This is a genomic window from Bradyrhizobium cosmicum, from assembly GCF_032290525.1.
Classification (GTDB): Bacteria; Pseudomonadota; Alphaproteobacteria; order Rhizobiales; family Xanthobacteraceae; genus Bradyrhizobium; species Bradyrhizobium cosmicum_A.
On the sequence record NZ_JASXTA010000005.1, the window covers coordinates 56,305 to 111,033 of the forward strand.

At 64.7% G+C, this 54,729-nt stretch carries 62 protein-coding genes and 1 pseudogene (2 of these 63 cut by a window edge); 29 read left to right on the forward strand and 34 right to left on the reverse strand.

Features of this window, described 5'->3' with window-relative positions:
- Positions 1-421, forward strand: partial view of a DUF47 domain-containing protein gene (locus QSV46_RS10795; RefSeq protein WP_314950086.1) — the 3' portion only. Its footprint begins 224 nt before the window's first position; the window shows 421 of its 645 coding nt (coding positions 225-645); its start codon lies beyond the left edge, outside the window; its stop codon occupies positions 419-421.
- Between the two features lie 99 nt (positions 422-520).
- Complete coding sequence (locus QSV46_RS10800; protein ID WP_314950087.1) at positions 521-1,528, forward strand: anion permease; 1,008 nt, start codon at positions 521-523, stop codon at positions 1,526-1,528.
- Here the strand turns inward: QSV46_RS10800 and sugE are convergent.
- The gene (gene sugE, locus QSV46_RS10805) at positions 1,521-1,835 is read right to left on the reverse strand and encodes a quaternary ammonium compound efflux SMR transporter SugE (protein WP_314950088.1); all 315 of its coding nucleotides are present in this window, start codon (positions 1,833-1,835) and stop codon (positions 1,521-1,523) included. The two genes, QSV46_RS10800 and sugE, sit on opposite strands and share 8 nt — an antisense overlap.
- Positions 1,836-1,993: 158 nt before the next feature.
- Here sugE and QSV46_RS10810 point away from each other — a divergent pair, with 158 nt between their 5' ends.
- The 8 genes from QSV46_RS10810 to QSV46_RS10845 all read left to right on the forward strand — a co-directional run bounded on the left by QSV46_RS10810 (position 1,994) and on the right by QSV46_RS10845 (position 10,941).
- Positions 1,994-3,613: a peptide chain release factor 3 gene (locus QSV46_RS10810; RefSeq protein WP_314950089.1), complete on the forward strand. Its 1,620-nt coding sequence runs from the start codon at positions 1,994-1,996 to the stop codon at positions 3,611-3,613.
- A 234-nt stretch (positions 3,614-3,847) separates the two neighbouring features.
- Positions 3,848-4,426, forward strand: a complete 579-nt coding sequence (locus QSV46_RS10815; RefSeq protein ID WP_314950936.1) for a hypothetical protein — start codon at positions 3,848-3,850, stop codon at positions 4,424-4,426.
- Positions 4,427-4,622: 196 nt separating this feature from the next.
- On the forward strand, positions 4,623-5,207 hold the full coding sequence (locus tag QSV46_RS10820; RefSeq protein ID WP_314950090.1) for an NnrU family protein: 585 nt from the start codon (positions 4,623-4,625) through the stop codon (positions 5,205-5,207).
- A 77-nt stretch (positions 5,208-5,284) separates the two neighbouring features.
- Positions 5,285-6,877: a class I adenylate-forming enzyme family protein gene (locus QSV46_RS10825; protein WP_314950091.1), complete on the forward strand. Its 1,593-nt coding sequence runs from the start codon at positions 5,285-5,287 to the stop codon at positions 6,875-6,877.
- 166 nt (positions 6,878-7,043) lie between these two features.
- Positions 7,044-7,697: a tetratricopeptide repeat protein gene (locus QSV46_RS10830; protein ID WP_314950092.1), complete on the forward strand. Its 654-nt coding sequence runs from the start codon at positions 7,044-7,046 to the stop codon at positions 7,695-7,697.
- A 30-nt stretch (positions 7,698-7,727) separates the two neighbouring features.
- Positions 7,728-8,261, forward strand: coding sequence for a hypothetical protein (locus QSV46_RS10835; protein WP_314950093.1), 534 nt, complete (start codon positions 7,728-7,730; stop codon positions 8,259-8,261).
- 50 nt (positions 8,262-8,311) lie between these two features.
- Positions 8,312-9,694, forward strand: coding sequence for a ribosome biogenesis GTPase Der (gene der, locus QSV46_RS10840; protein ID WP_314950094.1), 1,383 nt, complete (start codon positions 8,312-8,314; stop codon positions 9,692-9,694).
- On the forward strand, positions 9,691-10,941 hold the full coding sequence (locus QSV46_RS10845) for a TCR/Tet family MFS transporter (protein ID WP_314950095.1): 1,251 nt from the start codon (positions 9,691-9,693) through the stop codon (positions 10,939-10,941). The genes der and QSV46_RS10845 overlap by 4 nt, the downstream gene beginning before the upstream one ends.
- Positions 10,942-11,048: 107 nt before the next feature.
- On the opposite strand, the gene QSV46_RS10850 is transcribed toward QSV46_RS10845, so the two are convergent.
- From QSV46_RS10850 to radA, 6 genes are all read right to left on the reverse strand, one after another.
- A complete protein-coding gene (locus QSV46_RS10850) occupies positions 11,049-12,275 on the reverse strand; it encodes an ABC transporter substrate-binding protein (RefSeq protein ID WP_314950096.1) in 1,227 nt (408 codons plus the stop codon).
- Between the two features lie 167 nt (positions 12,276-12,442).
- Complete coding sequence (locus QSV46_RS10855) at positions 12,443-13,588, reverse strand: hypothetical protein (protein WP_314950097.1); 1,146 nt, start codon at positions 13,586-13,588, stop codon at positions 12,443-12,445.
- Positions 13,589-13,666: 78 nt separating this feature from the next.
- Positions 13,667-14,404, reverse strand: coding sequence for an SDR family NAD(P)-dependent oxidoreductase (locus QSV46_RS10860; protein ID WP_314950099.1), 738 nt, complete (start codon positions 14,402-14,404; stop codon positions 13,667-13,669).
- Between the two features lie 157 nt (positions 14,405-14,561).
- The gene (purF, locus tag QSV46_RS10865; RefSeq protein WP_314950100.1) at positions 14,562-16,085 is read right to left on the reverse strand and encodes an amidophosphoribosyltransferase; all 1,524 of its coding nucleotides are present in this window, start codon (positions 16,083-16,085) and stop codon (positions 14,562-14,564) included.
- Between the two features lie 28 nt (positions 16,086-16,113).
- Positions 16,114-16,743 carry a CvpA family protein gene (locus QSV46_RS10870; RefSeq protein WP_314950101.1) on the reverse strand — a complete coding sequence of 210 codons (630 nt, stop codon included), beginning with the start codon at positions 16,741-16,743 and terminating at the stop codon, positions 16,114-16,116.
- 165 nt (positions 16,744-16,908) lie between these two features.
- Positions 16,909-18,357, reverse strand: a complete 1,449-nt coding sequence (radA, locus tag QSV46_RS10875) for a DNA repair protein RadA (RefSeq protein ID WP_314950103.1) — start codon at positions 18,355-18,357, stop codon at positions 16,909-16,911.
- Positions 18,358-18,522: 165 nt separating this feature from the next.
- On the opposite strand from radA, the gene QSV46_RS10880 reads away from it, so the two are divergent.
- Both QSV46_RS10880 and QSV46_RS10885 read left to right on the forward strand, forming a co-directional pair.
- Positions 18,523-18,759, forward strand: a complete 237-nt coding sequence (locus QSV46_RS10880) for a DUF3551 domain-containing protein (RefSeq protein WP_314950105.1) — start codon at positions 18,523-18,525, stop codon at positions 18,757-18,759.
- Between the two features lie 49 nt (positions 18,760-18,808).
- Positions 18,809-19,786, forward strand: coding sequence for a patatin-like phospholipase family protein (locus tag QSV46_RS10885; protein ID WP_314950107.1), 978 nt, complete (start codon positions 18,809-18,811; stop codon positions 19,784-19,786).
- Between the two features lie 21 nt (positions 19,787-19,807).
- Here the strand turns inward: QSV46_RS10885 and QSV46_RS10890 are convergent, their stop codons facing one another.
- The 14 genes from QSV46_RS10890 to QSV46_RS10955 all read right to left on the reverse strand — a co-directional run bounded on the left by QSV46_RS10890 (position 19,808) and on the right by QSV46_RS10955 (position 28,897).
- The gene (locus QSV46_RS10890) at positions 19,808-20,668 is read right to left on the reverse strand and encodes an SIR2 family NAD-dependent protein deacylase (protein ID WP_314950109.1); all 861 of its coding nucleotides are present in this window, start codon (positions 20,666-20,668) and stop codon (positions 19,808-19,810) included.
- Positions 20,669-20,797: 129 nt separating this feature from the next.
- Positions 20,798-20,923 carry a hypothetical protein gene (locus QSV46_RS10895; protein WP_314950110.1) on the reverse strand — a complete coding sequence of 42 codons (126 nt, stop codon included), beginning with the start codon at positions 20,921-20,923 and terminating at the stop codon, positions 20,798-20,800.
- A complete protein-coding gene (locus QSV46_RS10900; RefSeq protein ID WP_314950112.1) occupies positions 20,920-21,387 on the reverse strand; it encodes a metallophosphoesterase family protein in 468 nt (155 codons plus the stop codon). The genes QSV46_RS10895 and QSV46_RS10900 overlap by 4 nt, the downstream gene beginning before the upstream one ends.
- A 54-nt stretch (positions 21,388-21,441) precedes the next feature.
- On the reverse strand, positions 21,442-21,666 hold the full coding sequence (locus tag QSV46_RS10905; RefSeq protein WP_314950115.1) for a DUF6894 family protein: 225 nt from the start codon (positions 21,664-21,666) through the stop codon (positions 21,442-21,444).
- 66 nt (positions 21,667-21,732) lie between these two features.
- On the reverse strand, positions 21,733-22,458 hold the full coding sequence (locus QSV46_RS10910) for a sulfite exporter TauE/SafE family protein (RefSeq protein WP_314950116.1): 726 nt from the start codon (positions 22,456-22,458) through the stop codon (positions 21,733-21,735).
- Between the two features lie 58 nt (positions 22,459-22,516).
- Positions 22,517-23,434 carry a ribokinase gene (locus QSV46_RS10915; RefSeq protein WP_314950118.1) on the reverse strand — a complete coding sequence of 306 codons (918 nt, stop codon included), beginning with the start codon at positions 23,432-23,434 and terminating at the stop codon, positions 22,517-22,519.
- 13 nt (positions 23,435-23,447) lie between these two features.
- Entirely contained in the window at positions 23,448-23,894 is a 447-nt protein-coding gene (rpiB, locus tag QSV46_RS10920) for a ribose 5-phosphate isomerase B (RefSeq protein WP_314950119.1), read from the reverse strand.
- Between the two features lie 68 nt (positions 23,895-23,962).
- Entirely contained in the window at positions 23,963-24,757 is a 795-nt protein-coding gene (locus QSV46_RS10925; protein ID WP_314950121.1) for a transporter substrate-binding domain-containing protein, read from the reverse strand.
- A 20-nt stretch (positions 24,758-24,777) separates the two neighbouring features.
- Entirely contained in the window at positions 24,778-25,536 is a 759-nt protein-coding gene (locus tag QSV46_RS10930; RefSeq protein ID WP_314950123.1) for an amino acid ABC transporter ATP-binding protein, read from the reverse strand.
- A gap of 1 nt (position 25,537) precedes the next feature.
- Positions 25,538-26,206 carry an amino acid ABC transporter permease gene (locus QSV46_RS10935; RefSeq protein ID WP_314950125.1) on the reverse strand — a complete coding sequence of 223 codons (669 nt, stop codon included), beginning with the start codon at positions 26,204-26,206 and terminating at the stop codon, positions 25,538-25,540.
- A 7-nt stretch (positions 26,207-26,213) separates the two neighbouring features.
- Positions 26,214-26,897 (reverse strand): amino acid ABC transporter permease, encoded by a 684-nt coding sequence (locus QSV46_RS10940; protein ID WP_314950126.1) that lies wholly within the window; start codon positions 26,895-26,897, stop codon positions 26,214-26,216.
- A 10-nt stretch (positions 26,898-26,907) separates the two neighbouring features.
- Positions 26,908-27,807 carry an NAD(P)-dependent oxidoreductase gene (locus QSV46_RS10945; protein WP_314950127.1) on the reverse strand — a complete coding sequence of 300 codons (900 nt, stop codon included), beginning with the start codon at positions 27,805-27,807 and terminating at the stop codon, positions 26,908-26,910.
- A gap of 30 nt (positions 27,808-27,837) precedes the next feature.
- Positions 27,838-28,578 (reverse strand): FadR/GntR family transcriptional regulator, encoded by a 741-nt coding sequence (locus QSV46_RS10950; RefSeq protein ID WP_314950129.1) that lies wholly within the window; start codon positions 28,576-28,578, stop codon positions 27,838-27,840.
- A 130-nt stretch (positions 28,579-28,708) separates the two neighbouring features.
- Positions 28,709-28,897, reverse strand: coding sequence for a hypothetical protein (locus QSV46_RS10955; protein ID WP_314950131.1), 189 nt, complete (start codon positions 28,895-28,897; stop codon positions 28,709-28,711).
- Positions 28,898-29,203: 306 nt separating this feature from the next.
- Here QSV46_RS10955 and QSV46_RS10960 point away from each other — a divergent pair.
- Together QSV46_RS10960 and QSV46_RS10965 are read left to right on the forward strand one after the other, a co-directional pair.
- Positions 29,204-29,296 (forward strand): annotated as a pseudogene (locus QSV46_RS10960) (ion transporter); the annotation flags it as partial.
- A 231-nt stretch (positions 29,297-29,527) separates the two neighbouring features.
- Complete coding sequence (locus QSV46_RS10965; RefSeq protein WP_314950133.1) at positions 29,528-29,896, forward strand: GFA family protein; 369 nt, start codon at positions 29,528-29,530, stop codon at positions 29,894-29,896.
- Between the two features lie 4 nt (positions 29,897-29,900).
- On the opposite strand, the gene QSV46_RS10970 is transcribed toward QSV46_RS10965, so the two are convergent.
- Complete coding sequence (locus tag QSV46_RS10970; protein ID WP_314950135.1) at positions 29,901-30,671, reverse strand: exodeoxyribonuclease III; 771 nt, start codon at positions 30,669-30,671, stop codon at positions 29,901-29,903.
- A 39-nt stretch (positions 30,672-30,710) separates the two neighbouring features.
- Between QSV46_RS10970 and QSV46_RS10975 the strand changes: the two genes are divergently transcribed.
- Entirely contained in the window at positions 30,711-30,929 is a 219-nt protein-coding gene (locus QSV46_RS10975) for a cysteine rich repeat-containing protein (RefSeq protein WP_314950136.1), read from the forward strand.
- Positions 30,930-30,941: 12 nt separating this feature from the next.
- Here QSV46_RS10975 and alr read toward each other — a convergent pair whose 3' ends face one another.
- The 4 genes from alr to QSV46_RS10995 form a co-directional block, all read right to left on the reverse strand.
- A complete protein-coding gene (gene alr / locus QSV46_RS10980; RefSeq protein WP_314950938.1) occupies positions 30,942-32,219 on the reverse strand; it encodes an alanine racemase in 1,278 nt (425 codons plus the stop codon).
- 51 nt (positions 32,220-32,270) lie between these two features.
- Positions 32,271-33,776 (reverse strand): replicative DNA helicase, encoded by a 1,506-nt coding sequence (locus QSV46_RS10985; protein WP_314950137.1) that lies wholly within the window; start codon positions 33,774-33,776, stop codon positions 32,271-32,273.
- Positions 33,777-34,317: 541 nt separating this feature from the next.
- Positions 34,318-34,476: a hypothetical protein gene (locus QSV46_RS10990; protein ID WP_314950139.1), complete on the reverse strand. Its 159-nt coding sequence runs from the start codon at positions 34,474-34,476 to the stop codon at positions 34,318-34,320.
- Positions 34,477-34,533: 57 nt separating this feature from the next.
- A complete protein-coding gene (locus tag QSV46_RS10995) occupies positions 34,534-35,784 on the reverse strand; it encodes a cyclopropane-fatty-acyl-phospholipid synthase family protein (protein ID WP_314950141.1) in 1,251 nt (416 codons plus the stop codon).
- A gap of 276 nt (positions 35,785-36,060) precedes the next feature.
- On the opposite strand from QSV46_RS10995, the gene QSV46_RS11000 reads away from it, so the two are divergent.
- From QSV46_RS11000 to QSV46_RS11010, 3 genes are all read left to right on the forward strand, one after another.
- The gene (locus tag QSV46_RS11000; protein WP_314950142.1) at positions 36,061-37,035 is read left to right on the forward strand and encodes a hypothetical protein; all 975 of its coding nucleotides are present in this window, start codon (positions 36,061-36,063) and stop codon (positions 37,033-37,035) included.
- Positions 37,036-37,144: 109 nt separating this feature from the next.
- On the forward strand, positions 37,145-37,741 hold the full coding sequence (locus tag QSV46_RS11005) for a TetR/AcrR family transcriptional regulator (protein WP_314950143.1): 597 nt from the start codon (positions 37,145-37,147) through the stop codon (positions 37,739-37,741).
- 7 nt (positions 37,742-37,748) lie between these two features.
- Entirely contained in the window at positions 37,749-38,216 is a 468-nt protein-coding gene (locus QSV46_RS11010; protein ID WP_314950144.1) for a PaaI family thioesterase, read from the forward strand.
- A 36-nt stretch (positions 38,217-38,252) separates the two neighbouring features.
- Here the strand turns inward: QSV46_RS11010 and rplI are convergent, their stop codons facing one another.
- The 4 genes from rplI to rpsF all read right to left on the reverse strand — a co-directional run bounded on the left by rplI (position 38,253) and on the right by rpsF (position 40,764).
- Entirely contained in the window at positions 38,253-38,858 is a 606-nt protein-coding gene (gene rplI / locus QSV46_RS11015) for a 50S ribosomal protein L9 (RefSeq protein ID WP_314950145.1), read from the reverse strand.
- 48 nt (positions 38,859-38,906) lie between these two features.
- Positions 38,907-39,884: a hypothetical protein gene (locus QSV46_RS11020; protein WP_314950146.1), complete on the reverse strand. Its 978-nt coding sequence runs from the start codon at positions 39,882-39,884 to the stop codon at positions 38,907-38,909.
- Positions 39,885-40,012: 128 nt separating this feature from the next.
- The gene (gene rpsR / locus QSV46_RS11025) at positions 40,013-40,252 is read right to left on the reverse strand and encodes a 30S ribosomal protein S18 (RefSeq protein ID WP_007592020.1); all 240 of its coding nucleotides are present in this window, start codon (positions 40,250-40,252) and stop codon (positions 40,013-40,015) included.
- A 5-nt stretch (positions 40,253-40,257) separates the two neighbouring features.
- A complete protein-coding gene (gene rpsF / locus QSV46_RS11030) occupies positions 40,258-40,764 on the reverse strand; it encodes a 30S ribosomal protein S6 (RefSeq protein WP_314950205.1) in 507 nt (168 codons plus the stop codon).
- A 343-nt stretch (positions 40,765-41,107) separates the two neighbouring features.
- On the opposite strand from rpsF, the gene QSV46_RS11035 reads away from it, so the two are divergent.
- The 9 genes from QSV46_RS11035 (at position 41,108) to gmk (ending at position 49,705) form a co-directional block, all read left to right on the forward strand.
- On the forward strand, positions 41,108-41,812 hold the full coding sequence (locus QSV46_RS11035) for a TetR/AcrR family transcriptional regulator C-terminal domain-containing protein (protein WP_314950206.1): 705 nt from the start codon (positions 41,108-41,110) through the stop codon (positions 41,810-41,812).
- Positions 41,813-41,816: 4 nt separating this feature from the next.
- Positions 41,817-42,842 carry a fatty acid desaturase family protein gene (locus QSV46_RS11040; RefSeq protein WP_314950208.1) on the forward strand — a complete coding sequence of 342 codons (1,026 nt, stop codon included), beginning with the start codon at positions 41,817-41,819 and terminating at the stop codon, positions 42,840-42,842.
- Positions 42,843-43,013: 171 nt separating this feature from the next.
- The gene (gene fabD, locus QSV46_RS11045) at positions 43,014-43,973 is read left to right on the forward strand and encodes an ACP S-malonyltransferase (RefSeq protein WP_314950209.1); all 960 of its coding nucleotides are present in this window, start codon (positions 43,014-43,016) and stop codon (positions 43,971-43,973) included.
- 11 nt (positions 43,974-43,984) lie between these two features.
- The gene (fabG, locus tag QSV46_RS11050) at positions 43,985-44,722 is read left to right on the forward strand and encodes a 3-oxoacyl-[acyl-carrier-protein] reductase (protein WP_314950211.1); all 738 of its coding nucleotides are present in this window, start codon (positions 43,985-43,987) and stop codon (positions 44,720-44,722) included.
- 309 nt (positions 44,723-45,031) lie between these two features.
- Positions 45,032-45,271 (forward strand): acyl carrier protein, encoded by a 240-nt coding sequence (locus QSV46_RS11055; protein WP_008130699.1) that lies wholly within the window; start codon positions 45,032-45,034, stop codon positions 45,269-45,271.
- 108 nt (positions 45,272-45,379) lie between these two features.
- Positions 45,380-46,645 carry a beta-ketoacyl-ACP synthase II gene (gene fabF / locus QSV46_RS11060; RefSeq protein ID WP_314950221.1) on the forward strand — a complete coding sequence of 422 codons (1,266 nt, stop codon included), beginning with the start codon at positions 45,380-45,382 and terminating at the stop codon, positions 46,643-46,645.
- A gap of 125 nt (positions 46,646-46,770) precedes the next feature.
- Entirely contained in the window at positions 46,771-48,039 is a 1,269-nt protein-coding gene (mltG, locus tag QSV46_RS11065; RefSeq protein ID WP_314950222.1) for an endolytic transglycosylase MltG, read from the forward strand.
- Between the two features lie 115 nt (positions 48,040-48,154).
- A complete protein-coding gene (locus QSV46_RS11070; RefSeq protein WP_314950223.1) occupies positions 48,155-49,042 on the forward strand; it encodes a YicC/YloC family endoribonuclease in 888 nt (295 codons plus the stop codon).
- A 3-nt stretch (positions 49,043-49,045) separates the two neighbouring features.
- Positions 49,046-49,705 (forward strand): guanylate kinase, encoded by a 660-nt coding sequence (gmk, locus tag QSV46_RS11075; RefSeq protein WP_314950225.1) that lies wholly within the window; start codon positions 49,046-49,048, stop codon positions 49,703-49,705.
- Here gmk and QSV46_RS11080 read toward each other — a convergent pair.
- The gene (locus QSV46_RS11080; protein WP_314950227.1) at positions 49,638-50,939 is read right to left on the reverse strand and encodes a hypothetical protein; all 1,302 of its coding nucleotides are present in this window, start codon (positions 50,937-50,939) and stop codon (positions 49,638-49,640) included. The two genes, gmk and QSV46_RS11080, sit on opposite strands and share 68 nt — an antisense overlap.
- 1,129 nt (positions 50,940-52,068) lie before the next feature.
- Here QSV46_RS11080 and QSV46_RS11085 point away from each other — a divergent pair.
- A complete protein-coding gene (locus QSV46_RS11085) occupies positions 52,069-52,683 on the forward strand; it encodes a cupin (RefSeq protein ID WP_314950228.1) in 615 nt (204 codons plus the stop codon).
- 254 nt (positions 52,684-52,937) lie between these two features.
- Here the strand turns inward: QSV46_RS11085 and QSV46_RS11090 are convergent, their stop codons facing one another.
- Positions 52,938-53,177: a hypothetical protein gene (locus QSV46_RS11090; protein WP_314950230.1), complete on the reverse strand. Its 240-nt coding sequence runs from the start codon at positions 53,175-53,177 to the stop codon at positions 52,938-52,940.
- A gap of 118 nt (positions 53,178-53,295) precedes the next feature.
- On the opposite strand from QSV46_RS11090, the gene QSV46_RS11095 reads away from it, so the two are divergent.
- Positions 53,296-53,550, forward strand: coding sequence for a hypothetical protein (locus QSV46_RS11095; protein ID WP_314950231.1), 255 nt, complete (start codon positions 53,296-53,298; stop codon positions 53,548-53,550).
- Positions 53,551-53,637: 87 nt separating this feature from the next.
- Here the strand turns inward: QSV46_RS11095 and QSV46_RS11100 are convergent, their stop codons facing one another.
- Both QSV46_RS11100 and QSV46_RS11105 read right to left on the reverse strand, forming a co-directional pair.
- The gene (locus QSV46_RS11100; RefSeq protein WP_314950233.1) at positions 53,638-53,988 is read right to left on the reverse strand and encodes a hypothetical protein; all 351 of its coding nucleotides are present in this window, start codon (positions 53,986-53,988) and stop codon (positions 53,638-53,640) included.
- Between the two features lie 215 nt (positions 53,989-54,203).
- Positions 54,204-54,729, reverse strand: partial view of an alcohol dehydrogenase gene (locus QSV46_RS11105; protein WP_314950235.1) — the end only. Its footprint extends 533 nt past the window's final position; only the last 526 of its 1,059 coding nucleotides appear in the window; its start codon lies off the right edge, out of view — the gene reads right to left on this strand; it ends in the stop codon at positions 54,204-54,206.

Sequence of the window (54,729 nt, forward strand, 5' to 3'; positions counted from 1 at the left end):
GTTCGACCGCGGTGACATCAAGAATCTCATCACCTCGATGGATGATGCCATCGACCAGATGCAGCAGACCGCCAAGGCGGTGATGCTGTTCGAGGTCCGCACCTTCGAGGCGCCGATGCGCGAGATCGGCGGCCTTCTGATCGAATGCGCCAATCTGGTCGGCCGTGCGCTGCCGCTGATGCAGTCGATCGGCCCGAACGTCGCGATGCTGACCGCGATCACGGAAGAACTTGGCAAGCTGGAGGGGCGGGTCGACGACCTCCACGACATCGGGCTGAAGGAGCTGTTCCTCAAGCATCGCGACGGCAATGCGATGCATTTCATCGTCGGCGCCGAAATCTACGACCACCTCGAAAAGGTGGCCGACCGCTTCGACGACGTCGCAAATGAGATCAACAGCATCGTCATCGAGCAAGTTTAGCGCATGATCCGGAAAGGCGTGCAGCGGTTTTCCTTCGCGACAAACGCGGTACGCGTTTGCGCGGAGATCATGCGCAAGCTTTAAAGCAGGAGCCGCGCCGTGGATGCTGCGTTGGGTCTTCCCGTCCTGGTCGGATTGATCGCCGTCGCGCTGCTGTTCGACTTCCTGAACGGCCTGCACGACGCCGCCAATTCGATCGCGACCATCGTCTCCACCCGCGTGCTGCGGCCGCAATTCGCGGTGTTCTGGGCCGCTTTCTTCAATTTCATCGCCTTCATGGTGTTCGGCCTGCATGTCGCCCAGACCATCGGCACCGGCATCATCGATCCCTCGATCGTCGACGCCCAGGTGATCTTTGCGGCCCTGGTCGGCGCCATCGTCTGGAACCTCGTGACCTGGGCGCTCGGCATCCCGTCCTCGTCCTCGCATGCGTTGATCGGCGGGCTGGTCGGTGGCGGCATGGCCAAGGCGGGGATTTCGGCGGCGGTGTGGAGCGGCCTGTCCAAGACTGTGCTGGCGATCGTGCTGTCGCCGCTGGTCGGTTTCCTGCTCGCGATGATGCTGGTGGCGATCGTGTCCTGGCTCTCGGTGCGCTCGACGCCGTTCGCGGTCGACCGCGCCTTCCGAATCCTGCAATTCGCTTCCGCCTCGCTCTATTCGCTCGGCCACGGCGGCAACGACGCGCAGAAGACCAAGGGCATCATCGCCGTGCTGCTGTATTCGCAAGGGCATCTCGGCAGCGAATTCTCGGTGCCGTTCTGGGTCGTGCTGTCCTGCCAGGCGGCGATGGCGCTGGGCACGCTGATGGGCGGCTGGCGTATCGTCCGCACCATGGGCCTGCGCATCACGAAGCTGACGCCAATGCAGGGCTTTTGCGCCGAGACCGGCGGCGCCGCGACCTTGTTCATGGCGACCTTCCTCGGCGTGCCCGTCTCGACCACCCACACCATCACCGGCGCCATCATCGGCGTCGGTGCGGCCCGCCGTGTCTCGGCGGTACGCTGGAACGTTGCAAGCTCGATCGTCTATGCCTGGGTGATCACGATCCCGGCTTCGGCCATCGTCGCGGCGCTGACCTGGTGGGCGGTCCAGATATTCGTCAGGTAACGAATTTCAGCCCTGCGATGCCGGCGACGATCAGCCCGATGCTGGCAAGGCGAAACGCGGTGGCGGGCTCGCCGAACAGGATGATGCCCAGCGTCGCGGTGCCGACCGCACCGATGCCCGTCCAGACCGCATAGGCGGTTCCGACGGGCAACGATTTGAGTGCAAGTCCGAGCAGGATGACGCTGCCGGCCATGGCCGCGAGGGTGACGACGGACGGAACAAGCCTGGTAAAACCCTCGGTGTATTTCAGGCCGATCGCCCAGGTGATCTCGAGAAGACCGGCGACGAACAGGATGCTCCAGGCCACGGCGGCCCTCCGTTCAAGGCAGGGGCGTCCCCGCGGCAGATGATTTGTGAAAAGGAGGGCCGTCCCTCCCCAAAGGGCGATATGGGGCTGGCCAGAAGGCTCCGCAATCACCAGATCAGGCTTGATCAGGCCCATTTTCCCTGCCAAACGCTCCCGCCATGTCCGACATTGTCACATCAGCCGAATCGCCGGCCCGTTCCCCGCTTGCCGCTGAAGTGGCGCGGCGGCGGACCTTTGCGATCATCTCGCATCCGGACGCCGGCAAGACCACGCTGACCGAGAAACTGCTGCTGTTCGGCGGCGCCATCAACCTGGCCGGTCAGGTCAAGGCCAAGGGCGAGCGGCGCAACACGCGCTCGGATTGGATGAAGATCGAGCGGGAGCGCGGCATTTCCGTCGTGACCTCGGTCATGACCTTCGAGTTCGAGGGGCTGGTGTTCAATCTCCTGGACACGCCGGGCCACGAGGACTTTTCGGAGGACACCTATCGCACGCTGACGGCGGTGGACTCCGCGGTCATGGTGATCGACGCGGCCAAGGGCATCGAGGCGCGCACCCGGAAGCTGTTCGAGGTTTGCCGCCTGCGCGACATTCCGATCATCACCTTCATCAACAAGATGGACCGCGAAAGTCGCGACGTCTTCGAGCTGCTCGACGAGATCGAGAAGACGCTGGCGCTCGACACCACGCCGATGACCTGGCCGGTCGGCCGCGGCCGCGATTTCCTCGGCACCTATGACGTCGTCAATGGCGGCGTGCGCCTGCTCGAAGGCGGCGGCGCCAAAACCGGCGCGGCGCAACAGATCGAGATTGCCGAACTCGGCAAGCTCAACGCCAATCTCGACGTCTCCGCCGTAAAGGACGAGCTCGACCTCGTCACCGAAGCGTCGAAACCGTTCGAGCTCGCCGCGTTTCGCGAGGGCCATCTGACGCCGGTCTATTTCGGCAGCGCGCTACGCAATTTCGGCGTTGGCGATCTCCTCGAAGGCCTCGGCAAGTTCGCGCCCGAGCCACGCGCGCAGGAGAGCGACCAGCGCAAGGTCGAGGCCACCGATCCGCGCATGAGCGCCTTCGTGTTCAAGATCCAGGCGAATATGGATCCGAACCACCGCGACCGCATCGCCTTTGCGCGGCTCTGCTCCGGCAAGCTCAGCCGCGGCATGAAGGCCAAGCTGGTGCGCACCGGCAAGAGCATGCCGCTGTCGAGCCCGCAATTCTTCTTCGCGCAGGACCGCTCGGTCGCGGATGAAGCCTTTGCCGGCGACGTCGTCGGCATTCCCAATCACGGCACGCTGCGGATCGGGGACACGCTGACCGAGGGCGAGGATTTCAACTTCGTCGGCGTGCCGAGCTTCGCGCCGGAAATCGTCCGCCGCGTGCGTCTCACCGACGCGATGAAGGCCAAGAAGCTGAAGGAAGCGCTGCAGCAGATGTCGGAAGAGGGCGTGGTGCAGGTGTTCCGCCCGCGCGACGGCGCACCGGCGCTGGTCGGCGTCGTCGGCGCGCTCCAGCTCGACGTGCTGAAGGCGCGGCTGGAGGCGGAATATTCACTGCCGGTCGAATTCGAGGTCAGCGAGTTCCAGCTCGCGCGCTGGGTCTCGTCCGAAGATCGCAAGAAGCTCGACACCTTCATCGCCGCCAACACCTCCAGCATTGCGGACGATGTTGACGGCGATCCCGTCTATCTCGCCCGGAACGAGTTCTATCTCGGCTACGCCAGGGAACGCGCCGAGGGTATCGAGTTCACCAACGTCAAGGACGTCAAGAAGAAGGGGTAGGGTGAACGCGCGCTGCGCGTGCATCTACATCCTCCGCCGTCATGCCCCGGCTTGACCGGGGCATCCAGTACGCCGCGGCCTCTCGGCTCAACAATTACCGGCTCTGGAATACTGGGTCGTCCGGTCAAGCCGGACGAGGACACCGTGTTTGAGCGCGAGCATGTGAACGCGCACGGACTTGACGCGCTGTTTGGCGATGCCACGTTTATTCAGGTGGCATTGCGAGTTCGCATCATGTGGCGCGGCATCCTCGTTTTTCTTCTGCTGGCGATCTCGACTGTTGCCGCTGACGCGCAACGCCGCCAGATCAATCCGATCCCGTTTGCGCATGAGCCGTGCAGCGTGCTCGACGATCGTCCGTGCACGCCGTCTTATTGTAGCCCGCTCGAGCCCGGCCCCTGCATTCCCGAGATCGACTATCCCTACGGCCAGAACCTCCAGCTCACAATCCAGAGCGTCCCGTCCGAGGCCGATCGCGCCAAATATCAAAAACCCGGTCACGATCTCGATACGATCGGTGATCTCTTCGCCGAACTGCGCACCTGCTGGTCGCCGCCGACGGACAACGCCAGCGCGGGCATGCAGATCGCGGTGCGCTTCAGCTTCAACAAGGCGGGTGGCCTGATCGGCCCGCCGCGCTTGACCTATGCGACGGCAGGTGTGCCCGCCGATACCCGGACCACCTATCTCAATGCGATCAATTCATCGCTGAACGCCTGCCTGCCGCTGAAATTCACCAGCGGCCTCGGCGGTGCTTTGGCCGGTCGACCGATCGCGATCCGCTATGTCGATAATCGGCAATTGGGCAAGTAACGCAACTCCATCCCCTCATCCTGAGGAGCGCGTTCTTCACGCGCGTCTCGAAGGATGAAGGCCGCGATGTCGCACCAGCCGCGCCTTCATGGTTCGAGACGGCGTTTTGCGCCTCCTCACCATGAGGCGGGAGAGTTGCGACCGGCGGCCAATCGATGATACGCCATGGGCGGGGCTGCTTTAGGGGGAGGATGTCGTGGGCCTGCTGGTGATGATCCTGGGGCTGGTGCTGTTCTTCGCGGCCCATGTTTTCACAACGAAACGCGACGCGCGCGCGCAAGCGATCGCAAGGCTCGGCGAGGGGACCTACAAGATCCTCTATTCGCTGGTCTCGCTGGCGGGGCTCGCGCTGATCATCTGGGGCTATGCCCATTACCGCAGCTCCGGCTGGATCGATGTCTGGTATCCGCCGAAGGCGATGAAGCATATCACGCTCGTGCTGATGCTGCCCGCCATCATCCTGGTAGTCGCGTCATATCTGCGCGGCCGCATCTATGCGACATTGAAGCATCCGATGCTGGCCGGGATCAAGCTGTGGGCCGCCGCGCATCTGCTCGCCAATGGCGATCTCGGCTCCATCATCCTGTTCGGCTCGTTCCTGGGCTGGGCGGTGTATGATCGCATTACGCTCAAGCGGCGCACCGATGGCGGTGGTCCGCCGATTCCGGTGGGTGGCGTGACCAACGATCTGATCGCGGTCGCGGTCGGCACCGTTGCCTACCTGGCACTGGCCTTTGCGTTCCATCCCGTCGTGATCGGTGTTCCCGTTATAGGAGTTTAGCTCGAGCCGGTCAGCGCAAGACAGGACCGCGCACCCATGCGCGGAAATGACAAAAGCAACAAACTCAGGGCATTCCGATGGACTGGTCGCAATCTCAGATCCCGCCGATGCGGCTCGAGGCGCGCTTTGGCGATCGGGTGGTACCGGCGTTTGCGGACCGTCCCAAAAATATCTGGGAGATGGTCACAAGCGCTGCGGCGCGAAATCCGGAGGGTGATGCACTCATCTGCGGCGAGTGGCGTTTGCGTTGGCGTGACGTTGTGCCCCAGGCGGCGCAAGTTTCCGCGGGGTTGCGCGAAAAGGGGCTGCGGCGTGGGGACCGTATCGCGCTCTTGCTCGGGAACCGCATTGAATTCGTGTTGTCAATGCTCGCTGCGGCTCAGCTTGGGCTAGTGACGGTGCTGCTATCGACGCGACAACAGAAACCTGAAATCGCCTATATGCTGGCCGATTGTGGCGCGAAGCTCTTGCTTTTCGAAGCGGCGCTTGCCGATCGGCTGCCCGATGCCGGTGAGGTGCCAGATCTGATACATCGGATCGCTGTGGACGACGATATTGCGCTTTCGGACCTTGCCAAGCTCGCAGATTTGGCGCCGCTGGAAGAGGCCTGCGACGTGAATGAAGAGGACACCGCGATGATCCTCTACACCTCGGGCACCACGGGCAAGCCGAAGGGCGCGATGCTGGCTCATTGCAACATCGTCCATTCCTCGATGGTGTTCGCGTCCTGCCTGCAATTGACGTCAGCCGACCGTTCGATCGCGGCCGTGCCGCTCGGCCATGTCACCGGCGTCGTCGCCAACATCACGACCATGATCCGCTGCGGCGGCGCGCTCATCATCATGCCGGAATTCAAGGCTTCCGATTATCTCAAGCTCGCCGCGCGCGAGCGCGTCACCTACACGGTGATGGTGCCGGCGATGTATAATCTCTGCCTGCTCCAGCCGGATTTCGACAGCTACGATCTGTCGAGCTGGCGCATCGGCGGTTTTGGTGGCGCGCCGATGCCGGTCGCGACCATCGAACGGCTCAAGGCGTCGCTTCCCGGCCTGAAGCTCGCGAATTGTTACGGCGCGACCGAGACGACATCGCCGTCGACGATCATGCCGGGCGAGCTGACCGCGAGCCATATCGACAGCGTCGGCCTGCCGTGTCCCGGCGCACGCATCGTCGCGATGGGGGCTCACGGGCGCGAGTTGCCGCATGGCGAGATCGGCGAGCTCTGGATCCAGAGCGCCTCCGTCATCAAGGGCTATTGGAACAATCCGAAGGCCACGGCCGAGAGTTTCACTGCCGGATTCTGGCATTCCGGCGATCTCGGCTCGGTCGATGCGGAGGGGTTTGTCCGCGTGTTCGACCGGCAGAAGGACATGATCAATCGCGGCGGCCTGAAGGTTTACTCTGCCGAAGTCGAATCCGTGCTGGCCGGCCATCCTGCCGTGGTCGAGAGCGCGATCATCGCCAAGGCATGCCCGGTGCTGGGCGAGCGCGTCCACGCCGTAGTCGTGACGCGCGCACCGGTCTCTGGCGAGGCGCTGCGGGCCTGGTGCGCGGAGCGACTGTCCGACTACAAGGTCCCCGAGACTATGGCGATCGCCGCCGAGCCGTTGCCGCGCAACGCCAACGGCAAGGTGCTGAAGCGACAACTGCGGGAGCTGCTGGGAAGCTGAGCCGGGCGGGCGGTCTCCGGGCTCACCCGGGTGGTTAACGCCTTGATCGGGCTCGCTTTGCCTTGCCACCGCCATATCGTTAGGGTACCTCGCCGCCACGTGGGGACGGGATTCCTGACGCGACTGCTTTGGCGCGCGCACCCGGACGGGCATGGGATTAGCATAAGTGTCTGAATTATTTGACGAAGTCGACGAGGAAGTACGTCGCGAACAGCTCAAGAAGCTGTGGGACAAGTATTCGATATTCTTCATCGCCCTGATGGTGCTGGTCGTGGCCGCCGTGGGCGGCTGGCGCGGCTACCAATATCTGGAGGGCAAGAAGGCCGCCGAGGCCGGCGCCGCCTTCGAGAAGGCCGCCGAGCTGTCCGACCAGGACAAGCACGCGGAGGCCGAGGCCGCCTTCATCGAGCTCGCGGCCAAGGCTCCCTCGGGTTATCGCACCCTGGCACGGCTGCGTGCCGCAGCCGAGGCGTCGCCCCGCGATCCCAAGGCGGCCGCCAAGATGTTTGACGATATCGCCACTGACCGCAGTGTCGGCGGCGAGTGGCAGGATCTGGCGAAGATCCGCGCCGCCGGCTTGCTGGTCGACAGCGCGTCCTATGCCGACATGCAGCAGCGGCTGGAGCCATCCGCCGCGCCCAAATCCACCTTCCGCCACAGCGCCCGCGAAATGCTGGCACTGTCGGCCTGGCGCAACAACGACATGACCGCAGCCCGCAAATGGCTCGACGCGATTGCCGAGGACGGCGAAACACCGCCGGGCCTGCGTTCGCGCGCCGAGGCGCTTGCGGCCTTGCTGCCGCCCGTCGCCAAAAGCTGACGGTCCCGAGAGCTGAGACGAGACAACGATATGCGCCGCACGCCACGCTTGATCGCAGCCGCCGTCCTGATCGCCTTCACGAGCGTCCTGGGCGGCTGCTCCAGCTTCGATCCAAGCGACATGCTCGACTTCCTCGACACCAAGAAGAAGCTGCCTGGCGACCGCAAGCCGGTCTTCCCCGAGGGCGTTCCCGGCCTCGAGCAGGGCGTGCCGCGGGACATGTACAAGGGCGCAGCACAGCAGCCGCCGGATCCGAACGCACCCGCCGTCGCGGCTCTGCCGCCACCCGAGGCCAAACCGGTCACGGGTGCCAAGGCGAAGAAGAGCAGGCAGTCCGCCGCAGCGCCGGCCGAGGCGCCCCCCGGCGAGGTCGATGGCGAGGCTCAGCCGGAGGCGGCACCGCCCGCGGCCACCCCGCCGCCCAAGCAGAAGATCGTCCGCCGGCGCACCACCGCGCCGCCGCCGGACCAGCCGGTTCAGCAGGCCCAACCGACCCAGACCACCCAGCAGCAGTCGCAGGGCGCGTTCCCGGCGCCGCTGCCGAGCGGCGGTTTCTCGCGCTGATATTTTTCACTGCATTGACAGACGCGGCTCCGGCGGCGCACGAATGACTGATGCCCTTCACGATTGCCATCATAGGCCGGCCCAATGTCGGCAAATCGACGCTGTTCAACCGCTTGGTTGGGCAGAAGCTCGCGCTGGTCGATGACCTGCCCGGCGTCACCCGCGACCGCCGCGAGGGCGAGGCCAGGCTCGGCGATCTCGAGTTCACCATCATCGATACCGCCGGCCTCGATGAGGGTGCCAAGGGCTCGCTGATCGCGCGCATGCAGGAGCAGACCGAAGCCGCCATCGCACAGGCCGACGCGCTGTTTTTCGTCATCGATGCCCGTGTCGGCCTCACGCCCACCGATCGTGCTTTCGCCGATTTCGCCCGCAAGGCCGACAAGCCGGTGCTGCTGGTCGCCAACAAGAGCGAAGGCAAGCATGGCGATGCCGGCGCGATGGAGGCCTTCGCGCTAGGCCTCGGCGATCCCATCCAGATCTCGGCCGAGCACGGCGAGGGCATGGGCGAGCTCTACGACGCGCTCGCCAAGCTGATGCCGGAACCCGTCGAGGAAGACGAGGACGAGGACGACGCGCCGCTCTCCGAGGAAGAGGCCGCGACGCGCCCGATCCGGGTTGCCATCGTCGGCCGGCCCAATGCCGGCAAGTCGACGCTGATCAACCATCTGCTCGGCGAGGAGCGTTTGCTGACGAGCCCGGAGGCCGGCACCACGCGCGATTCCATCGCGGTCGAGATCAACTGGAAGGGCCGCGAATTTCGCGTGTTCGATACCGCAGGTCTGCGCCGGCGCTCGCGCATCGAGGAGAAGCTGGAAAAGCTCTCGGTCGCGGATGCGTTGCGGGCCGTGCGCTTCGCCGAGGTCGTCGTGATGATGATGGACTCGCAGAACCGCTTCGAGGAGCAGGATCTGCGCATTGCCGACCTGATCGAGCGCGAGGGCCGCGCGGTCGTGCTCGCCGTCAACAAATGGGACCTGATGGAAAGCAAGGGCGGCGGCGCCATCTCCGGCCTGCGCCGGGATGCCGACCACTTGCTGCCGCAGATCAAGGGCGTGCCGATCGTCGCGGTATCGGGCTTGATGGGCGAGGGCATCGACCGCCTGATGCAGGCGATCCAGGACGCGTACGCGCTGTGGAACAGGCGCGTGTCGACCGCGGCGCTGAACCGCTGGTTCGAGCAGGCAGTCCAGGCCAATCCGCCGCCGGCCGTGTCCGGGCGCCGGCTGAAGCTGAACTACATCACGCAGAACAAGGCGCGCCCGCCGAGCTTCGTGCTGTTCTGCTCGCGTGCGGACGCGGTGCCGCAGTCCTATTTGCGCTATTTGACCAACTCGATGCGCGAAACTTTCGAGCTGCCAGGGACGCCGGTGCGCATCACCTTGCGCGAGAAGGCCAATCCGTTCGCGCACAAGCGCAAGCGGCCGTCGTGAGCAACGACGCCGGCGAGGCGGTGGCGCAGGTCGCAGCCCCGGTCCGGCGCGGCGCGGTCGCCTTCATCTTCGTCACCATCCTGCTGGACATGCTCGCGCTCGGCGTGATCATGCCGATCCTGCCGAAGCTGATCGAGAGCTTCGTCGACAACGACACCGCGCATGCGGCCCGGATCTTCGGCTTGTTCGGCACCGCCTGGGCGCTGATGCAGTTCGTGTTCTCGCCGGTGCTGGGCGCGCTGTCGGATCGCTTCGGGCGGCGGCCGGTGGTGCTGCTGTCGAATTTCGGGCTCGCCGCCGACTATGTGCTGATGGCGCTGGCGCCGTCGCTCGCGTGGTTGTTCATCGGCCGCGTGATCTCGGGCATCACCTCGGCGAGCATCTCGACGGCATTTGCCTATATCGCCGACATCACGCCGCCGGAGCGGCGAGCGGCGGTGTTCGGCAGGATTGGCGCTGCGTTCGGCGCCGGCTTCATCCTGGGTCCGGCGCTGGGCGGCCTGCTCGGCGATATCGATCCGCGCCTGCCGTTCTGGGCCTCGGCGGCCCTGAGCTTTGCCAATGCGCTCTATGGGTTGTTGATCTTGCCGGAATCACTGGCACGGGACAAACGCGCGCCGTTTGGCTGGCGAAGTGCCAATCCTCTCGGGGCGCTGCGTCTGCTACGCTCCGATGCGGCGCTGGCTGCGCTCTCGGTCGTCAATTTCATCGCGCAGGTCGCACATGTCGTGCTGCCCTCGACCTTCGTGCTCTATGCGACCTATCGCTATGGCTGGGATTCCAAGACGGTGGGGCTGACGCTCGCGATGGTCGGCATCTGCGCCATGGTGGTGCAGGGGCTCGCCATCGGCCCGATCGTGCGCATGCTCGGCGAGCGGAACGCGTTGGTGCTCGGCCTGTGCTGTGGCGCGATCGGCTTCCTGATATTGGGCGTTGCGCCGACCGGACCGCTGTCCTGGCTCGGCATTCCAGTGCTGGCCTTGTGGGGCATTTCGGGCGCTGCCGCGCAATCGCTGATGACGCGGCTGGTCGCGCCGGATCAGCAGGGCCAGTTGCAGGGCGCAACCGCGAGCGTGCAGAGCGTATCGCAGCTCGTTGGCCCGTTCCTGTTTACGCTGACGTTTTCGTACTTCATCGGCGCCAGTGCGCCGTGGCATCTGCCCGGCGCGCCGTTTTTGCTGGCTGCGGTGCTGATGGTGGTGTGCGTGGCGATCGCGATGCGAACGCTGGCTGCGACCAAATCGTAGGGGCGTAGGGTGGGCAAAGGCGCTTTTGCGCCGTGCCCACCATCTCTCCACGATCCGAAGAAGGGGTGGGCACGCTTCGCTTTGCCCAACCTACCGCAGCTATGCCCTTACTTCTTCACCAGCGGACACTCGCTGTCCTTGAGCGGCTTGGCTGCGTCCTCCGCCGCGATCGTGGCGATCTGCTTGTAGTAGTCCCACGGGCCCTTCGACTCCTCGGGCTTCTTGACCTCGAACAGATAGGCCGGGATGAGGCGGCGGCCGTCCTCGCGCAGCGGGCCCTTGCCGAACAACGGATCGTCGGTCGGCAGCTCCTTCATCTTGGCGACGACCTTGGCGCCGTCATGCGGGTTGCCGCCGAGCGCTTCCATCGCCTTGAGATAATGCAGCACCATCGCGTAATTGCCGGCCTGGGTCATCGACGGCATCGCGTTCTTGTTCGCCAGCGTCGAGAAGCGCTTCGACCAGGCGCGGGTTTGCTCGTTCAGGTCCCAGTAGAAGGACTCGGTGAAGGTCAGGCCCTGCGCGGTCTTGAGCCCCAGCGAATGCACGTCATTGATGAACAGCAGCAGCGCCGCGAGCTTCTGGCCGCCGGCGACAATGCCGAATTCCGCGGCCTGCTTGATCGCGTTGGTGGTATCGCCGCCGGCGTTGGCGAGGCCGACGATCTTGGCTTTGGACGACTGGGCCTGGAGCAGGAAGGAGGAGAAGTCCGCGGTGTTGAGCGGGTGCTTGACGCCGCCGAGCAGCTTGCCGCCATTGGCGGTGACGACGGCGCTGGTATCGCGCTCCAACGCATGACCGAAGGCGTAGTCGGCGGTGAGGAAGAACCAGCTGTCGCCGCCGGCCTTGGTCAGCGCCTTGCCGGTGCCGTTGGCGAGCATGTAGGTGTCGTAGGTGTAGGAGATCGTGTTCGGTGTGCAGGCCTTGCCGGTGAGGTCCGCGGTGGCCGCGCCCGAATTGAGCAGGACCGCATTCTTTTCCTTGACGAGGTTACTGACCGCGAGCGCCACGCCGGAGCTCGGCGTGTCCGCGATCGCGTCGACCTTCTCGTTGTCGATCCACTGCCGGGCGATGTTGACGCCGATGTCGGGCTTGTTCTGATGATCGCCGCTCAGCACGTCGATCTTCCAGCCCTTCTTGAGCAGGCCGGAATCCTCGACCGCCATCTTGATCGCGACCACGGAGTTCGGGCCGCCGATATCGGCGTAAAGGCTCGACATGTCGTTCAACACGCCGATCTTGACGGTCTTGTCCTGCGCATAGGCGGATGTTGCAAAACCGAAGGTGGCACAGGCCAGAAGGGCCGCATAGCGGCGCGCGAGCGTCGTCGTCATAAAAGGTTTCCTCCAATGTCAAATATGCGGACGGCTCTCTTGCGGGGCCTTGTTCCGGCTGATCGATCTACCGTGTCCCGCGGCCGGCGGCAATGCGCCTAAAGCCGGATGACGCTGCGTTGTAGCGTCATCCGTCGGTTAACTTTTGGGCAAAATGTGTTGAGACGCTATTTGAGCGCGTCGGAGGTCAGCTTGAATTTCTGGATGCGCTTTCCGGTGTCGACCTCGGCGGTATAGACGTTACCCCTGGCGTCGATCGCCATGGCATGCACCCAGTGGAATTGCCCGGCATTGCGGCCGCTGTGGCCGAAGCTGCCGACCACGCTGCCGTCGTCGCGCTTGATGACCCTGATCTCGTTGTTCTCGCCGTCGGCGCTGAGTAAATAGGTCTGCTTCGGATCGGGCCAGATCGCGACGTCCCACACTGCGCCGTTGCCGAGCGTGTTTTTCTCGAAGAAGAACTCCTTCACGAAGCTGCCGTCCTTCCTGAACACCTGAAGGCGGTTGTTGGTGCGATCGCAGACATAGACGAGGCCGTCATTGGCGAGCTTCACGCAGTGGACGGGGTTGGCGAATTGCTGCGAGACCGGGGCCTTGGGATCATAGGGCGGCTGCTTGGCGTCATCAGGCTTGTTGCCATAGGCGCCCCAGTGTCGCTTGTAGGCGAGCGTCGTCGCATCGAATACGATCACGCGGCGGTTGCCGTAGCCGTCGGCGACGTAGATCTCGTTCGCGTCCTTGTCGAGCGCGGTCTCTGCGGGCTTGCCGAGCTGCGTCGTGTCGTTGCTGCCGAGGCTCGGAGCGATCTTGCCGATCTGCGCGACGAACTTGCCGTCGAGCGTGAACTTCAGGATGGCGTTGTCGTTGTCGGCATTGCCGCCGATCCAGACGAAGCCGCGCTCGTCGATCTCGATGCCGTGCTCACGGCCGACCCACTCATAGCCTTGGCCCGGTCCGCCCCAGGACCGCAGCAAATTGCCGTCGCTGTCGAATTCGAGCACGGGCGGGGCCGACACGCAGCATTTCGAGCGCGGCGGGTTGAGGCTCGCGCCTTTCTCGTCGTCGGTGAGCGAGCGCGGGCGATGGACCACCCAGATATGCCCCTGCCAGTCGACGGTGATGCCGCCGACCTGACCGAGCATCCAGTTGTTCGGCAGTTGCTTTGGCCAGGAGGGATCGACCGCGAATGTCGGGACGTCGCCGGCGGCGGCTACGCGCGGAAGCGTGAGAGCGAGTGACGCGATCAGGACGGAGAAGGCGTGAAACACACTTATGAATGCACGCGAAAGCCCTGCGCGATGCCATGGCGCCATGGCGACCTCCCTTTTTTGGCTTGCGGCTTGCTGCCGCTTGAGCGCGGGCAGTCAACCGTGGGGAGGCATGTGAGTCAATCAGGCCGGCGAACGGAAACTCATCAGGCTGCGGGTCTTGTAGTCATAGAACTTGCCGGTTTCGGTCCAGTCGGGCGAGCACATCGGCACGATGAACTCGGCGACTTGTTCCGCGGTGTCGAGTGTCGCCGGATCCTCGCCCGGCATCAGGGTCGCGCGCATCCGGGTGCGGACCGGGCCCGGATTGAACAGATTGACGCGCAGCTTCGTGTTCGCGGTCTCCTGCGCCCAGGCGCGCGCCAGCGTCTCCAGCGCGGCCTTGGAGGCGGCGTAGGGGCTGACATAGGCGGTGGCCTTGTTGGCGGCGCCCGAGGTGACGAACACGGCGCGGCCGGCGTCGGACTGCTTGAGCAGCGGCTCCATGCAGCGGATCAGCTGGAAATTCGCGGAGACGTTCACGGCCATGACGTCGTTGAAGGCCTTCAGCTCGATATGGCCGACCGGCGAGGAGGGCCCGAGCACGCCGGCATTGCCGACGAGGATGTCGAGCTTGCCGTAGCGCTCGTGCAGGCCCGCGCCGAGCCGGGCGATGCCGTCGGAGTCAGTGAGATTGAGCGGCACCAGCGTGGCGCTGCCGCCGTCCTTCCGGATCTCGTCGTCGAGCTCTTCCAGCCCGGCCTGCGTGCGCGCCGTCGCGATGATGTGAACACCGGCCTTCGCCAGCGCCTTGGCCGTGGCAAAACCGATGCCGCGCGAGGCGCCGGTGACGAGAGCGATGCGGTTGGCGAGATTTGTCATGGCGGGGTTTTACAGGCGTGGATAGCCGGGACAAGCCCCCAGAACGCCGTCATTCCGGGGCGATGCGAAGCATCGAACCCGGAATCCAGAGGTTGCAAGACAATATCGAGATCCCGGGTTCGGTCCTGTGGACCGCCCCGGGATGACGGCTGCGCCGTCAGCTCGCCTCGGCCAGCAATGATAGCTGCCGCGGCTGCTGCTCGGTCTGGGTCTGGTCGGTGAGGTGGGTCGGATACGCCCCGGTGAAGCAGTGATCCGAGAATTTCGGATTGGCGGGGTCGCGGCCGGGCTCGCCCATGGCGCGGTACATGCCGTCGATCGACAGGAAGGCGAGCGAATCGGCACCGATGATCTCGCGCATCTCCTCCAGCGAATGCGTCGCGGCGAGAAGGCCGCCACGGTCGGGCAGGTCGATGCCGTAATAATCGGGATAGAGGATCGGTGGCGAGGCGAGACGGAAGTGCACTTCCTTGGCGCCGGCATCGCGCATCATGCGCACGATCTTCTTCGAGGTGGTGCCGCGCACCAGCGAGTCGTCGATCAGGATGATGCGCTTGCCTTCGATCGCGGCGCGGTTGGCCGAATGCTTCATGCGCACGCCGGATTCGCGGATCGCCTGCGTCGGCTGGATGAAGGTGCGGCCGACATAGTGGTTGCGGATGATGCCGAGCTCGAACGGCACGCCGGAATGCTGGCTGTAGCCGACCGCGGCGGGCACGCCGGAATCCGGCACCGGCACCACGACGTCGACGGGTACGTGGCTCTCGCGCGCGAGCTGCGCGCCGAAACTCTTGCGCACCTCGTAGACCGAGCGGCCATGCACGATGGAATCCGGCCGGGAGAAGTAGATGTATTCGAAGATGCAGGGGCGCGGTGCGATCGGCGGGAACGGCTTGTGGATGTCCTGGCCGTTCTCGTCGAACACGATGACCTCGCCGGGCTCGATGTCGCGCACGAAGCGTGCGCCGATAATGTCGAGCGCGCAGGTCTCCGAGGTCAGGATCGGGCAGCCGTCGAGCTCGCCGAGCACCAGCGGGCGGATGCCGCGCGGATCGCGCGCGCCGACCAGCTTCTTGTTGGTCAGGGACACCAGCGCATAAGCGCCTTCGATGGCGCGTAGCGCGTCGACATAGCGCTCGATGAAGCGGCTGCGCCTGGACTGCGCGACGAGATGCAGGATCACCTCGGTGTCGGTGGTCGACTGCATCATCGCGCCGTTCTTCACGAGTTCGCGGCGCAGCGTCAGGCCGTTGGTGAGGTTGCCGTTGTGGGCGACCGCAAGGCCGCCGGCATTGAGCTCGGCGAACAGGGGCTGCACGTTGCGCAGGATGGTGGCGCCGGTGGTCGAGTAGCGGACATGGCCGACCGCCATGTTGCCGGGCAGGCGGTCGATCACCTCGCGGCGGGAGAAGGTGTCGCCGACCAGGCCGAGGCGGCGTTCTGAGTGGAAGCGGCTGCCGTCGTACGAGACGATACCGGCGGCTTCCTGGCCGCGATGCTGGAGTGCGTGGAGGCCGAGGGCGGTGATGGCGGCCGCGTCCGGATGCCCGTAGACGCCGAAGACGCCGCATTCCTCGCGCAGCGTATCCCCCTCCAGGTCATCCTGTAGCTCGATCGCGGACGTGCCCAAACGGGCCTTTGGATCGAGATCAAGCTGGGCGTCCTGGTCAGGGTGTCGCATCTTGTCCGCGCCTCTCTTTGGGGCCTTATCAACGCGCCGCAGGTTTCTCGATCAGCTTTTTCAGGCTGTCACGAGCAGGTTTACTGTATCCGTCGCCACTGCCCGAAGCCGGCTGCTCGGAATCAGCTTGATCATCATCTGGTTTGTTTTTCTTGAATCTCTTCAAGATGGTGTTCTCGGGGTCGTCGGGCAAGAGGGCCATCAGCCAATCCCCGGTTCCCTGGAGCACCACGCGGGATTTGGCCCCCGCGACCCAGTCCGGGCGCTGCTTGTCCGGCACCAGCCAGGTGAAGAACAGGAAGGCCACCACGACGATCAAAAGGCCGCGAGCCAGCCCGAACAGGAAGCCGAGGGTGCGGTCCAGCGCGCCGATCCGCGAATCCAGGATCATGTCGGAGATCCGGACCGTGATCACGGAGACCACGACCAGGGTACCGATGAACACGCCGGCGACCACGACGACGCTCGCGACCGTGTCGTTGTTGAAATAGGTTTTCGCGGTCGGCAGCAGCTTCGAGAACGAGTACAGCGTCACGATCGCCGCCGCGCCCCAGGCCGCGATCGACAGGATTTCGCGCATGAAGCCGCGGACCATTGCAAGCAGGCCCGAAATCAGCATCACACCGAGCAGGATCAGGTCGAGGAGTGTTACTGGCATCGGCTGGTCTGGTCCGCTCGTACGTCAAGGTGCTCGGCGAATCGGTGCTTGGCCGTGGCCCTAAGTGAGGGCCAGACGGCGTTCCCGGCAAGGCCGCAACCACGCAATCCCATGCTGCTTTTGTGACGGCTGTATAGCGGCGGGGGCGGGGGACGTCACCTCCACCTAGCCCTCTCCGCGGCGGAATCTTGCCGGTGTGGCATTTTTCTCCGCCGGCGCGCTCTGGTCGCTGCGACGGGAGCCGCGCGCGGCGATCTCGGCGACCAGCGTGGTCAGGCTGTTGATTGCGTTCAGCGACAGGCCGGCGTCGCCGCCGGCATCGCCGCCCCGGGCCGATTCGGGCAGCACGGCGCGCTTGAAACCGAGCTTGGCCGCTTCCTTGAGCCGCGCCGGGGTCTGCGCCACCGGGCGGATCACGCCGGAGAGCGAAATTTCGCCGAAATAGACGGCATCGGTAGGTAACTGTGCATTAACCAGGGACGACACCAGCGCAGCGGCGGCGGCCATATCGGCCGCCGGCTCGTGGATGCGCAGGCCGCCGGCGACGTTCAGATAGACGTCATGGCCGGACAGCTTGACCCCGCAATGGGCCTCCAGCACCGCCAGCACCATGGAGAGCCGGCTCTGGTCCCAGCCGACCACGGCCCGCCGCGGTGTACCCAGCGACGTCGGCGCCACCAGTGCCTGCAATTCGACCAGAACGGGCCTTGTGCCCTCGATTCCTGCGAAGACGGCGGTGCCGGGCGTGCCGAGATCGCGCTCGGACAGGAACAGTTCGGACGGGTTGGTGACCTCGCGCAGGCCGAGGCCCGTCATCTCGAATACGCCGATCTCGTCGGTCGGGCCGAAACGATTCTTGACGGCGCGCAGGATGCGGAATTGCTGCGAGCCTTCGCCCTCGAACGACATCACGGCATCGACCATGTGCTCGACCACGCGCGGGCCGGCGATCTGGCCGTCCTTGGTGACATGGCCGACCAGGATGATCGCCGCGCCGGTCTTTTTGGCGAACCGGATCAGCGCCTGCGCCGAGGCGCGTACCTGGGTGACCGTGCCGGGGGCGGATTCCACCGTGTCGGTCCACATGGTCTGGATCGAGTCGATCACGATCAGCCGGGGGACGGCGCCTTCCGACAATGTCGAGACGATGTCCTCGACCGACGTCTCGGCCGCGAGCTGCACCGGCGCGTCCGACAGCCCGAGACGTTCGGCCCGCAGCCGCACCTGGGCGATGGCTTCTTCGCCGGAGATATAGACGATGCGGTGGCCGGCGCGCGCCATCAGGCTGGTCGCCTGCGTCAGCAAGGTCGATTTGCCGATGCCGGGATCGCCGCCGACCAGCAGAACCGAGCCGCGGACGAAGCCGCCGCCGGTGACGCGGTCGAGCTCGGTCATTCCTGACGACAGGCGGGGCGCATCCGGGCTTTTGCCGGCGAGGCTCTCCAACGCAAAGGTCCGGCCCTTGCGCTTGGAGCGGATCGACACGGGGACGCTGCCGGTCGCGTCCTCCTCGGCGAGCGTATTCCACTCGCCGCAGGACTCGCACTTGCCCTGCCAGCGGTTATAGGCCGCGCCGCAGTTCTGGCAGACGAAGGAAAGCGTGTTCTTGGCCATGGGGACAGCGAGTCGAGGGTCCAAGATGAGCTGATAGCACGAATTGGAGCGTCGCAATCACCGGCGCCCCATTTGTCGCAATTATCACAACATCCGCGTTGCGGTGCCCCGGCGCGCAGGAACGCCGCTTCCAAACCGGCGTTCAATATCGGCATGGAGGCTCTCATGAAATATTCGATGATCGCAGCTGCCATCGTGGCGACCACCGCGGCCAGCTTTGCCGTTTCCTCGCCGGCGGTCGCGCACGATCGCTACTGTCTTCAGGGTCGGATTTGGGGGTACCCCGGCAACTGCCAGTTCACCAGCTACGGGCAGTGCATGGCGAGCGCATCCGGAACCAACGCCTACTGCGGGATCAATCCACGTTATTCCTATGCACGCCGCGGGAGAGCGTACCGGTGATCGGTGACGTCCCGGTCCCAGCTGGCGCAGCAGCGGATCCGAGGCGGACATGACCGATGACCAATCTCTGACGGCTCTCGTCTTCTCCGGCGGCCTCGGACTTGGCGCCTACCATGCGGGCGCGTTCGAGGCCTTCGCGTCTGCCGGCCGTCCGGTGGACTGGGTTGCCGGCTCGTCGGCCGGCGCGATTACAGCCGCGCTGATCGCAGGCAGTGCAGCGGCCGATCGCATCGGGAACTTGCGCCATTACTGGCATGGGCCAACGACCCCGACCCCGGCGCCGACCGGTAACCGTCATCTGTCGGCCTGGCTGAACTCGATCAACACGCGCCTGCTGGGTCGTGCCGGCTTCTTTCATCCCCGCCTGCCGATTCCGGCATCTCACTTCGGCGGCCTGTACGATCTCGGCCCGACGCGGGAGCGCCTGCAACACCTGATCGACTTCGAACGTCTGAACGCAGGCGAGCCACGCATCACCATTTGCGCGACGGACCTCGAGAGCGGAGACGCTATGCTGTTCGACTCCCGGTCCGAACGAATCGAGATGGATCACATCCTGGCCAGCTGCGGCTTCCTCCCCGAATTTGCTCCGGTGCTGATCGCCGGCAGATGGCTCGGCGATGGTGGGTTCTCGCTGAACGCGCCGTTCGAGCCTATCCTCGAGACTGCGAATCCGCTCCGCCTCTATGTCATCGACCTCTACGCCCGCGACGGCAAAGTCCCCGACGGGATCGAAGCCGCGGCCGAGCGCAAGAGCGATTTGACTTTCGGCAACCAGACCTTCCAGCGGCTTCGTCACGCCCTGGAAGCTCGCCAGCTGCGCGCCGAGTTGCAGGACCTGGATTGCGACGACCTGGTTTGTCTCCTGAGCTATCGGCCGGGCTCCGAGGAGGCCGGGCCGGAGAAATCTTTCGATCTGTCGGAAGCCGCGATGGCACAAAGATGGCACGCGGGCTTCCTCGACATGCAGCATGCCGCAGGTTTGGCTCCCGACAAGAACGGGATCCGCAGCGTGCGCCGGCGATAGCGGTGTTGCTGCGTCCTCGCTCTATGTCTTCACATCGAGACGCCTGCGAATGTCCCCCAGAAACCGCGTGAGCCCCTCATCGGCCGTCATATCGTCCGGCCCGCCGACCGTGGTGATACCCCAGTTCGCCAGCACCGCTTCTTGCACCGGATTGGGCTGAGACACGAAGGCGAACGATCTTGGTCGGTCCTGGCGGTGCCCCGATTCCTCCCATGTCTGCCAGATCCGATGCAGCAGGAGGCGGATATTCGGATCCGACATGCTGTAGCCGATGAACAGGAGCGTGCTTGCCAGGGCATCGGCACGGAACCGGACATCAAGCGGAGAATTGAACGCGAGCCGATTGAGAAAGTCGGTCTCGGTCAGGACAAGCGAGGCATCATCGTCGAAGTCGCCATGAAATTTGACGATGTGCGTAACGCCGGCGGCCGCGCTCGCAATCTCCTTGGCGTTGCTGATCTTGGCATAGGGCTTTTCCAGGACATCGAACGCGGTCTCCAGATTACGGTCGTAGTTCGTCGTATAGATGATCGGAAAATCGAGTTCGACGATCAGCTTGTGGAGCTTCGAGGCTGCGATCTTCTCCGGATCGACCCGCCAGTTGCGGTCGAGCCAGCTCCGAAGCGGACCGATGCCGCCGCGTTTCAGCCGGTAATATTCCGCCAGCGTCTGATAGCCGCCATGCATTCCTTCGATGACATCGTGTTCGAGACCAAGATCATCAAGCAGATGCTCGATAAGGGATTGCCAGGATGGCAGGCCCACAGCCATCGAGACTCCCGCTCCGACGAACAGCACGGCGCGGCGCTGGCGTATCGCAGCGGCCAGGATTTCCTGTGGCGGCCGCTCCAGATATGCGAGGTTCGTCGGCTGTTCGTCCATCAACCTTGAATGACCGGATGAGGTGAGGGTTCCTAACCGGCTGCCGCTCAATCACCCATCAATGACGCGCTCTTCTCCGTCTGATTCACGAAGCGGGTGATCAAGCGCCGCAGTTGCGTCTTGTGCATGTCAATCGGACACGGTCTCATTCACCTGGTGCAGCTTCAGGATCTCGTGGGTGGAGGCGACCGTCTCGTTGAGCAGGAACTGGGCGAGGTCGTGGCGTGATTCGCCGGCACGTGTGTTCGCGCTCATCTGTCGAGGTTGTGGATCACGGGCCGCAAAGGGCCGGCCTCGTCCAGATCGAGCGTTGCCAATGTTATCGGCAATTTGGAGCGCCTGGGGCCGGCGCTTCCGGGATTCAAGAACAGTATTCCGTTGATCGTGTTGATCTGCACCCGGTGCGAGTGACCGGAGATGACGGCGTCAATGTCGTGAGCCGCCGGATCGATGTGTAGAGCGTGGAGATCGTGCAGGAGGTAGAAGCAGCGGCCGCCGAGGCGTAACGTTTCGGTTTCAGGATGGTGCTTCGCCCAGTCACCGACATCGACGTTGCCTCTGATGGCCGTGACCGGCGCAATTCGGCGGAGCCGTTCCAGAACTTCCGGCGCGCCGATATCACCGGCGTGGATGATGTGTGACACTCCGGCAAGGCAATGTTCTGCCTCCGGCCTGAGGAGACCGTGGGTGTCCGAGATCACTCCGATCCTCAACGACATGTGCGGCCGAAACTCCAGTGCAAAGCTCTAGTGGGAAGGCTCTACTGCAAGGCTTCAGTGCAGCACATCCAGCGGGACCTTTCCAATCTCCTCACCCTCCTGGTTCGTGACGAGGATAGAGAAGTGACGGCCCTTCAGTTCAGGCCGTTCCTTCAGAAGCCGCCTGGCAATGACTTCCGCAACATCCAGCGCCTGAATGTCGTCCGACGGCTCCGCGCCCCCTTCGTCGGTTACAGTCTTGGAATCCACCAGATCGAAATGATAGCGCGGCACGTCCACCTCGGGTTTCCTCGCAGGAACGCGCGGTCTTGAGATTTCGTTCCGGCGCGCAAGCTGCCCATAACGTTAGCTTTGAGCGGCGTTCCAGAGCATGGACAGCCCGGCCGCGATCATGATCGCATCCATCATCAGGCGGAACATGTCCGGCTTCAGGTGCAGCACGAAGCGCTTTGCGACGAAGGCGCCTGACATCAGCGAGGCGCCCGCGATCAGGCCCTTGACGAAGACCTCGCCGCTCAGCGCGCCGAAACGCTCGAAGGTCAGGGATTTCGCGACATAGAGCCCGAGCGAGGAGGCCGCTTCGGTGGCGAGGAAAGCTCCCTTCGACAGGCCGTAGAACAGGAACAGCGGCACGCTGAGCGGGCCGGTCGAGACCACGATGCCGGTGAGATAGCCGATGATCGCGCCGCCGATAGCCAGGTGCCAGAGATTGGCCTTGAGATCGTGGTGCGCCAGCCAGTGCCGCACCGGTACCATCGCGATCAGGAAGATGCCGATGGCGAGGTCGACCACGTGGGAAGGCAGCGCCATCAGCGTGCGCGCGCCGAGCACGGCCGCCGGGATCCCCGTCACGGAATAGGCCGCGCAGGCCCGCCAGTCGACCTCGCGCCACCAGGCCAGGATGCGCGAAAAGTTCGCCAAGACGGAGGCCACCGCCATGATCGGCACGGCTTCCTTCGGCCCATAGGCATAGACCAGCACCGGCATCAGCATGATCGACGAGCCCGTGCCGACGATGCCTGAGATGGTGCCGGCGACGAGGCCGACGGTAAGGACGAAGAGAAAGGCCAAAACGGTCTCCACGAATCGGGAGAGTTTAGCCGCGGCCAGCCGTGCGGGCGATCCCGCCCTAGGCGAGGGAGCTCATTGCATGGCGCATCGGCATGCCGGTCTGGGCGCCGGCTTTGAGGCATTTCAATGCGGCGGCTTCGCATCCGGCCTCGAGCGCGCGTTGCAGCGACACGCCTTCGCTGAGTATGGCCGCAAACGCGCCGACAAAGGTATCGCCGGCTCCCGTGGTATCCACCGGCGTGATGCGCGGAGCCGGGGCGCGCCGGCGGGCCCCGTCGGCCGTCACGGCCAGCGCGCCTTGCGCACCGGCAGTCACGATGCAGGTGAGGCCTCCGGCCTTGGCCAGGTCGGCGGCCGCGGTTTCGTAATCGGATGCCGCGATGCCGATAGCTGTGGCGGCATCCAGCGCCTCATGCTCGTTGACGAGGAGATGGTCGGTCACGGCGAGCAACTCGCTCACCATCTCAGGGGTCATCTTCTCCGGGACGGGCGCGAGAGTCCAGACAACGGTGCCGGACGCCGATGCGGTTCTGCGTGCGACTGTCAGCGCTTGGGTGAAGGGCAGTTCCATTTGAAGCACCAGCACCGAGTCGGAGCTGAAAAGCTCAGCCGGAAGGTCATCGGCGCTCGCGGTCATGTTGGCGCCGCTCGCCACCGTGATTGCATTCTCGCCGGCCTGATCGACCGTGATGAAGGCGCAGCCGGTCGGCTCGTCCGCCCTGACAACGAGATCGGCGTCGACGCCATTGGCCCTGAGGTTCTGGATCGCGCTGTCGCCAAATCCGTCCCGCCCGACACGGCCCGCCATCCGGACGCGTCCCGGCCCGGCAATCCGTGCGGCGGCGACGGCCTGATTGGCACCCTTGCCGCCGAAATGCGTCTGGTAGGATGGCGAAAGCACCGTCCGGCCTGGTCCCGGAATGACGGGAACTTGCGCGACCAGATCGACGTTGAGCGAGCCGAACACCAGGATCATGGCGGGCAGGCCGTCAGCCTTGCTCGTCCATGATGCGCAGTTTTTCCACGCGGCGGCGGAAGTCTTCGTCGGTGGAGAATTCGGCCGACAGATAGGAGGAGACGAGATCCACGGCGAGCCAGGCGCCGACGATCTGCGCGCCGATGCACATCACGTTGACGTCGTCGTGCTCGACGCTCTGATGGGCGGAATGGACGTCGTGACAGACCGCAGCGCGGATGCCCTTCATCTTGTTGGCCGCAATCGAGGCGCCGACGCCGGTGCCGCACACCATGATGCCGCGCACAGCTTCGCCCGAGGTCACCTTCTGCGCCACCGACCGCGCGATGTCGGGGAAATCCACCGGCTTGTCGTCATGGGAGCCGACGTCGATGACGTCGTGGCCGAGCTTGCGGATGTGGTCGATGACGGTCTGCTTGAGCGGCCAGCCGGCGTGGTCGGACCCGATGACGAGACGCATGTGTTGCCCTTCTTGATTTTGCATGGACCGTGACAGCCGCACGCGGCTGTCACGATGTTCCGTTTGGCTCAGCTACGCATGTCGGGCGGCAGGTCCACCCCGTGGAATTTCTTGTAGATCGCGTTGAGCTTGCCGTTCTTGACGTTCTCGGTGATCCAGGCGTTGAGCTTGTCCATCAAAGGCTGCTCGCCCTTCTTGAGGCCGATGGCGAGGTCGAAGGTCGCCAGCGGAATCCTGGATTCGAACACGCGCGAGGGGTTCTTCACGCCGATCTGGTTGATGATCGTCGCGGAGGAGGCGACACAGTCGACTTGGCCGGACACCGCCGCGGTCACCATCGTGGCGTCGTCGTCATAGCGCGCGATCTTGAGGTCCTTGTCCTTCATGTTGGAGAGGGTCGTGTCCTGCGTGGTGCCGCGGGAAACGCCGATCGGCTTGTCCTTCAGGTCAGGCCAGTCCTTGACCGTCGACGATTTCAGGCAGCCGACATCGGATTGTAGCGTTGCGTAGCGCTTGGTGAAGTCGATCACCTTCGCGCGGTCCGGCGTCACCGACAGGGTCGAGATGATGATGTCGGCCTTGCCGGTCAGCACGTTCGGTATGCGGGTCGCGCCGGTGGTCTGGATGAACTCCAGCTCGAGCCCCCAGTCCTTCGCGAGGAGCTGGGCCACTTCAACGTCGGAGCCAGTCGGCTTCATGGTAGTATCCATCATGCCCGAGGGCGGGATGGCGAGGTCCGTCGAGATGCGGATCTTTTTCGCCTTCATGACGTCGTCGAGCAAGTCGGCCGACGCCGGCGTGGCCGCTATCACGGCGAGGCAGCACAGCGCGGCGGCCGCCCCCAGCAATGTTTTGTTGGTCATCCCTAGTTCTCCTCTCCCTGTTATGATTTTAAGTTTCCCGTACCCACGAATTGCGTGAGCTCGGGGGTCGCCGGCGACGTCAGGATCGAGGCGGGTCCGGTCTCGTGGACCTTGCCGCGATGCATGAACACGATCCGGTCGGCGATGCCCTTGGCGAATCCCATCTCGTGGGTGACCATCACCATGGTCATTCCGTCGGCCGCCAATTGCTCGATCACCTTCAGCACTTCGCCGGTGAGTTCGGGATCGAGCGCGGAGGTGACCTCGTCGAACAGCATCACTTTCGGCTGCATCGCCAGCGAACGGGCGATCGCGGCGCGCTGCTGCTGGCCGCCCGAGAGCTGCTCGGGATAGGCGTGCAGCTTCTCCTCGAGCCCGACCTGCGCCAGCACTTTTCGCGCGAGATCCTTTGCCTGGGCCGCCGCCATGCCCTTCACGGCGCAAGGCGCGAGTGTGATGTTCTGCTCGATCGTGAGGTGCGGAAACAGATTGTAGCTCTGGAACACGATGCCGACGTCCTGGCGCAGCGCGCGCAAGTTCACATCGGGACGGTCGACGCGATGTCCGCAGACGACGATCTCGCCGCCGTCGACCTTCTCGAAGCGGTCGATGCAGCGCAGCGCCGTGCTCTTGCCGGAGCCGGAGCGGCCGATCAGCGCCAGCACCTCGCCGCGCGCGACGGAGAAGGAGACGCCGTCGAGCACACGGAGCGAGCCGAAGCTCTTCTGCACGTTGCGGAGCGACACGATCGGTTCCGGGGAGGGGGCATTCTGCTGCATGTCAGGCCGGCGCAAGGTTGGACCTGCCGCGTCCCATCCGCCGTTCCAGCCTCTGGCTGAATAGCGACAGCGGATAGCACATGGCAAAGTAGGTGACCGCGATGATCGCGTAGATGGCGAATGGCTCGAACAGCGAGTTGTTGACGATCTGGCCCGAGCGCATCAGCTCGACGAAGCCGACCACGGAGGCGAGCGAGGTGTTCTTGATGATCTGCACCATGAAGCCGACGGTCGGCGGCGTCGCGATGCGGATCGCCTGCGGCAGGATCACTTTCATCATCCGCTGGGTCCGGCTCAGCGCCAGGCCTTCGGCGGCCTCCCATTGCGGCTTCGGCACGGACTCGATGCAGCCGCGCCAGATCTCGCCGAGATAGGCGGCGACATAGAGTGTCAGTGAGGCGCCTGCGGCAGCTAGCGGCGAGACCTGCAATCCAATGGCGGCAAGGCCGAAATAGCCCAGAAACAGGATGACGAGCAGCGGCGTGCCCTGGACGAGCTGGACATAGACGGCGCTGGCGATCCGCAACGATCTGAGCGGCGAGATCCGCGCCAGCGCGATCACGAAGCCGACGATGCCACCGCCAATCAGCGCGATCATGGACAGACCGATGGTCCACAACGCGCCCTGGCCGAGGAACATCAGATGGTTGATGTTGAGATGTCCGCCCATGGTCATCTCACAACGGCGTGCCGAGCCGGCGCCGACGCGGAAACAGCACGAGGCCGAGGCCCCAGAAGCCGGCACGCATCACCAGCGACAGGATGACGTAGAGCAGGGCGACGATGATGTAGGTCTCGAACGCGCGATACGTGTCCGACTGGATGTAGTTGGCGACAGCGGTGAGCTCCTCGGCCGAAATCTGCGAACAGACCGAGGAAGCCAGCATCAGCAGCACGAACTGGCTTGTCAGCGCCGGATAGACCTTCTCGATCGCCGGCAGCAGGATGATATGCCAGTAGACCTGGAGGCGCGAGAGCGCCAGTCCTTCGGCCGCCTCGATTTGCCCGCGCGGGATCGCTTCGAAGCCGGCCCGCATGATCTCGGCGGTGTAGGCGCCGACATTGATCGTCAGCGCGGCCACGGCCACAGTGAAAGCGGAGAATTTCAGCCCCAGACTGGCGAGGCCGAAATAGACCAGGAATATCTGCACGAGTAGCGGGGTGTTGCGGATCGCCTCGACATAGACCTTGCTGGCTCCCGCGATCAGCGAGTTTTGCGATCCGCGGCCGACAGCTGCCAGCGTGCCGAACAGAGCGCCAAGCACGGTCGCGAAGAATGCCAACTCCAACGTCAGCGCGGCGCCGGCCAGGAAACTTGGCCAACGTTCCAGCACTGCGGGAAAGTCAAGTTGGAGGCTCATCGTATCAGGTTCAGCCGGTTGTCTGGTTGGTCATGCGGTCATAGACGCGGAACAGCGCCTGATTGCCGTTGCTGCCTTCGCCGTGGGCGCGCGCGTCGATATATTGGCTGGTGACGAGCGCGGTGCCGGGGAGCGGCACGCTCAGCGCCTGCGCGTGCTCCTGCACCAGGCGGAGATCCTTCAGCATCAGGTCGATGCGGAAACCGGCTCCGACGTCGCCCGCGATCATGGCAGGGCCGAGCTTGTCGAGCATCCAGGAGGCCGCGGAGCCGCCGAGCAGCACGCGCCGGAGCAGGTTGAGATCGACGCCCGAGGCCCGGCCAAGCGCGAGTGCCTCGCAGATCGCCTGGATGTTGATGCCGCAGATCAGCTGGTTGCAGAGCTTGACGGTCTGGCCGGCGCCGGACGCGCCCACATGCGTGATTGTCGTGCCCATGGCACGGAAGAACGGCTCGGCTTTGGCAAAGGCATCGGCATCGCCGCCGGCCATGATCGAGAGCGCGGCGTTCTTGGCGCCCACGGGCCCGCCCGAGACCGGCGCGTCGATAAAACCGACGCCGGCCTTTTGCAGGTCGGCATAAATGCGGCGGACGGCGACCGGCGAGATCGTGCTCATGTCGACGATGAGCCTGCCGGGCGGAGGCGATTTCAGCAGGCCGTGCTCGCCGTAAATGGTCGCCTCGACATGGGGCGTGTCGGGCAGCATGGTGATGACGATGTCGGCGCCTTGCGCGGCATCGGCAGGGCTATCGGCGCGAACCGCGCCTTCCTTGACGCTGTCGGCCAAGGCGGCCTCGTTGAGATCGAAGACGCGAACCGCATGGCCGGCCATCAAGAGATTTCGCACCATCTCGCGGCCCATCGTGCCGATGCCGATGAAGCCGACGTTGCCCTTGTCGTTCCGTCCCATGTTGGTCGTCCGTTTCTTGTTAGTCCGCGATCAGCGAGAGGCGCTGGTCTTGTCGATGTCGCCGACGACGGCGCGCCTGCGGTATTCGTCTCCGATGGCAAAATGCTTGCGCAGCGTCGCATCCGCCCGTTCCGGGTCGCGCGCGATGACGGCTTCGAAAATGCGGCGGTGGTCGTCGATCAGATAGGTCTTCATCGACGGGAAGGCTTGCACCAGTTCGCGGCGGCTGCGATGCGAATGGGTCAAAAGGCCCGCCAACGAGCCGTGCAGCACCGTCAGCGTCTCCGAATGCGAGGCGACGACTATGGAGCGATGGAAGTCGAAATCGGCCATGCCGCCAGCGTCGGCTTCGTCGATCGTCTCCCCGATCCTCGCCAGCGCGCGCTGCAGCCGTTCGAAATCGGCAATGTTGGCGCGCTCGCAGGCGAGGCGGATCGCCTGGCATTCGATCGCCACGCGCGCCTGCATGACGTCGTCGAGCATATCCGCCTGCTGGGCGAGCGCGAAGGTGAAGAAGTCGTTCAGCACGGACACGTCCGGCCGCGTCACCACGGTACCGATGCGATCGCGGATCTCGACGATGCCGAGCACGGTGAGGGCGCGCAGCGCCTCGCGGACGATCGGCCGGCTGACACCGAGCAGGGTTGCCAGCTCGCGTTCGGAAATCAGGCGGTCGCCGGGCTTGAGCGAGCCGGCAAGCAGGCGCTCGCGCAAGAAGGCGAACACCTTCTCGAACCCTTTTTCGCCTTCGGAGGCCCGCTTGAGCTCCATTCCCGTCCCTTTGGTCTGATCTTGGTCAGACCAGTATGCTGACCAGCGGTGAAGGTCAAGAGGCTTCGGGCAGGGTCTTCTCTGGGATCAGCACTAAACCGGTGGTGGTTGTCGCCAATTCAGGAGAGCTTCAGCCTGGGACGTCTCGGCTGGCGATCCTCGCGCTCTCCTGGCTTTCAACCGACGCAAGGAGTTCCAGCTGACTCGCCAAAGCGAGATAGGTATTGGAAACACTCACGAGCACATTGGCGAGGCGGCTCGCCGATCTTCCATCGTTGGCGCGCTCGGCGAGCTTCCGGCATTCCTCGGGTTTGAGCATTCAGCCCCCAAAAGAGAGCTGAACGCCGCGCCGTGTTCGTCGTTCCTAGATCGCTTGGGCAACCACGGTTAGCAAACCTGTTCGGCTTGCACGGTGGCGGCATGACCGTCGAAGCTCTTCCGGTCTGTCGTGGCAGGATTTGGTCTGACCCTGCTGCGGACTATCCGAGCGACGTCCTCTTCGGCGTCATCTTACTTGCCGATTTCTCGGCCCGGCTACTTGTCGATCGGCACCCTTTTCGAAAATTCACTCAGCTCGCGACGTGGGCTGACATGGTTGCGATCGTATCGTTCCTGGCACCGCTTGCCGGCCTGCGGGCTCCAGAGGCACGATGCCGACGCCGTGCATTGCAAGGCCTGTGGCACTGTCGTCAATATTCCCGATGAAGGGGCAACCTGAAAAGCTCTCGCTGACGCCGACTCGGGAGTCCTTCGATCGTGGCATCATGCCAGTGTTTTGCCCGACGGGTCGAGCTGAAATTCGGAATGCCCGTAAGTCATTGACGGGACAGGGGTCGGCTACTGTGCATGGGGTTGTTTTCATCTTTTTGTTTTGACCGTCCCGCTGCTGACAGCATGTTGGCAGCAGGGGCCGGCTACGACCATCTCCTGACAAACAGGGGAGCGGGTGATGCCGATCGAGGCGAGCTGTCATTGCGGTGAGACGGTGTTCGAGGTGACGGAGGCGCCTTCTAGCGTGACGCGCTGCACGTGCACGCTCTGCGCCAAGCGCGGCGCGCTGTGGGCCTACTACAAGCCGGCGCAGTTTCGGCTGCTGTCGCCGCCGGAAAACGTCGCGACCTATCTCTGGGGCAGCCGCACGGTCAAGCATCATTTCTGCGCGAGGTGTGGCTGCGGCACCTATTCGGAGTCGCCGGACTGGTCGACCGGCAAGCCCGATTTCGACAATCCCAAGGTCGCGGTGAACGCGCGCCTGTTCGACGATTTCGATCTCGACGCGGTGCCGGTGAACGTGATCGACGGCCGGAATCTGTGGTGAGGGGTCACCGCAGCACCACCCACGCCGGCGCGTGATCGCTGGCGCCGTCCTCGCCGCGGACCATCTTGTCGACGCCGGCCTTGGCCAAGCGTGAGACGAGGGCAGGGCTGAGCAGGAGATGGTCGAGCCGCAGGCCCGCGTCGCGCGGCCAGCGGTTTCGCTTGTAGTCCCAGAACGTGTAAATGCGCTTCTCCGGGTGCAGCTCGCGGATCGCATCGCACCAGCCTTGTTCGACGAGCGAGGCAAACGCCGCTCGGCTCTTCGGCTGGATCAAGGCATCCTTGTCCCACGACCGCGTCGGATAGATGTCGATCGCCGTCGGCGCGACGTTGTAGTCGCCCGCGAGCACCACTGGCAGATCCTGCCTGATGAAGGTTTTGGCGTGGCGCTTGAGGCGCGCGAACCAGTCGAGCTTGGCATCAAATTTCGGTCCGGGCTGCGGATTGCCGTTCGGCAGATAAATACTCGTGACGATGACACCGCTAATCGCAGCCTCGATGTAGCGGGCTTCATGATCATCAGGTTTTCCCGGCAACCGGTCGCGGGTGAGAATGGGCTCGGCGTTACGGGCGAGGATGGCAACGCCGTTCCATGTTCTTTGTCCACACCACACCGCGCCATAGCCGGCCTTTTCGATCGCCGCCGCCGGAAATTCGCCATCACTTGCCTTCAACTCCTGAAGCGCGACGACGTCAGGTTTTGCCGCCTTCATCCATGCCAACAGATTGGGCAGGCGGCGGTTGATGTTGTTGATGTTGAATGTCGCGATCTTCATGTAGAGCTATCGGTTCTGCCTTCCGACACCGGAGAGACAATGTCCAAGTCGAACGTCGCCGCCATCGCACTGCTCGTCGCGTTCTCCGGAGCGGCTTCGGCACAATCGTCCGATCCGCGTGGTGCGTGCAAGGCGGACTACGACAAATTCTGCGCCGGCATCGCACCGGGCGGCGGCATCGTCGCCTGCCTCAACGGCAAGCGCGATCAGCTCAGCGCGACCTGCAAGACGGCACTGGATAGCCGGAAGAAAAAGTAAGCGGCCGACAGCTCAGCTTCGCAGCGGCGGCGGACTCGCAGGTTGCTCGACTGACGGCGGGGAGGGCGGCTGTGCGGCGGTTGGCGCCGGAGTGGGCCGCTCCAGCGGCTCGACCGCATTGCCGCCCTTGTAGACGCGGGCGTAGCGGCGGCCGAGACTGGTCAGCACCTCATAGCCGATCGTGCCGAAATGATGCGCGAGCTCGTCGACGGTGATGCCTTCGCCGAGCAGCGTGACCATGTGGCCGCGCCGCGCGGCGTTCGGGGGCAGGTCGGTGATGTCGATCGCGATCAGGTCCATCGAGACGCGGCCCGCCACCGGGCAGCGGTTTCCTGCGACGATGACCTCGGCGCCGCGGGTACCGTCATTGGAGCTGGCGGCCCGGAAATAGCCGTCGGCATAACCGACCGCGATGATCGCGAGCTTGGTCGGCCGCCGCGCCGTCCAGGTGCCGCCATAGCCGACGCTCTCGCCACGCTCGACGTTGCGGATCTGCACGATGCGCGCCTTGAGGTCGACCACCGGCTGCATCGGATTGTCGGCCTCCGGCGTCGGGTTGACGCCGTAGAGCGCCGCCCCCGGCCGCACCAGATCGAACTGAAACGGCGCCCCCAGGAAGATGCCAGAGGAATTGGCGAGCGCCGCCGGCACGCCGGAAAATTCGCTGGCGATGCTGCGGAAGGAGGCGAGCTGCTTTGCATTCAGTGGACCGTTGAGCTGCTCGGCCGAGGCCAGGTGGCTCATCACCAGCGTGACGCCGTGATCGCCGGCGTTGATGCGGGGGATGATGGCCTGCGCTTCGGCAAGCGTCAGCCCGAGGCGGTTCATGCCGGTATCGATGTGGATCGCGGCGCCCCCGGTCCAGCCGGTGCGGCGGCAGAACACGTCCCATTCGGCGAGCTCGTTGAGATCGCCGATCACCGGCCGGCAATTGATCCTGGCGTAGTGCTCGCCGGTGTTCTGGAAATAGCCGCCGAGCACGTAGATCGCGGCCTCCGGCACGGCGCCGCGCACGGTGCGCGCCTCCTCGATCGTGGCAACGAAGAAGGTCTTGCAGCCGGCCTTGCTCAGGGCACGCGAGACCTGCTCGGCACCGCAACCATAGGCATTGGCCTTGATCACAGCTGAGCATTCGGCCGGCACCGCCGTCTTCTCGAGCTTGCGCCAGTTGGCGATGATGGCGTCGAGATCGACGGTGAGCACGCCGCCATAGGCGGCGAGCGCGGCAGCCTGATTGCCCTCCGCGGAGAGAAGGCCGGATTGCGGGATCATTTTCGGGTCGGACGCCATTGTCATGGCGCCGTTTTACGCAAGAGGCCGGTCCGGTTCAACCCAGGGAACCTAGTAGTCGCCACCACGATCTGGCAATTGGCTCCCCTCGGCAAGATCGCCGAAGCGGGTAACCATCGAATCGAATTGCAATGGAACAGTGCCGGTTGGACCGTGACGCTGTTTGCCGATGATGACCTCGGCCTTACCAAGTGCGCGATCCATCTCCTGCTGCCACTTGTGATGTTCTTCGGTGCCAGGGTTGGGCTGCTTCATGGCTAGGTAGTACTCTTCGCGATACACGAACAGCACGACGTCGGCGTCCTGCTCGATCGAGCCGGATTCACGCAGGTCCGAGAGCTGCGGCCGCTTGTCATCGCGGGATTCGACCTGGCGCGAGAGCTGCGACAGCGCAATGATGGGGACGTTGAGCTCCTTGGCCAGCGCTTTCAGGCTGGTCGTGATTTCCGTGATTTCCTGGACGCGATTTTCGCTCCGCTTGCCCGAGCCGGACAGCAGCTGGATATAGTCGATCACAATCAGATCGAGGCCCTTCTGCCGCTTTAGCCGTCGTGCCCGCGCCATCAGCTGTGCGATCGACAGACCGCCGGTTGCGTCGACAAAGAAAGGCAGCGACTGCAGCTCGATCGAAACCTGGCGGATCTTCTCGAAATCGGCTTCCGAGATGCCGCCACGGCGGATGTGGGAGGAGGGAATGCCGGTGCGCTCGGCCACGATACGGGTGGCGAGCTGGTCGGCCGACATTTCGCAGGAGAAGAAGCCGATCACGCCACCATTGGCGGCCTTCATGGTGCCGTCGGCCTGGAGCTCGGGCACGTAGGCTTGTGCGACGTTGTAGGCAATGTTGGTCGCCAGCGAGGTCTTGCCCATGCCGGGACGCCCCGCGACGATGATCAGGTCGGAGGGCTGCAGGCCGCCCATCTTGGTGTCGAGGTCGCGCAGGCCTGTCGAGATGCCGGACAATTTTCCGTCGCGCTGAAACGCCTTTGCCGCGAGGTCGACCGCAACCGCCAATGCCTGCGAGAATTTTTGGAAGCCACCGTCATAGCGGCCGGACTCCGCCAGTTCGTAAAGCTTTCGCTCGGCGTCCTCGATCTGTGCTCGCGGCTGGAAATCGACCGGGGCGTCGTAGGCAACATTGACCATGTCCTCGCCGATGCCGATCAGGTCGCGGCGCAAGGACAGATCGTAGACGGTGCGGCCATAATCCTGGGCGTTGATGATGGTGGTCGCTTCGGCCGCGAGCCGCGCCAGATATTGCCCGATGGTCATGCCGCCGATGTCGGTGTCAGCGGGCAGGAACGTCTTCAGCGTCACCGGCGTGGCGATCTTGCCCATCCGGATCAGGCTGCTGGCGGTGTCGAAGATCGCCTGATGCAACTGTTCGAAGAAATGTTTTGCCTCCAGGAAGTCGGAGACCCGGTAGAAGGCGTCGTTGTTGACCAGGATCGCGCCCAAAAGGCTTTGTTCCGCCTCGATATTGTGCGGTGCGCTCCGGTAGGTCGGAGTTCCTGCGTCAGGCGCGAGTTTGAGAACGTTCGAATCAGTCAGGGCCATGGTCGGGCGTGCTTAGCAATTTTCTTGGGCGGATGCGGGGCGGGGATAAAGCGCCGCCCCGATCCAAAGCGGAAGCGAAAGCTGACCGCTATCAACCGCTCAGTGAAAATGGTGGATGATTGGCAGAAGCAGCACGAGCCGCGCTTGACGGATTTTCGCGGAACTCGTCCGCCGAGACGTGGTCGCGACCGTGCCACGGAAAAATCCGGATGACGTGAACCTAATGGAGCGGCGCGCAGACGTATCGAAAAGCGCGCGAAATGTCGCACGCAGCGAGATCTCGGCTCGGGTTCAGACCAGCAGGAGGTAGACCAGCGCGACCAAGGCCGCCCCGACGCCGGTAACGATCAAGGCATAGTCGGTGCGGAGGTCGTCCTGCACGTCGAATGAGGTTTGGGTCTGCTTGCTCATGGCGACGGTCTAAGCCAGGCCCGACCAGACATATGTGAAGCAGATCACATCTCCCCGGATTCTTTCGGGGGTAGAGCCGGAACAGGCAGGCGGGCAGGGGATTGTCCTAGACCCGCAACAGGGAACGAGGCTAGCGATGCGGCCAGAACGGCAGCACCAGATTTGGCGAAGCGAGGTAGGCAGCCGGCTCTGGCTGTCCGGGCTGATCGCGGCCATGCAGCACGCCGAGCAGTCCGAAGTCCGCCGTCAGCCGGTCGCACCCGAGATTCTCGCGCAGCTGCGGGCGCAACTGGCTTTAACGGCCGCTTACCGGTCCTCTCCGATATCGACCCTGCGTCACTAAGACCTATTCACCTGCCAGCTTCAGTCTGGGCTTGGCGCCGCTTTCGATCGCCCGGAGCCGGGCTTCCTCGCGCGCGATGTAGTCGCGTGTCATCGGCACCACGCCCTGACGTTTTGTGAGCTGGATCTGGAAGTTCATCATGTGCTGCTTGCGGAACGTCATTTCGCTGGCCGCCAGATAAAATTCCCACATCAGAGCGAAGCGCTCGTCGTACAGCTGCACGGCTTCCTCGCGCCGCGCCATGAAACGCTCCCGCCAGGCTTTCAGCGTCTCCGCATAGTGCAGGCGCAGGATCTCGATGTCGCAGACCAGAAGGCCTGCGCGCTCGATCGCCGGCAGCACCTCGGACAAAGCGGGGATGTAACCGCCGGGGAAGATGTATTTGGCGATCCAGGGGTTGGTCGAATCCGGGCCCTGCGAACGGCCGATCGAATGCAGCAGCATGACGCCATCCTCGTTCAGAAGTTCGGCGCAGCGCTGGAAGTAAGCGTCGTAGAAGCTCGCTCCGACATGTTCGAACATGCCGACCGAGACGACACGGTCGAACGGGCCGTCAATGTCGCGATAGTCCTGCAGCTGGAATCTGGCCGACTCCGTCAGGCCTTTTTCGGCCGCGCGGCCATTGGCGACCTGCAACTGCTCGGTCGACAGCGTGACGCCGGTGACGTCGGCCCCTGCGATCTCGGCGAGATAGAGCCCGAGCCCGCCCCAGCCCGAGCCGATGTCGAGCACGCGCTGGCCGCCCTTGATGAGGAGCTTTGCGGCGATGTGCCGCTTCTTGGCGAGCTGCGCATCGTCGAGCGTCGTCTGCGGCGTCTCGAAATAGGCGCAGCTATATTGCTTGTCGGCATCGAGGAAGAGCGAATAGAGCCGGGCGTCCAGATCGTAGTGGTGCGCGACATTGCGGCGCGAGCGCGAGCGCGGATTGAACTGCTTCAAGTGCCGCGTCAGATAGCGCAGATGCCACCAGGGTTTTGCCCACTGGGGCAATAGGTCGGGTTGATCGAGCAGGATGGCGAGGGCATCAGCTATGGTGCCGCGCTCGACGACGAACTCGCCGTCCATGTAGGCCTCGCCAAGCCCGAGCTCGGGATTGACGAGGATCTTTCGTTCTGCCTCCGCCGTGACGAAACGGACTGCGACCGCTGCGCCCGAGCCGTCGCCGACGGTGAATTTCGAACCCTTTGCCGTGGTCACCGTCATCGACCCGCGGCGGATAAATTGAGTTAGAAAACTACGCAGCAAACGGTCCATTCACACCTTCCTCTCGAGCGAACCCGAAGAGATGCGACTAACCCGGCTTCACATCCGACGCTCAGGTCCCGCTCTGGTTCCTATGCGTTTGCATCTAAATCTAGGGAAGGTGTTCCGGCCCCGCTAATGCGCTGTGTTCAAAGCGGATATTCCAAAACCGCTTAATCACATCCTTGCGCGTGGAGCCTGCTTCCATTCGCGGCCCAATCCGCTAAAAGGTGACCCCGCTGCCGCGCCGCCGGCTGCATTCGCGGAAATTCAATGGAGATAACGGGAATGTCGAGCCGAGCGCTCAGCCTCGCGACGGTATTGCTTCTGATGGGCTTCGGCGCGACCGATACCGTTCTGGCGCAGGTAACGAACCTTGAGGCCGGCAAAGCCCCATCCCAGCTTTTCGCGCAGACCTGTAATGCCTGCCACAAGAGTCCGCGCGGCCTGTTGAAGACGGTGGCGCCGGGCTCGCTGCCCGGCTTCCTGCGCCAGCACTACACCACCAGCTCCGACATGGCCGGCGTGCTCGCCTCCTATCTCGTCTCCAACGGTGCCGCCGACAGCCGCTACCAGGCCAGGGACGGCAAGGACAAAAAAGACGGCGCCAAGGAGAAGGAAGCCAACACCGCTCCGGGCCAGGCGCCGGAACATCAGGGGCGCCGCCAGCGTTCCCAGGAATCCGCCAAGCCGGAAGGCGAGGCTGCCGCTCCGGCGGTCGAGGGCGCGCGCCAGAAGCGCGCGGCGCGGCCGGCCGAGGACGGTGCCAAGGAAGGCGTTAAGCCCGAGGGCCAGGCCTCGCCCGAAGGACGCAAGGGCAAGCGTCGCGGCAAGCCCGGGATCGAGGAGGCACCGAAGGTCGATGCCGCCGCGCCTGCCATCGAAGACAAGAAGAGCGAGCCGAAGGCCGAGCCCAAGCCCGACACTGCCAAGCCCGACACTGCCAAGGTCGAGCCGGGTCGCGATGAGGCGAAGCCGGAGAGCAAGCCGGCGGAGAAGCCCGCTGAACCCAAGCCTGACAGCGCCAGGGTCGAGCCGCGCGGCAGCGATGCTCCGGCGCTGCGGCCCGATCCGGTCCCGCAGGTTACGCCGGCTGCACCGGCTGCTGCAAAGCCCGTCGACGCCAAGCCGGCGGAGGAGGCTGCTCCCAAGCCCGCTGCGAGCTCCGAACCGGCAGCCAGGCCGTTGGTGCCACCCGCGGCCGCTGCGGTTCCGCCGCCGGCAGAGTCGTCGGGACCGCCTGCGCCGCCGATTTCGCGCTAAGCCAACCAACATTTCCGATCGACTGGCAGCGGCCGCATTCATCGCGGCCTCTGCATCGTCTTGACTACCAATAGAGCGACGCTCTAGAGTGTTGCTCTAAGAGGCGTCGATGACGGCGAGCGTGCGTGACGATTTGTTGGCGGCCGGGCTTTTCGTATTCGACCGCGTCGGCTTCGACGCCGCGACGGTGGCTGCGATCCGCGCGAGGGCGGGTGCCTCCAATGGCAGCTTCTTTCATGTTTTCGGCTCGAAGAAGGACCTCGCTGGCGCGCTGTTCCTGGAGGTGCTCAGGCATTATCACGCCGCGGCGCTGGCCGCGCTCGATCCTGTCCCCGATGCCGCGCAAGGCATCAATCGGCTGATCCGGGCGCATCTCGACTGGGTGGTGTCGAGCCGCCGTGAGGCGCGCTACCTCTTCGAGATCTCACGCAGCGAATGGAGCGAGGACGTCCGCGAGGCCCAGCGCGCGCAGAATGCGCGACTTGCCGAGGGCATCGAGCGCTGGCGTTTGCCGCTGGTTGCCAGCGGCGAGCTTCTGCCCATGTCGCCGGTGATGTTCGTCAGCCAGCTCATCGGTCCGGCGCAGATCTTCTGCCGCGCCTTTCTGTCAGGGCGCGACCGCGCCGATCCGCGCGGCGAGGCCGACGCGCTGGTGGCCTGCGCCATACGTGCACTGCGCCCGCCCGATCGCATCAACAATCGATGAGAGGCCCATGCGAAACGAAGCAGATCCCGAATTCGCAGCGCTAGCCGAGCGCATCCACGCCAGTGTCGGCCAGCAGGGCTTTATGAACCTGGTCGGCGCCGAGCTGTCCGAATTGTCGCGCGGCACCTGCACGATCGCGGTCGAGCGCCGGCCGGAGTTGCTCCAGCAGCACGGCTTCTTCCACGGTGGCGTCACCGCCTTCCTGATCGACAATGCCACGACCATCGCGGCAGCGACCTCGCGTGGCCAGGCGGCGCTGACGGCGGAATACAAGCTCAATCTGTTGTCGCCGGCGGTCGGCGAGAAGCTGATCTGCCGTGCCAGGGTGATCAAGCCGGGCCGTCAGGTCTCCGTGGTCGCGGCCGACGTGTTCTACGTCAGCGACGGTGTCGAGAAGCACACGGCAACGGCGCTTGCCTCGATCGCGATGCTGAGCGCGGACGTCGCGGCCAAAACAAAAAGCCCGGCCGCCTGAGGCGACCGGGCTTCGTTCCTTACGCAAACGCGAGGCTTACTTCTCGGTCTCTTCCGCAGCCGGGGCCGGCTCGGCGTCTTCGTGCTGGGCTTCCGGATCGAAGAACTCGCCGGCGGCGGCGATCGCTTCTGCAGCGGCGTCGCGGTCTTCGTTGCGGGTGGAGATGTCCTCGCCGCGGTTGATGCGCTCGGCCTCGTCCTGGCTGCGCGCGACCGTGACGGTGATCTCGACCTCGACCTCGGGGTGAACGGCAACGGTGATGCTGTGCCTGCCGATAGTCTTGATCGGCGCGTCGAGCTGCACCTGCGGACGGGACAGCGACACGCCGTCGGCTTCGAATGCCATGACGATGTCACGCACGTTGACCGAGCCGAACAGCTGGCCGGCTTCCGAGGCCTGACGGATCACGATGATGTTCTTGCCCTGGATCTTCTCGGCGACCTTGGACGCCTCGCCCTTGGACTGAAGGTTGCGCGCTTCGAGCTCGGCCTTCATGCCGTCGTACTTGGCACGGTTGTCGGCGGTGGCACGCAGCGCCTTGCCGCGCTTGAGCAGGAAATTGCGGGCATAACCGTCGCGAACCTTCACGACTTCGCCCATGTGACCGAGCTTGTTCACGCGTTCCAGCAAAATGACTTCCATATTCGTTCTCCTTTGAAGTGTTGGTTGAGTTGGATTTCGAAACTGAATCTAAGAGGTTGGCAGCGGCGGCGGCTGGCGGCTGCGCAGGAAGCGCTCGCGGAAGCCGAACATGGCATCCGCAAGGCCGAGGATCACCATCGCGATGACGGGCCAGCCGAACACGACGACGACGGCGTAGGTCGAGCCGAGCCAGAAGGTGCGGCTCTTCAGCGCCAGCGTCAAAGTATGCAGCACAGCGAAGCCGGTCAGCGCATAGCCCATCATCAGCGCCGCCGTGGTGATCTGCGCGACGATCGCGAGCAGTCCGCCGGTGAAGCAGAAGGCGAGCGCGACGCAGAGCGCGACCAATGTCATCGGCGGCAGCGCGGCCGTCATCATGTCCGGCCAGGGACGCCGCAGCCGGCCCGACGTCGCCGTCACCTTGGCGCTGAGCCAGAGACTGAGGGTGAGCGTCATCATCGCGACGATGGTGGCGGCGGCCGGTGCGATGCGCGCGAGCGCGTCGACGAACTGGCCGGCTTCGCCCGACGTCTGCGGGTCGGTGGCGTGGAGGAGGCGCATCAGGCCGCGCCGCAGCGTGCTCATGATGGTGTCGGCGTCGGTGCCGAGCGTCAGCAGGGCGGCCATCGTGGTCAACGTGGCGAAGCCTGCGATCCACAGCAGGATGCGGCCGACCGGATACCATTCGAGCTCGGGTTCGGGCTGCGGTTCGGTGGCGGCCTCCGGCGCGGCAGGTCCCACCTGCCGGCTGAGCAGCACGAGATGGCCAAGCCACCAGGCCGGCAGCGCGACCGTGACGGCAAAGGCGATGCAGTAGGGCAGGCCGAACAGGGCGCCGAGGCCGATCGCAGCGGCGATGCCGCCGAGGCTCGCGCAAAGCGGTCCCCAGCCGATCGAGGCGACCATCAGCGGCAGCGGTGCGAGATAGAACAGGACGAGCGAGATCAGCGCCCCCGAAACGATCGAGGCGAACATCAGGGCCGACGCTGCGCCGGCGATCAGGGCTATCAGTCCAAAGGCCATCATCAGCTGTCCCGCTCCTTCCGAGCGGTTAGAGGCGTCTCGCCCCAACCATCGGCGACCGGACGACCCGGAAGCCTTATGAAACTTAAAGAGTGCGGCCGGCGACGATGTCGCCGCCGGTCTGGTTCGTCTTAGCGAATGACGTAGGGCAGCAGGCCCAGGAACCGCGCGCGCTTGATGGCGCGGGCGAGCTCACGCTGCTTCTTCGCGGACACCGCGGTGATGCGGCTCGGCACGATCTTGCCGCGCTCGGAGACATAACGCATCAACAGCTTGGAGTCCTTGTAATCGATCTTCGGAGCGTTGGCGCCCGTGAACGGGCAGCTCTTGCGACGACGAAAAAACGGACGGCGTGCACCAGCTTCAGCCATTGTTCTTACTCCCCATCCGTCGTGGTGGTGGTTTCAGCTTCTTCGCGCGGACGGCGCGGGCCGCGGTCACCGCGGAAGCCACCACCGTCGCGATCGCCGCCACGGAAACCACCCTCGCGGTCGCCACGGAAGCCGCCTTCGCGCTCGCCCCGGAAGCCGCCGCCACGGTCGTCACGCTCGCGGTCACGGTCGGCCTTGCGCATCATCGCGGACGGGCCTTCCTCGAGCTCTTCGACGCGGACGCTGAGATAGCGGATCACGTCCTCGCTGATGCGCTCCTGGCGCTCGATCTCGGCGATCGCCGCGGACGGCGCGTCGATGTTGAGCAGCACGAAGTGCGCCTTGCGGTTCTTGTTCATGCGGTAGGTGAGGGAGCGAACGCCCCAATTCTCGGTCTTGGTGACCTTGCCGCCGAGACCCTCGATGATGCCGGTCATTTGCGCAGTCAGCTCTTCGACCTGCTGCGTGCTCGCGTCCTGACGCGCGAGAAAAACATGCTCATAGAGAGCCATGATGGTCCTTTCCTCATGTTGGCGCATCGCCCGGCGTCAAGCCCTTAAGAGGCCTTCGGAAAGGACTCTGGGATTAAGCTCAGAAGGCGGAAACACGGGACGACGGGCCGACTGGCCCTGCCACACCAAAATCACGAATGATTTGCTGAGACCGTCCGTTCAGCTCCCGGCCGGGGTCTGCGGATGCGCGCGTTATACGGCCTTTGGCCGGCTTTGCAAGGTCTGAGACCGCATTTTCGGCCCGGAGGGTCCAGGTGCAAGCCGATCAGACCATCCTTCCCATATCGCAGCGGCTTGATTTATTTGTTTGTATGTCATACAAATATCAAAGGGAGCGAACCAAATGGTGGAAAAGTCGACCCAGGCGCCGCTCAAGACGGCTGGCGGTCCCAAGCACGCCACGCGCGCGACGCGGTCGGCCGGCCGCAAGATGCGCTCGCTACTGCTCGATGCGGCCAGCCCGCTGTTCCGGGAACGGGGGCTGTCGGGCACTGCGATCACCGACATCGCCGCCGCCGCAAACGCGTTCCCGAGCCAGATCACCTATTACTTCCGCACCAAGGAGGCGCTGTTCGTCGAATGCGCCTGCCGCGACCTGCTCTATCTGGCGCGCGCAACCGAGCAGGCGGCGCTGAAGGCGCACTCGCCCCGGCAATACACCCACGCGCTGGCCGAGACCGTGACGGCGAGTGATTCGATTGCCTTCTTCGCCGAAGCCCTGACACTGACGCGGCGCCGCCAGGATCTCGCGCCGCTGGTCGAGCGTACCATCGAGCGCCTGCACAGTGAGGGCGCGCGGGCCTATGCGAGCCAGGTCGCACGGCACGGCTGGCGCTCGCTGCGCGCGCCCGACGAAAGCTCGCGGCGGTTCTGGGCCGTCGCCATCGGTGTCATTCTCGAAGGCTACGCCATGGGGCGCTCGCCCGAGGCGCTCTGCGCCGAGATGCTGCGCGTACTCGGGGAGCAGGCGAAATCCGCGAGCGACACCGCACGGCTGCGTCTGGTCGAAGAGCGCGACGCATCAAGTAATTCGAATGAGGAGGATTAGGCCCATGACCGCGCTTCGCATGCGTGCCCGCGATTTCCTGACCGATGATCAACTCGCCGACGTGCGCCAGCGCGTGACCTGGAAGGGCGTTGCGCTGATCGCGCACGCCTGGGCGCTGATCATTGGTGCAATTGCTCTTGTCGCGTGGTGGCCCAATCCGGTCACCTATGTTCTTGCCGTCGCGATCATCGGCTCGCGCCAGCTGGGCCTGGCGATCCTGATGCACGACGGCGCGCATGGCTGCCTGTCGGCCGACGAGAAGACCAATCTGACGCTGAGCCAGTGGTTCTGCGCCTATCCTCTCTTTGCGGAGACGCGCAGCTATCGGCGTTACCACCTGCAGCACCACGCGCGCACGCAACAGGAGGACGATCCCGACCTCGTGCTGTCGGCGCCGTTTCCGATTACGAAGCTGAGCTACCGCCGCAAGTTCATTCGCGACATCACCGGACAGACCGGCTACCAGCAGCGCAAGGCGCAGCTGCTCAACGCGCTCGGCTCGAACGACTGGCCGTGGCGCCAGCGTCTGGCGCATTTCTGGGACATGCTCGGTCCGCAATGCATCGTCAATGCCGCGATGTTCGCCGCGCTTGCGGCCGCCGGCGTGTGGTGGGCCTATCCGCTGCTATGGCTGGTGCCGCTGTTGACCTGGATGATGGTCATCACCCGCATCCGCAACATCGCCGAGCACGCCGTCGTGCCTGATAGCGGCGATCCCCTGCGCAACACCCGCACCACCCATGCCAATTTTCTCGAGCGCCTGTTCATCGCGCCGTACTACGTGAATTATCACCTCGAGCATCACCTGCTGTTCTACGTACCCTGCTACAATCTGCCGAAGGTCCATCGCCTGCTCAGCGAGAGCCGCCATGCCGGCCGCATGGAGGTGCAGCCGGGCTACGCGGCCGTGCTGCGGCTTGCGACCGCAAAGCCGAACCGCGACGACCGGCCGGGGCAACTGGTGAACAGCGCACGCCGCGCGCAGGCCGGGTCGGCGGTCGATGCCAACCAGACCGCCGGCGGATTTTAAGGGGCGCGTTCACGGTTGAATGCCGTCGAAGTTCCCATCTTGGCTTGACAGTCCGACCCCGGACAGTGTCTACGGCCCCCTTTGGAGCATGATCCGGAACCATGGCCTAAGGCCGTGCGTAATCGGCTGCCGGTTCTCGCAGGGATCACGCCCGACAAGCAGGGAGCGCCGATGACGGCTGCATTTACATTTCCGGGGCAGGGTTCCCAGGCGGTCGGCATGGGCAAGGCTCTTGCCGATTCTTTTTCGGTGGCCCGCGCCGTGTTCGACGAGGTCGATGCCGCGCTTGGAGAAAAGTTGACGGCGATCATCTGGGATGGTCCGGCCGAAACCCTCCAGCTCACCGAAAACGCCCAGCCGGCGTTGATGGCGGTGTCTGTCGCCACCCTGCGCGTGCTGGAGGCCGAGGCCGGGTTTTCCGTGGGGCGGGACGCGGCCTTCGTCGCCGGCCACTCGCTCGGTGAATATTCGGCGCTGGCTGCGGCCGGCAGCCTGACGATTTCAGACACAGCGCGACTGCTTCGCACCCGCGGTCTCGCAATGCAAAAGGCCGTGCCGGTCGGCGTCGGAGCGATGGCCGCTCTCCTTGGCCTCGACTACGAGGCTGCCATGGAGGTCGCAGGCGAGGCGGCGCAGGGCCAGGTCTGCCAGGCCGCCAATGACAATGGCGGCGGACAGGTGGTCGTCTCCGGCGACAAGGCTGCGGTCGATCGCGCCGTCGAGATCGCCAAGATCAAGGGCGCCAAGCGTGCGATGCTGCTGCCGGTGTCCGCGCCATTCCATTGCAAGCTGATGCAGCCCGCGGCCGAAGCCATGGCGGAAGCGCTGGCGAAGGTCACGATCAAGGCGCCGGCGGCGCCGCTGGTCTCGAACGTGCTGGCGAGCGCCATCATGGATCCCGACGAGATTCGCCGCCGTCTGGTCGAGCAGGTCACCGGCACGGTGCGCTGGCGCGAGTCGGTTGCCTATATGGCAGGGCAGGGCGTCACCCGCTTTTTCGAGATCGGCGCCGGCAAGGTGCTGACCGGCCTCGTCAAGCGCATCGCGGACGGCGCCGTGGGCGTTGCGGTCGGCGGCCCGAACGATATTGCCGCCGCCAAGGATGCATTGGCCGCTGCGAAGCAGGCCTAGAGGAGTTTTCTATGTTCGATCTGACTGGCAAAAAGGCGCTCGTCACCGGCGCGACCGGCGGCATCGGCGGTGCGATCGCGCAGGCGCTGCATGCGCAGGGCGCCACCGTTGCGATATCGGGGACGCGCAAGGAAGTGCTGGATGAGCTTGCCGGCAAGCTCGGTGAGCGCACCCATGTGCTGCCCTGCAATCTCTCCAAGACCGACGAGGTCGAGGCGCTGGTGCCCGCCGCGGAAACCGCTATGGGGCAGGTCGACATCCTCGTCGCCAATGCCGGCATCACGCGTGACAATCTCTTCGTCCAGCTCCGCGATGAGGATTGGGAGGAGGTCATCAACGTCAATTTGACCTCGACCTTCCGCCTGGCGCGCGCCGCAACCAAATTAATGATGCGCAAGCGCTTCGGCCGCATCATCGCCATCACTTCGGTGGTTGGCGTCACCGGCAATCCGGGGCAGGGCAACTACACCGCATCGAAAGCGGGCCTGATCGGCATGATCAAGACGCTGGGCGCCGAATACGCCAAGCGCGGCGTGACGGCGAACTGCATCGCACCGGGCTTCATCAAGACGCCGATGACGGATGCGCTCAACGACAAGCAGCGCGAGACGATTCTGACCAAGGTTCCGGCCAATCGCCTGGGGATTCCCGAGGACATTGCGGCAGCCGCGGTCTACCTGAGTTCGAACGAAGCGGCCTACGTCACCGGCCAAACCATCCATGTCAATGGCGGCATGGCCATGATCTGACGTCTCGTTCGGCGCTGCCCATATCGGCGGCGCGGGATGCGGCAAGGGGCCGTTTCCGGAGCGAAATGAGGCTTGTAGTCAAGGCAGTTGAAGTATGATAACCGGACCTTCAACGGATGGGCAAAGAACGCCATTGCAGGTTTTTGAAACCCTGTATATTGGCGATGCGGAGCCTTGGCCGTCATTCGCCGGGCCTGCATCGGTTAGGATGGGCCAAATCAAAGTTCGTAAGCGAAGGCAGTCAACGACCACGACGGCTCGTATCGTCCCGGGGGGTCGGGTCTACAGGGAACAACACGAGGTTATGCAATGAGTGACATTGGCGAGCGGGTTAAGAAGATCGTGGTCGAACACCTTGGTGTTGAACCCGAGAAGGTTGTCGACGCTGCGAGCTTCATCGACGACCTCGGCGCCGACAGTCTGGACACCGTCGAGCTGGTGATGGCGTTCGAAGAAGAATTCGGTTGCGAGATTCCGGACGACGCGGCGGAGACGATTCTCACCGTCGGCGACGCCACGAAGTTTCTCGAGAAGAACGCGAAGAGCTAAGGCTCTTCATTTTCGCGGGGACAACATTGAAACCGGACGGGCCGCTGACCAGCGGTCAGCCGGTTTCTTGTTATTGGCCGTGAATCTTTCGATGCGGAGTTTTCGGATATGAGGCGGGTCGTCGTTACTGGTCTCGGCATGGTGTCGCCGCTCGGCTGCGGCGTCGAACCGACCTGGAAACGCATCCTCAATGGCGAAAGCGGTGCGCGCGCGATCGAGACCTTCGATGTCTCCGATCTGCAGACCAAATACGCCTGCACCGTCGTGCGCGGCGACGGCAGCAACGACACCTTCAATCCCGATATTTGGATGGAGCCGAAGGACCAGCGCAAGGTCGACGACTTCATCATCTTTGGCATGGCCGCAGCCGGCCAGGCGCTCGACGATGCCAACTGGCATCCCGAGACCGAAGAGGACAAGTGCGCGACCGGCACCATGATCGGTTCCGGCATCGGCGGCCTCAGCGGCATCGCCGAGACCGCGATCCTGCTCAAGGAGCGTGGCCCGCGCCGGGTGTCGCCGTTCTTCATTCCGGGCCGCCTGATCAATCTTGCTTCCGGCTATGTCTCGATCAAGCATGGTCTGAAGGGCCCGAACCATTCGGTGGTCACGGCCTGCTCGACCGGCGCGCATGCGATCGGCGATGCCGCCCGCCTGATCGCACTCGGCGATGCCGACGTCATGGTTGCCGGAGGCGCGGAATCGCCGATCTGCCGCATCGGCATTGCCGGCTTCAACGCCGCGCGTGCGCTCTCGACCGGCTTCAACGAGACGCCCGAGAAGGCCTCGCGCCCCTACGACAAGGACCGCGACGGCTTCGTGATGGGCGAGGGGGCCGGTGTCCTGGTCCTGGAAGAACTCGAGCACGCCAAACGCCGCGGCGCCAGGATCTACGCCGAGGTGATCGGCTACGGTCTTTCGGGTGATGCCTATCACATTACCTCGCCGTCGCCCGATGGCGATGGCGGCTTCCGCAGCATGGCGGCCGCCCTTAAGCGCGCCGGCCTCGCGGCGTCCGACCTCGACTACATCAACGCGCACGGCACCTCGACACCACTCGGCGACGAGATCGAGCTCGGCGCGGTCGAGCGGTTGCTCGGCAACGCCGCCTCCAAGGTCGCGATGTCCTCGACCAAATCGTCGACCGGCCATCTCCTCGGCGCGGCCGGCGCGATCGAGGCGATCTTCGCCATTCTTGCGATTCGCGATAATGTCGTGCCGCCGACCATCAACCTCGACATTCCGTCGGTCGAGACTGTGATCGATCTCGTGCCGCATACTGCGAAGAAGCGTGAGGTCAACGTCGCGTTGTCGAATTCTTTTGGTTTTGGCGGTACCAATGCGTCGGTGATCTTCCGTCGCCTGGTCCATTAGCTTGTTGTTGCGACGAATCCACCGTTTTGCCGTATTCGGCGATAGTCATGGAAGCGGGCGCGTGCATTTGGCTCGGCAAGCGATTGTCAGGCTGCGATTGAACCGGCAGGATTCAGGTTGCTTCGATGAGTGAAAGGCCGCCCATTTCGCCCCGGAGTCCGCGGGCAGCGCTCGAGCCCGAGCAGGTCCCGCCGCCGCCGAAACGATCGGACCGGGCGCGCAATCCCTTCGTGATCGTCGGCAACGCCATCATCACTTTGCTGCTGATCGCCATGATCGGCGCCGGCGGCGTCTATTATTACGGGCGGCAGGTGCTCGAGGCGCCGGGGCCGCTGAAGGAAGACAAGATCGTCAACATCCCGCAGCGTGCGGGCAAGCGCGACATCGCCGAGACGCTGAACCGGGAGGGCGTGACCGACGTCAATCCGTGGGTGTTCATCGCCAGCGTCGCCGCGCTGAAGGCGAGCTCGGACCTGAAGCCGGGCGAGTATTCATTCCAGAAAAATGCGTCGCTGCGCGATGTCATCGGCACCATCGTCGAGGGCAAGGTGGTGCAGCATTCCGTCACGATACCGGAAGGCCTGACCTCCGAGCAGATCGTGGCGCGGCTGTCCGACAACGACATCTTCACCGGCAGCGTGCGGGAGCTGCCGCGCGAAGGCACGCTGCTGCCCGAGACCTACAAATTCCCGCGCGGGACCCCGCGCGATCAGGTGATCCAGCGCATGCAGCAGGCGCACAAGCGCGTGCTGGCCGAGATCTGGGAGCGTCGCAGCCAGGACACCCCGGTCAAGACGCAGGAGCAACTGGTGACGCTGGCCTCGATCGTCGAGAAGGAGACCGGCAAGCCTGACGAGCGCAGCCGCGTCGCAGCCGTGTTCGCCAACCGCCTGAAGCAGAGGATCAAGCTGCAGTCCGATCCGACCATCATCTATGGCCTCGTCGGCGGCAAGGGCACGCTCGGCCGCCCGATCAAGCGCAGCGAGATCACGCAGCCCTCGCCGTACAACACCTACGTGATCGAGGGCCTGCCGCCGGGCCCGATCTCCAATCCCGGCCGCGCCTCGCTGGAAGCCACCGCCAATCCGGCCCGCACCCGCGACCTCTATTTCGTCGCCGACGGCACCGGCGGGCATGCCTTCACCGAGACCTACGACGCGCATCAGAAGAACGTTGCCAAGCTGCGCGCGATCGAGAAGCAGATCCAGAACGACACGGTCGAGCCGGCCGAAGACGCGCCGCCGCCGGCCGCCGCGCCGGGCGCTGCCACCGATACGCCGACGGCGACCACGCCGGCGCGGCCCAACCAGAAGAAGCCGCCGGCTCGCCCGGCGGGTCCTGCGCCGGCGCGGCAGGGCGCGGTGCAGCCCTCGCCGCCGGTAATCCAGCGCTGAGTTCGCGCAGACCCACCTACGGGACTTTGCGGATTCCACTTTCCTGCAAAATGGTCTTAAGATTCGCGTGGCCCGATGGCCTCGCGAATCCCGTGTTTCTGGAGAATTTGATCTGATGGCGCTGTCGTCCATGACCGGCTTTGCCCGAAGCCACGGCGCTAGCGGGCCGTATACGTTCGAATGGGAATTGAAGTCGGTCAACGCCAAGGGCTTTGACCTCAGGGTGCGGCTGCCGCAGGGGTTTGACGAGCTCGAGGCCCACGCCAAGAAGCGCGCCGGCGAGCTTTTGTCGCGCGGCACGGTCTACGCCAATCTCAACGTCAAGCGCGCCAATGCCGCCGCCTCAGTCCGCGTCAACGAGGACGTGCTCAACGCCGTGCTCAAGGCCGCCGCCATGATCGCCGGCAAGGTGGATGCGGTCGCGCCGAGCGTAGACGGGCTTTTGGCCATCAAGGGCGTCGTCGAGGTCGCCGAGCCCGAGGGCGACGAGGACGAGGACAAGGCCGCGCGTGCTGCCGCCGCGGACGCCTTCGACAAGGCGCTCGCCGATCTCGTCGAGATGCGCAAGCGCGAGGGGACCTCGCTCGGGCAGATCCTGATCCAGCGCGTGGACGAGGTCGAGCAACTGGCGAAAAAGGCGGAAGGCTCGCCCGGCCGCAAGCCCGAGGCGATCAAGGCCAGGCTCGCCGAGCAGATCGCGAGCCTGCTCGACACCTCCGACCGTTTCGATTCCGACCGCCTGATGCAGGAAGCGATCCTGATCGCGACCAGGGCCGACATCCGCGAGGAGCTCGACCGCATCGCCTCGCACATCGCGCAGGCGCGCGAGCTGATCGGCAAGGGCGGCCCGATCGGCCGCAAGCTCGACTTCCTGGCGCAGGAGTTTCATCGCGAGGTCAACACCTGCTGCTCGAAGTCGAACGACATCGAGCTGACCAATACCGGGCTCGCCATGAAGAACGTGGTCGAGCAGTTTCGCGAGCAGGTCCAGAATCTGGAGTGATCGATGACGATTGGCGGGCACGGGACTGACGGCGTCGAGCGGCGCGGACTGATGTTCGTGCTGTCCTCGCCCTCGGGCGCGGGCAAGACGACGCTGTCGCGGTTGTTGCTCGAGCGGGAGCCCGGCCTGAAGATGTCAGTGTCGGCGACCACGCGTCAGATGCGGCCGGGAGAGGTCGAGGGGCGCGACTATTTCTTCGTCGACAAGCCCAAGTTCGAGACGATGGTGGAGCAGGGCGAACTGCTCGAATGGGCCACCGTGTTCGACAATCTCTACGGGACGCCGCGCGCGCCGGTGGAGGCGGCACTGTCGGCCGGGCAGGACGTGCTGTTCGACATCGACTGGCAGGGTACTCAGCAACTGCATCAGAAAGCGAGCGTCGACGTGGTTCGCGTCTTCATCCTGCCGCCCTCGGCCGCTGATCTCGAGAAGCGGCTGCATTCGCGCGCGCAGGATTCCGACGAGGTGATCCGCAAGCGCATGAGCCGCGCCAGCCACGAAATGAGCCACTGGGCCGAATACGACTACATCGTCATCAACCACGACGTCGACGAGGCGTTTGCCGAGGTGCAGTCGATCCTGAAGGCCGAGCGCCTCAAGCGCGAGCGGCGGATTGGCCTCGTGGGGTTCGTACGAAATCTGCAAGGTCAGCTTCAAGGCTAGGCTGCTTCAGCCGCGGGCCTTGCTGCGCCAGCCGTTCCAGCATGGCCGTGATCACGTCGACGTCGACGGCGTCCTCGATTTCCGCATCCGCATCGGCCGGCGCTTCGCCGTTGATGTCGTTGGCCGCGAGCCGGGGCGCCGAGGCCGCGATCTCGAACTCGCCGTCGAATATGTCGGCCTCGTCGAGCTCCGCGACCTCGCGGTGAGCGGGCCGGGACTGTGCTGCGATCCTGCCGATCTCGCTGGTGAGGGCGGCGAGCGGAGCGGCTCGCGGCGGTGCGGCTTGAGACGACGCGGCGGCTTGCGACTGCGGGATCTCGGATTGCGGGATCGCGGGCTGTGCGGCTTGCGGACGCGCGGCATCGAAATCCACCGGGCGCGGCTGCGGCGCGCGCGCCAGTTCGGCCGGGCGCACGTTGAGCCAGGGCGCGCGGCCATCGTTCCGATCGTGCGGCTCGAAATGGCTCCAGTTGACGCGGCGGTGGTCGGCGGCCTGGACGCGGACGCGTCCGCGTCCGCCGGCGAAGCGGTAGACGATGCTGGCGAGCAGGCCTGCGAGCGCGAGCGCGCCGCCGACGACGAGCATCAGCATCTGCAGCGAGCCGGTCGGCTTGTCGGTGCTGCTGTCGGCTGCGGCGAGCGCGACCGGGGCAGCGGCTTGAGCAGGCGATTTCGTTGGTTTTGCATTCGGCTGTGCGGCTGTCACCGTGACGGGAGCAGGCGCCGGCTCCGGTGCGGGCGACGTGGTGGTGGCGTCGGGCCAGCGGGTCGCGGCGGCGGGTTGCTGCGCGTCGCTAGCGGCTGCGGGACTCGCAGCCTGTTGCGTCGGCGCCGGTGCAACGGCGGGAGCAGGCGGCAGCGTCGGAGCCGCATTGCTTTTCGACGTCAGATATTCGGCGCGCGCGTCCTGCACCGCGTGCGGCTGTGGCGCTGGCGTTTCAGCTGTCGGTGCGTCGGATGCAGCCTGCGCGGTTTGAGTGGCCTTGCCGCCTTCGGCGCGCAGATACCAGCATTGCCGTTTGCTCGCGCGATCGAGCCGATAGAACCAGTGCTGGCCTTGCGGCGCCGCGCCCTTCGGTGAGGCGAGGCAATCGCTGGCCGCGTTGGCCGTGCTCGTCGCCGTCGGCGCGTTCTGCGACACGGCCGCCAGTGGCGCGCCGGCGATGATGCTGCCGACTAGCGCGGATATGAACTTTGCGGTGCGGTTGCCCATCCTGGTCTCCCGTTTACGCATGACGCAACTCTTGACGGCCCTTTGTCATCAAAGACTTGGGTGGCAATGAGCCGCAAATCCGGAGAGGATGTGGCCTGAATCGGGCCTGTGCGGTGTTCGTTCCGCCGCGAAATCAGGCTTTTTGGGTTCCATGATTGCTCGTCGCGCTCCATGTTTCCGGGCGCCCATGGGTGATCGCACCTGCTTTGGCGAGGCGCCACGGCGTCGCGTTCCCGCGGCAGGTTCTGCCCGAGCCTTGCTGTCGTCTTGCCGCCCGATGGAAGCCAAAGGGCGCAGGGAAGGCCGGGCGCCGGCGGCACCCGAGATCCGTGCGCTACGAAGATGCACACGGGGTGGACCACAGGTGTGCCGGTCGCCCGGCCTTCCCTGCGCGGATGGTTTTAACGGTGTCCTTCGTGCTCTCCCCGGGGAGCGATGCACTATTGCCCCCGTCGCCTTGCGGATGGCTGATGCACTCGCCCGGTCGGGCCGCCGCATCACCGCAAGCCTTGACGCACAGACCCCGGGCGCCAGGACCACACGACTTCTCCGTCCGCGGACGGTCCCGCCTGATCGTCGGGGGCTTGCGTGTGCTCACCCTCGACGACCGACGAGGCCGCTGTAACCGCGCCGTGTCGTCCGCGTCGCGTGAGACTCACGGTTGCCCCGCCCTGTCGTCACGCGTTTCGCGCCGGCGCTGCCGCGTCCACCGCCACCCGGCCCGCATCTCGTGACGGTCGCGAACGCCCCTTTGGCAGGGCCGGGATCGCCCGTATATGCCACAAATCCGAAATTCGGGAAAGTGGAATATTTTTGCGAGCAGGGCTTGACGAGGTATTTTGCCCGACGGGCGCGGAGCGCCTGCCTCTTAGAACTCAACACATTTTGGCCGTGCCGTCATTTGGGAGCACGCCCAAGTGCAAGATCGAGGAGATGCGTCTGCGACTTGAGAAGCATGTCGCAGGATCGTGACAACGTACCTTGCTCCGTCATTGCGAGCGCAGCGAAGCAATCCAGAGTACTGCCGCGGAAAGATTCTGGATTGCTTCGCTACGCTCAACGACGCCGTGGAGGTTAGCACCGGTCCACCCGGATCACCTCGGGAAACTTATCACCTCGGCAGCCGTTCTATTGCGGCCGAGGAGAGCCCATGCCGATCAAGGATCAGATCAAGAATCTCGCCAAGAAGCTCGTGGAGGATCATCCGGACACGGCAACGCTGCGGGCACTTGTGCGGACGCGGAAGCCGACAGCGATCCACTTCCGGGACGATGGCATTGTGCCGAACAACCCTCATCTTCCCGTGTTGCTCTATCGCGGCGTGGTGAACCTCAAGACCCGGCGTTTTGCGCCGGAGGTCATCGTCGACACGCTGTTCGATAGAAACGGCTGGGGCCGCTCGTGGCGCGATACCGTGTACGACTTCGTCCATTATCATTCGCAAGTCCACGAAGTGATGGGCGTGGCGCGCGGCACGGCCAGGATCGAATGCGGTGGGGTCAAGGGGCGGATCGTGAGCGTGAAGGCCGGAGACGTTCTGGTCCTTCCCGCAGGCACAGGACACCGGCTGATCGAGTCCAGCCGGGACTTCCTGGTCGTCGGAGCGTATCCGCAGGACGGGACGTACGACGAGTGCACCGACACGAGGGAGCGTCCTGACGCCATCAAGCGTATTGCCAAGGTCCGCAAGCCGAAAGCAGATCCCGTCCTGGGAGCCGGCGGGCCGCTGCTCAAATCATGGCGGAAGAAGCCATCGCGATCGTGACGCGAGGCGGTGTCCCTTCGCCGTGCCGATCTCAGGGCTCCCCTTGGTAAGTCCACGAGAGCGTGAATTGCCGCGCATATCCGTGGCCGATCCTTCGCGACGCTGGCGACATGGGGATGACGCTGGCGTCCTCGTTCCACCGTCACGTCGGACTCGGTCAAGACCCGATGGACTGAGCCGGCGATCAATCCGAGCTCGACCTTCAATTCGAATTCGGTGAAAGACGTTGGGCGAGCGATGGGGTTCGCAACGGCTCAACCCATCCTACGATACTTCCACACCCGCGCGAGCATTAGCGCCAAACACCCCAGCATGACGCTGATGAGTCCCACGATTGCGTTGGACTGTGCGAACACGCCGGTTTGAATGAACACTTGTGCTGCGATGATGAAACAAACGGCTGCCAGCAGCAGGCAGGCGCAGCCCGCGGCGATCGCCAAATATCGCAGCGCTCGCAGGGCCGGGGCTGCCTTGGTCTGAAGTGCATCGCTCATGAAGGCACAACGGAGCCGTTGGCGCGAGGTTCCGCGATTTCCGCCTCAGGCATCGGTGAAAGCAGGGTAGGAACAACTCGCTTGCAGAGAAGTCATTCACCGGTTGACGGAGGTGTCCATGAAAGCACTGATCGCAGCTGCTGCCGTTGTCTTCACGGCCTTTTTCACTGCGCTTTGGCCGGCGGTTGCCCAGAACACGGGGCCCGCCCCACAAACAGGCATGGAGCGGCCCGAAAACACTGACGGGGCGACGGAAAAAGGGACGATGGACACCACCGGCGCGAATGTCAGCCGGGCCAATCAGTCCGAGGCCAAGCAGGCCGGACCAAAGGATCCGAAGGACGATGCCAGGAAGGGCCATCAGAAAAAATAGCGGGGGGTCTGCAAGCCGGAGGGACGCGCGTCGCTGCGCCAAGGAAGATCGCTGGATGCAAGATCGTTGGCGCAGCTCAACCTCGTTTCACTTGCGTGCGCAGCAATCGACCAGCGCGCGCCAGATGCGCTGGATTTCAATCGTCTCCTGAAGCTCCCTGACGTGGTTCTCGCTCGCATGGGAGGACGTCGCCTCGACGCGTGTTTCGCGTGGCTCGATCCAGCGTTCGGAGATTGGATCGTACCATTTGCCGATATTGAGCAAGCCCGTCTCCATGTGGCTTTGACTCCGTCGTCGCCTCACGGGATGCCAACGCACGGAACATTCGCGGCGTTCCAACTGCTGATCCGATGTGATTGGTGCGGAGGCGGCGGGCTGCCGGCGAAACCGCCGCATTACCATCGCCAACGCGAACAGCGGCTCGCGGTCGTCGAACACGCTTAGCGTCCGGCTCTTGCCGGGGCGGAGCCGGCGGATCCAACGGGCCTGTCTGAGGCGGATCTGGGGTTCGGCCGGAAGGCGGCTTCGGGATTTGCCAGCGGCAGGCACATGCACTGCCAAACGGGGCGGGGCCCGATCGCCGCCCTTCCGTGCGCGGCGATGCGCTGGAGAAAGCGAAACGGCGAGACGCGAGTCTCGCCGTCTCGCGCGCGTCAGTTCTTCAGCACGATGCGGCCGACGACCTTGCCGGCGCGCAAGCTCTCGATCCATTTCTGGACGTCGCCCATCGGCTCCTCGCGCATCGGCGTCGGCTTGATCTTGCCGGCGCGGGCGAGTGCCATCAGTTCCTGGGCCTCGGCGAGCGTGCCGACCATGAAGCCTTCGACGGTGAGGCGCTTGTAGACCCACTGCACCATCGGCAGCGTGAACTGGCCGCCCATCAAACCGGAGACCACGACCTTGCCGCCGCGCGCGGCCACCGCGACCGCGAACGCCATCGACCTCTCGCTGCCAGCGAAATCGACCACCTCGTCGAAGCCGCCGTCGGTTTCCTTCAGGATACGCTTGATGATTTCGGGCTCTGATGGATCGTAGGCGCTGGCGGCGCCGTTGTTCAGCGCGGTCTCGCGCGCGGCTGAGCTGAGATCGGCAACCGTGATCGGCTGCCTGAACATCGCCTGCGCGAACGACAGGCCCATCATGCCGACGCCGCCGAGGCCGATCAGCAGGAGGTTGCGC

Coding starts and splice junctions, on each gene's coding strand:
- QSV46_RS10810 (WP_314950089.1), top strand. CDS start 1,994: ATGTCCGACATTGTCACATCAGCCGAATCGCCGGCCCGTTCCCCGCTT.
- QSV46_RS10815 (WP_314950936.1), top strand. CDS start 3,848: ATGTGGCGCGGCATCCTCGTTTTTCTTCTGCTGGCGATCTCGACTGTT.
- QSV46_RS10825 (WP_314950091.1), top strand. CDS start 5,285: ATGGACTGGTCGCAATCTCAGATCCCGCCGATGCGGCTCGAGGCGCGC.
- QSV46_RS10835 (WP_314950093.1), top strand. CDS start 7,728: ATGCGCCGCACGCCACGCTTGATCGCAGCCGCCGTCCTGATCGCCTTC.
- der (WP_314950094.1), top strand. CDS start 8,312: ATGCCCTTCACGATTGCCATCATAGGCCGGCCCAATGTCGGCAAATCG.
- QSV46_RS10850 (WP_314950096.1), bottom strand. CDS start 12,275: ATGACGACGACGCTCGCGCGCCGCTATGCGGCCCTTCTGGCCTGTGCC.
- QSV46_RS10855 (WP_314950097.1), bottom strand. CDS start 13,588: ATGGCGCCATGGCATCGCGCAGGGCTTTCGCGTGCATTCATAAGTGTG.
- QSV46_RS10860 (WP_314950099.1), bottom strand. CDS start 14,404: ATGACAAATCTCGCCAACCGCATCGCTCTCGTCACCGGCGCCTCGCGC.
- purF (WP_314950100.1), bottom strand. CDS start 16,085: ATGCGACACCCTGACCAGGACGCCCAGCTTGATCTCGATCCAAAGGCC.
- QSV46_RS10870 (WP_314950101.1), bottom strand. CDS start 16,743: ATGCCAGTAACACTCCTCGACCTGATCCTGCTCGGTGTGATGCTGATT.
- radA (WP_314950103.1), bottom strand. CDS start 18,357: ATGGCCAAGAACACGCTTTCCTTCGTCTGCCAGAACTGCGGCGCGGCC.
- QSV46_RS10880 (WP_314950105.1), top strand. CDS start 18,523: ATGAAATATTCGATGATCGCAGCTGCCATCGTGGCGACCACCGCGGCC.
- QSV46_RS10885 (WP_314950107.1), top strand. CDS start 18,809: ATGACCGATGACCAATCTCTGACGGCTCTCGTCTTCTCCGGCGGCCTC.
- QSV46_RS10890 (WP_314950109.1), bottom strand. CDS start 20,668: ATGGACGAACAGCCGACGAACCTCGCATATCTGGAGCGGCCGCCACAG.
- QSV46_RS10895 (WP_314950110.1), bottom strand. CDS start 20,923: ATGAGCGCGAACACACGTGCCGGCGAATCACGCCACGACCTCGCCCAG.
- QSV46_RS10900 (WP_314950112.1), bottom strand. CDS start 21,387: ATGTCGTTGAGGATCGGAGTGATCTCGGACACCCACGGTCTCCTCAGG.
- QSV46_RS10915 (WP_314950118.1), bottom strand. CDS start 23,434: ATGATCCTGGTGTTCGGCTCGCTCAACGTCGATCTGGTCGCGCAAGTT.
- rpiB (WP_314950119.1), bottom strand. CDS start 23,894: ATGCGTCTCGTCATCGGGTCCGACCACGCCGGCTGGCCGCTCAAGCAG.
- QSV46_RS10925 (WP_314950121.1), bottom strand. CDS start 24,757: ATGACCAACAAAACATTGCTGGGGGCGGCCGCCGCGCTGTGCTGCCTC.
- QSV46_RS10930 (WP_314950123.1), bottom strand. CDS start 25,536: ATGCAGCAGAATGCCCCCTCCCCGGAACCGATCGTGTCGCTCCGCAAC.
- QSV46_RS10935 (WP_314950125.1), bottom strand. CDS start 26,206: ATGGGCGGACATCTCAACATCAACCATCTGATGTTCCTCGGCCAGGGC.
- QSV46_RS10940 (WP_314950126.1), bottom strand. CDS start 26,897: ATGAGCCTCCAACTTGACTTTCCCGCAGTGCTGGAACGTTGGCCAAGT.
- QSV46_RS10945 (WP_314950127.1), bottom strand. CDS start 27,807: ATGGGACGGAACGACAAGGGCAACGTCGGCTTCATCGGCATCGGCACG.
- QSV46_RS10950 (WP_314950129.1), bottom strand. CDS start 28,578: ATGGAGCTCAAGCGGGCCTCCGAAGGCGAAAAAGGGTTCGAGAAGGTG.
- QSV46_RS10955 (WP_314950131.1), bottom strand. CDS start 28,897: ATGCTCAAACCCGAGGAATGCCGGAAGCTCGCCGAGCGCGCCAACGAT.
- QSV46_RS10965 (WP_314950133.1), top strand. CDS start 29,528: ATGCCGATCGAGGCGAGCTGTCATTGCGGTGAGACGGTGTTCGAGGTG.
- QSV46_RS10970 (WP_314950135.1), bottom strand. CDS start 30,671: ATGAAGATCGCGACATTCAACATCAACAACATCAACCGCCGCCTGCCC.
- QSV46_RS10975 (WP_314950136.1), top strand. CDS start 30,711: ATGTCCAAGTCGAACGTCGCCGCCATCGCACTGCTCGTCGCGTTCTCC.
- alr (WP_314950938.1), bottom strand. CDS start 32,219: ATGGCGTCCGACCCGAAAATGATCCCGCAATCCGGCCTTCTCTCCGCG.
- QSV46_RS10985 (WP_314950137.1), bottom strand. CDS start 33,776: ATGGCCCTGACTGATTCGAACGTTCTCAAACTCGCGCCTGACGCAGGA.
- QSV46_RS10995 (WP_314950141.1), bottom strand. CDS start 35,784: ATGGACCGTTTGCTGCGTAGTTTTCTAACTCAATTTATCCGCCGCGGG.
- QSV46_RS11000 (WP_314950142.1), top strand. CDS start 36,061: ATGTCGAGCCGAGCGCTCAGCCTCGCGACGGTATTGCTTCTGATGGGC.
- QSV46_RS11005 (WP_314950143.1), top strand. CDS start 37,145: ATGACGGCGAGCGTGCGTGACGATTTGTTGGCGGCCGGGCTTTTCGTA.
- QSV46_RS11010 (WP_314950144.1), top strand. CDS start 37,749: ATGCGAAACGAAGCAGATCCCGAATTCGCAGCGCTAGCCGAGCGCATC.
- rplI (WP_314950145.1), bottom strand. CDS start 38,858: ATGGAAGTCATTTTGCTGGAACGCGTGAACAAGCTCGGTCACATGGGC.
- QSV46_RS11020 (WP_314950146.1), bottom strand. CDS start 39,884: ATGATGGCCTTTGGACTGATAGCCCTGATCGCCGGCGCAGCGTCGGCC.
- rpsR (WP_007592020.1), bottom strand. CDS start 40,252: ATGGCTGAAGCTGGTGCACGCCGTCCGTTTTTTCGTCGTCGCAAGAGC.
- rpsF (WP_314950205.1), bottom strand. CDS start 40,764: ATGGCTCTCTATGAGCATGTTTTTCTCGCGCGTCAGGACGCGAGCACG.
- QSV46_RS11035 (WP_314950206.1), top strand. CDS start 41,108: ATGGTGGAAAAGTCGACCCAGGCGCCGCTCAAGACGGCTGGCGGTCCC.
- QSV46_RS11040 (WP_314950208.1), top strand. CDS start 41,817: ATGACCGCGCTTCGCATGCGTGCCCGCGATTTCCTGACCGATGATCAA.
- fabD (WP_314950209.1), top strand. CDS start 43,014: ATGACGGCTGCATTTACATTTCCGGGGCAGGGTTCCCAGGCGGTCGGC.
- fabG (WP_314950211.1), top strand. CDS start 43,985: ATGTTCGATCTGACTGGCAAAAAGGCGCTCGTCACCGGCGCGACCGGC.
- QSV46_RS11055 (WP_008130699.1), top strand. CDS start 45,032: ATGAGTGACATTGGCGAGCGGGTTAAGAAGATCGTGGTCGAACACCTT.
- fabF (WP_314950221.1), top strand. CDS start 45,380: ATGAGGCGGGTCGTCGTTACTGGTCTCGGCATGGTGTCGCCGCTCGGC.
- mltG (WP_314950222.1), top strand. CDS start 46,771: ATGAGTGAAAGGCCGCCCATTTCGCCCCGGAGTCCGCGGGCAGCGCTC.
- QSV46_RS11070 (WP_314950223.1), top strand. CDS start 48,155: ATGGCGCTGTCGTCCATGACCGGCTTTGCCCGAAGCCACGGCGCTAGC.
- gmk (WP_314950225.1), top strand. CDS start 49,046: ATGACGATTGGCGGGCACGGGACTGACGGCGTCGAGCGGCGCGGACTG.
- QSV46_RS11080 (WP_314950227.1), bottom strand. CDS start 50,939: ATGCGTAAACGGGAGACCAGGATGGGCAACCGCACCGCAAAGTTCATA.
- QSV46_RS11085 (WP_314950228.1), top strand. CDS start 52,069: ATGCCGATCAAGGATCAGATCAAGAATCTCGCCAAGAAGCTCGTGGAG.
- QSV46_RS11090 (WP_314950230.1), bottom strand. CDS start 53,177: ATGAGCGATGCACTTCAGACCAAGGCAGCCCCGGCCCTGCGAGCGCTG.
- QSV46_RS11095 (WP_314950231.1), top strand. CDS start 53,296: ATGAAAGCACTGATCGCAGCTGCTGCCGTTGTCTTCACGGCCTTTTTC.